This window comes from Massilia aquatica (assembly GCF_011682045.1).
In the GTDB taxonomy this organism is placed as follows: Bacteria; Pseudomonadota; Gammaproteobacteria; order Burkholderiales; family Burkholderiaceae_D; genus Telluria_A; species Telluria_A aquatica.
In genome coordinates this window covers 1-57671 of the sequence record NZ_VVIW01000028.1, presented here as the reverse complement: position 1 = coordinate 57671, position 57671 = coordinate 1, and the positions used below count along the sequence as shown (strand labels likewise).

52 protein-coding genes and 2 pseudogenes (1 of these 54 running past the window's edge) are annotated in these 57671 nt (G+C 62.5%); 30 read left to right on the top strand and 24 right to left on the bottom strand.

All coding sequences use genetic code 11. The annotated features are described in order from the left end of the window. The 4 genes from F1609_RS29210 to F1609_RS29195 all read left to right on the top strand — a co-directional run. On the top strand, positions 1–1059 hold the 3' portion of the coding sequence (locus F1609_RS29210) for a di-heme-cytochrome C peroxidase (RefSeq protein ID WP_167080660.1). It extends 987 nt beyond the left edge of the window; 1059 of the gene's 2046 nt are visible here — the last part of the coding sequence; its start codon lies off the left edge, out of view; it ends in the stop codon at positions 1057–1059. Positions 1060–1162: 103 nt separating this feature from the next. Next, the gene (locus F1609_RS29205) at positions 1163–1738 is read left to right on the top strand and encodes a TerD family protein (protein ID WP_167080658.1); all 576 of its coding nucleotides are present in this window, start codon (positions 1163–1165) and stop codon (positions 1736–1738) included. A 113-nt stretch (positions 1739–1851) separates the two neighbouring features. After that, complete coding sequence (locus F1609_RS29200; RefSeq protein ID WP_167080656.1) at positions 1852–2313, top strand: Tgi2PP family T6SS immunity protein; 462 nt, start codon at positions 1852–1854, stop codon at positions 2311–2313. Continuing rightward, a complete protein-coding gene (locus F1609_RS29195) occupies positions 2291–3685 on the top strand; it encodes an alpha/beta hydrolase (protein ID WP_167080654.1) in 1395 nt (464 codons plus the stop codon). The genes F1609_RS29200 and F1609_RS29195 overlap by 23 nt, the downstream gene beginning before the upstream one ends. A gap of 1 nt (position 3686) precedes the next feature. On the opposite strand, the gene F1609_RS29190 is transcribed toward F1609_RS29195, so the two are convergent. Then, positions 3687–4580: an SDR family NAD(P)-dependent oxidoreductase gene (locus F1609_RS29190; protein WP_196785507.1), complete on the bottom strand. Its 894-nt coding sequence runs from the start codon at positions 4578–4580 to the stop codon at positions 3687–3689. Between the two features lie 288 nt (positions 4581–4868). Here F1609_RS29190 and F1609_RS29185 point away from each other — a divergent pair, with 288 nt between their 5' ends. Next, a complete protein-coding gene (locus F1609_RS29185; RefSeq protein ID WP_167080652.1) occupies positions 4869–5204 on the top strand; it encodes a hypothetical protein in 336 nt (111 codons plus the stop codon). A gap of 15 nt (positions 5205–5219) precedes the next feature. On the opposite strand, the gene F1609_RS29180 is transcribed toward F1609_RS29185, so the two are convergent. Genes F1609_RS29180 through F1609_RS29160 form a run of 5 tightly spaced genes read right to left on the bottom strand, consistent with a single transcriptional unit; the run spans position 5220 to position 10220 of the window. Further along, a complete protein-coding gene (locus F1609_RS29180; protein WP_167080650.1) occupies positions 5220–6578 on the bottom strand; it encodes an adenylosuccinate synthetase in 1359 nt (452 codons plus the stop codon). Positions 6579–6586: 8 nt separating this feature from the next. Beyond that, positions 6587–7564: a VWA domain-containing protein gene (locus F1609_RS29175; protein WP_167080648.1), complete on the bottom strand. Its 978-nt coding sequence runs from the start codon at positions 7562–7564 to the stop codon at positions 6587–6589. 17 nt (positions 7565–7581) lie between these two features. Next, positions 7582–8544, bottom strand: a complete 963-nt coding sequence (locus tag F1609_RS29170; protein ID WP_167080646.1) for a lipopolysaccharide kinase InaA family protein — start codon at positions 8542–8544, stop codon at positions 7582–7584. A gap of 7 nt (positions 8545–8551) precedes the next feature. Further along, positions 8552–9529 carry an SPFH domain-containing protein gene (locus tag F1609_RS29165; RefSeq protein WP_167080644.1) on the bottom strand — a complete coding sequence of 326 codons (978 nt, stop codon included), beginning with the start codon at positions 9527–9529 and terminating at the stop codon, positions 8552–8554. A 25-nt stretch (positions 9530–9554) separates the two neighbouring features. After that, a complete protein-coding gene (locus tag F1609_RS29160) occupies positions 9555–10220 on the bottom strand; it encodes an NUDIX hydrolase (RefSeq protein ID WP_167080642.1) in 666 nt (221 codons plus the stop codon). 221 nt (positions 10221–10441) lie between these two features. Here F1609_RS29160 and F1609_RS29155 point away from each other — a divergent pair, with 221 nt between their 5' ends. Next, positions 10442–11023, top strand: a complete 582-nt coding sequence (locus F1609_RS29155) for a flavin reductase family protein (protein WP_167080640.1) — start codon at positions 10442–10444, stop codon at positions 11021–11023. 89 nt (positions 11024–11112) lie between these two features. Beyond that, positions 11113–11607: a free L-methionine (R)-S-oxide reductase MsrC gene (msrC, locus tag F1609_RS29150; RefSeq protein WP_167080638.1), complete on the top strand. Its 495-nt coding sequence runs from the start codon at positions 11113–11115 to the stop codon at positions 11605–11607. An 86-nt stretch (positions 11608–11693) separates the two neighbouring features. On the opposite strand, the gene F1609_RS29145 is transcribed toward msrC, so the two are convergent. Then, the gene (locus F1609_RS29145; protein WP_167080636.1) at positions 11694–14543 is read right to left on the bottom strand and encodes a class I tRNA ligase family protein; all 2850 of its coding nucleotides are present in this window, start codon (positions 14541–14543) and stop codon (positions 11694–11696) included. 326 nt (positions 14544–14869) lie between these two features. Here F1609_RS29145 and F1609_RS29140 point away from each other — a divergent pair, with 326 nt between their 5' ends. The 7 genes from F1609_RS29140 (at position 14870) to F1609_RS29110 (ending at position 25402) form a co-directional block, all read left to right on the top strand. Then, positions 14870–15583: an SMI1/KNR4 family protein gene (locus F1609_RS29140; RefSeq protein ID WP_167080634.1), complete on the top strand. Its 714-nt coding sequence runs from the start codon at positions 14870–14872 to the stop codon at positions 15581–15583. Between the two features lie 188 nt (positions 15584–15771). Further along, entirely contained in the window at positions 15772–16188 is a 417-nt protein-coding gene (locus tag F1609_RS29135; RefSeq protein ID WP_167080633.1) for a DUF2170 family protein, read from the top strand. Positions 16189–16198: 10 nt separating this feature from the next. Continuing rightward, entirely contained in the window at positions 16199–16927 is a 729-nt protein-coding gene (locus F1609_RS29130) for a PspA/IM30 family protein (protein WP_167080631.1), read from the top strand. Positions 16928–16939: 12 nt separating this feature from the next. Beyond that, positions 16940–17290 carry a hypothetical protein gene (locus F1609_RS29125; RefSeq protein WP_167080628.1) on the top strand — a complete coding sequence of 117 codons (351 nt, stop codon included), beginning with the start codon at positions 16940–16942 and terminating at the stop codon, positions 17288–17290. Positions 17291–17318: 28 nt separating this feature from the next. Continuing rightward, positions 17319–17984: a ubiquinone biosynthesis protein gene (locus F1609_RS29120; protein WP_167080626.1), complete on the top strand. Its 666-nt coding sequence runs from the start codon at positions 17319–17321 to the stop codon at positions 17982–17984. A 29-nt stretch (positions 17985–18013) separates the two neighbouring features. Next, positions 18014–20086 carry a flotillin family protein gene (locus F1609_RS29115; RefSeq protein WP_167080624.1) on the top strand — a complete coding sequence of 691 codons (2073 nt, stop codon included), beginning with the start codon at positions 18014–18016 and terminating at the stop codon, positions 20084–20086. Positions 20087–20170: 84 nt separating this feature from the next. Continuing rightward, positions 20171–25402, top strand: coding sequence for a DNA repair ATPase (locus F1609_RS29110; protein ID WP_167080622.1), 5232 nt, complete (start codon positions 20171–20173; stop codon positions 25400–25402). 13 nt (positions 25403–25415) lie between these two features. Here F1609_RS29110 and nhaA read toward each other — a convergent pair whose 3' ends face one another. The 5 genes from nhaA to F1609_RS29085 form a co-directional block, all read right to left on the bottom strand. Then, positions 25416–26660 carry a Na+/H+ antiporter NhaA gene (gene nhaA / locus F1609_RS29105; RefSeq protein ID WP_167080620.1) on the bottom strand — a complete coding sequence of 415 codons (1245 nt, stop codon included), beginning with the start codon at positions 26658–26660 and terminating at the stop codon, positions 25416–25418. Between the two features lie 107 nt (positions 26661–26767). Further along, positions 26768–27262 (bottom strand): hypothetical protein, encoded by a 495-nt coding sequence (locus F1609_RS29100; RefSeq protein WP_167080618.1) that lies wholly within the window; start codon positions 27260–27262, stop codon positions 26768–26770. A gap of 150 nt (positions 27263–27412) precedes the next feature. Further along, entirely contained in the window at positions 27413–30487 is a 3075-nt protein-coding gene (locus tag F1609_RS29095; RefSeq protein WP_229422130.1) for a di-heme oxidoredictase family protein, read from the bottom strand. 471 nt (positions 30488–30958) lie between these two features. After that, positions 30959–32026, bottom strand: coding sequence for an AI-2E family transporter (locus tag F1609_RS29090; RefSeq protein ID WP_229422124.1), 1068 nt, complete (start codon positions 32024–32026; stop codon positions 30959–30961). A 17-nt stretch (positions 32027–32043) separates the two neighbouring features. Then, on the bottom strand, positions 32044–33603 hold the full coding sequence (locus tag F1609_RS29085; RefSeq protein WP_167080614.1) for a TerC family protein: 1560 nt from the start codon (positions 33601–33603) through the stop codon (positions 32044–32046). Positions 33604–33778: 175 nt separating this feature from the next. Here F1609_RS29085 and F1609_RS29080 point away from each other — a divergent pair, with 175 nt between their 5' ends. Next, a complete protein-coding gene (locus tag F1609_RS29080) occupies positions 33779–34960 on the top strand; it encodes a tyrosine-type recombinase/integrase (protein ID WP_167080612.1) in 1182 nt (393 codons plus the stop codon). Between the two features lie 225 nt (positions 34961–35185). On the opposite strand, the pseudogene F1609_RS29075 reads toward F1609_RS29080, so the two are convergent. Together F1609_RS29075 and F1609_RS29070 are read right to left on the bottom strand one after the other, a co-directional pair. Then, a pseudogene (locus F1609_RS29075) lies at positions 35186–35735 on the bottom strand (recombinase family protein). 71 nt (positions 35736–35806) lie between these two features. Then, entirely contained in the window at positions 35807–37156 is a 1350-nt protein-coding gene (locus tag F1609_RS29070) for a short-chain fatty acyl-CoA regulator family protein (protein ID WP_167080610.1), read from the bottom strand. A gap of 240 nt (positions 37157–37396) precedes the next feature. On the opposite strand from F1609_RS29070, the gene F1609_RS29065 reads away from it, so the two are divergent. From F1609_RS29065 to mmsB, 5 genes and pseudogenes are all read left to right on the top strand, one after another. Continuing rightward, positions 37397–38908 carry a CoA-acylating methylmalonate-semialdehyde dehydrogenase gene (locus F1609_RS29065; protein ID WP_167080608.1) on the top strand — a complete coding sequence of 504 codons (1512 nt, stop codon included), beginning with the start codon at positions 37397–37399 and terminating at the stop codon, positions 38906–38908. A gap of 4 nt (positions 38909–38912) precedes the next feature. Further along, positions 38913–40073, top strand: coding sequence for an acyl-CoA dehydrogenase family protein (locus F1609_RS29060; RefSeq protein WP_167080606.1), 1161 nt, complete (start codon positions 38913–38915; stop codon positions 40071–40073). Next, positions 40070–40855, top strand: coding sequence for an enoyl-CoA hydratase (locus F1609_RS29055; protein ID WP_167080604.1), 786 nt, complete (start codon positions 40070–40072; stop codon positions 40853–40855). Before F1609_RS29060 ends, F1609_RS29055 begins: the two co-directional genes overlap by 4 nt. 1 nt (position 40856) lies before the next feature. Next, complete coding sequence (locus F1609_RS29050; protein WP_196785506.1) at positions 40857–41963, top strand: enoyl-CoA hydratase/isomerase family protein; 1107 nt, start codon at positions 40857–40859, stop codon at positions 41961–41963. A 27-nt stretch (positions 41964–41990) separates the two neighbouring features. After that, positions 41991–42887: pseudogene (gene mmsB / locus F1609_RS29045) on the top strand (3-hydroxyisobutyrate dehydrogenase); the annotation flags it as partial. A gap of 3 nt (positions 42888–42890) precedes the next feature. Here the strand turns inward: mmsB and F1609_RS29040 are convergent. The 5 genes from F1609_RS29040 to F1609_RS29020 form a co-directional block, all read right to left on the bottom strand. Continuing rightward, positions 42891–43367 carry an epoxyqueuosine reductase QueH gene (locus F1609_RS29040; protein WP_441294936.1) on the bottom strand — a complete coding sequence of 159 codons (477 nt, stop codon included), beginning with the start codon at positions 43365–43367 and terminating at the stop codon, positions 42891–42893. Between the two features lie 115 nt (positions 43368–43482). After that, positions 43483–44379: a LysR family transcriptional regulator gene (locus F1609_RS29035; RefSeq protein WP_167080598.1), complete on the bottom strand. Its 897-nt coding sequence runs from the start codon at positions 44377–44379 to the stop codon at positions 43483–43485. Between the two features lie 161 nt (positions 44380–44540). Beyond that, positions 44541–45050 (bottom strand): flavin reductase family protein, encoded by a 510-nt coding sequence (locus F1609_RS29030; protein WP_167080596.1) that lies wholly within the window; start codon positions 45048–45050, stop codon positions 44541–44543. 7 nt (positions 45051–45057) lie between these two features. Next, complete coding sequence (locus tag F1609_RS29025) at positions 45058–46092, bottom strand: methionine synthase (RefSeq protein WP_167080594.1); 1035 nt, start codon at positions 46090–46092, stop codon at positions 45058–45060. 25 nt (positions 46093–46117) lie between these two features. Beyond that, entirely contained in the window at positions 46118–47101 is a 984-nt protein-coding gene (locus F1609_RS29020) for a DUF1852 domain-containing protein (RefSeq protein ID WP_167080592.1), read from the bottom strand. Between the two features lie 77 nt (positions 47102–47178). On the opposite strand from F1609_RS29020, the gene F1609_RS29015 reads away from it, so the two are divergent. After that, positions 47179–47340, top strand: coding sequence for a hypothetical protein (locus tag F1609_RS29015; RefSeq protein ID WP_167080590.1), 162 nt, complete (start codon positions 47179–47181; stop codon positions 47338–47340). Positions 47341–47384: 44 nt separating this feature from the next. On the opposite strand, the gene F1609_RS29010 is transcribed toward F1609_RS29015, so the two are convergent. Next, complete coding sequence (locus F1609_RS29010; protein WP_229422123.1) at positions 47385–47528, bottom strand: bile acid:sodium symporter; 144 nt, start codon at positions 47526–47528, stop codon at positions 47385–47387. Between the two features lie 68 nt (positions 47529–47596). Between F1609_RS29010 and F1609_RS29005 the strand changes: the two genes are divergently transcribed. From F1609_RS29005 to F1609_RS28970, 8 genes are all read left to right on the top strand, one after another. Next, complete coding sequence (locus tag F1609_RS29005; RefSeq protein WP_167080588.1) at positions 47597–48205, top strand: TetR/AcrR family transcriptional regulator; 609 nt, start codon at positions 47597–47599, stop codon at positions 48203–48205. Between the two features lie 103 nt (positions 48206–48308). After that, the gene (locus F1609_RS29000; RefSeq protein WP_167080586.1) at positions 48309–49115 is read left to right on the top strand and encodes an oxidoreductase; all 807 of its coding nucleotides are present in this window, start codon (positions 48309–48311) and stop codon (positions 49113–49115) included. A gap of 52 nt (positions 49116–49167) precedes the next feature. After that, positions 49168–49962: an SDR family NAD(P)-dependent oxidoreductase gene (locus F1609_RS28995; RefSeq protein WP_167080584.1), complete on the top strand. Its 795-nt coding sequence runs from the start codon at positions 49168–49170 to the stop codon at positions 49960–49962. Between the two features lie 29 nt (positions 49963–49991). Next, positions 49992–51062: an alkene reductase gene (locus tag F1609_RS28990; RefSeq protein WP_167080582.1), complete on the top strand. Its 1071-nt coding sequence runs from the start codon at positions 49992–49994 to the stop codon at positions 51060–51062. Positions 51063–51090: 28 nt separating this feature from the next. Then, the gene (locus F1609_RS28985; RefSeq protein WP_167080580.1) at positions 51091–52098 is read left to right on the top strand and encodes an NADP-dependent oxidoreductase; all 1008 of its coding nucleotides are present in this window, start codon (positions 51091–51093) and stop codon (positions 52096–52098) included. A 242-nt stretch (positions 52099–52340) separates the two neighbouring features. Beyond that, on the top strand, positions 52341–52724 hold the full coding sequence (locus tag F1609_RS28980; RefSeq protein WP_167080578.1) for a hypothetical protein: 384 nt from the start codon (positions 52341–52343) through the stop codon (positions 52722–52724). A gap of 8 nt (positions 52725–52732) precedes the next feature. Beyond that, entirely contained in the window at positions 52733–53116 is a 384-nt protein-coding gene (locus tag F1609_RS28975; protein ID WP_167080576.1) for an immunity protein YezG family protein, read from the top strand. 323 nt (positions 53117–53439) lie between these two features. Next, positions 53440–54069 (top strand): GAD-like domain-containing protein, encoded by a 630-nt coding sequence (locus tag F1609_RS28970; protein WP_167080574.1) that lies wholly within the window; start codon positions 53440–53442, stop codon positions 54067–54069. Between the two features lie 194 nt (positions 54070–54263). Here the strand turns inward: F1609_RS28970 and F1609_RS28965 are convergent, their stop codons facing one another. The 4 genes from F1609_RS28965 to F1609_RS28950 form a co-directional block, all read right to left on the bottom strand. Continuing rightward, the gene (locus F1609_RS28965) at positions 54264–54896 is read right to left on the bottom strand and encodes a hypothetical protein (RefSeq protein ID WP_167080572.1); all 633 of its coding nucleotides are present in this window, start codon (positions 54894–54896) and stop codon (positions 54264–54266) included. An 8-nt stretch (positions 54897–54904) separates the two neighbouring features. Further along, the gene (locus tag F1609_RS28960) at positions 54905–55606 is read right to left on the bottom strand and encodes a HupE/UreJ family protein (RefSeq protein WP_167080570.1); all 702 of its coding nucleotides are present in this window, start codon (positions 55604–55606) and stop codon (positions 54905–54907) included. Positions 55607–55782: 176 nt separating this feature from the next. Then, a complete protein-coding gene (locus F1609_RS28955) occupies positions 55783–56169 on the bottom strand; it encodes a hypothetical protein (protein WP_167080567.1) in 387 nt (128 codons plus the stop codon). 29 nt (positions 56170–56198) lie between these two features. Then, complete coding sequence (locus tag F1609_RS28950; RefSeq protein ID WP_167080565.1) at positions 56199–56549, bottom strand: gamma-glutamylcyclotransferase family protein; 351 nt, start codon at positions 56547–56549, stop codon at positions 56199–56201. Between the two features lie 391 nt (positions 56550–56940). Between F1609_RS28950 and F1609_RS28945 the strand changes: the two genes are divergently transcribed. Continuing rightward, on the top strand, positions 56941–57552 hold the full coding sequence (locus F1609_RS28945; protein WP_167080563.1) for a hypothetical protein: 612 nt from the start codon (positions 56941–56943) through the stop codon (positions 57550–57552). The last annotated feature ends 119 nt before the right edge of the window (positions 57553–57671 follow it).

Genomic DNA, 57671 nt, shown 5'->3' with positions numbered 1-57671 from the left:
GATGTAGTCCAGTGGAACGGCCTGGGCAACAACGCCGGCCTCGGCCCGCTTGGCCGCAACGCCGGCGAAGTGATCGGCGTCTTCGGCACCCTTAACTGGCACGAAGCCACCGACTATTCGCTCGGTTCGCTCCTGGCCGGGAAGGGCTTCAAGCAACAGGCGCTGCGCTTCGACTCCTCGGTCAATGTGGAAAACCTGCGCCTGATCGAGAGCCATCTCGCGTCGCTGCAATCGCCCCAGTGGCCGCGCGAGGTATTCGGCGCCGCCTCGATCGACCCGGCGCGGGTCTTGCGCGGCGAACGCCTGTTCAACCAGCACTGCGTCAGCTGCCACGCCAGCATCGAGCGCAGCTCGCCGGCGCGCCGCATCGTCGCCCACATGTCCGGGCTCGATGAAGTCGGCACCGATCCCGCCATGGCCGACAACAGCGTCAAATACCTGGGCTACTCCGGCATCCTGCGCAACGAGTATGTCGGCGCCAACGTCGGCAACATCCTGCTCGACAAAAAAGCGCCGATCGCCGCGCTGCTGACCAAGGCCACCATGAACGTGCTCGAAACGCGCGATCCCGACAAGTCGTTCGTGCAGCGCTGGGCCGAATGGCTCAACAACATGTCCAAGGCCTACTCCAGCAACGAGATCAAGCCGTCCAACAAGCAGGGCAACTACACCATCGACACCACCATCGACCCGTACGCGTCTTTACGCGCCTACAAAGGGCGCGCGCTCAACGGCATCTGGGCCACCTCGCCATACCTGCACAACGGTTCGGTGCCGACCCTGTACGACCTGCTGCTGCCGGCGCAATGCGCGGGCGGCGACAAACAAGCCGAATGCCGGCCCGCCAGGTTTCGCACCGGCTCGCGCGAATTCGACCCGCTCAAGGTGGGACTCAAGAGCGACGGCTACGACGGCTTCCTGTTCGACACCGCACTTGCCGGCAACAGCAACGCCGGCCACGAATACGGCACCGTGGTCCGGGTCGACGGCGCGCAAACGCTGCAGCCCCTTACCAAAGAAGAGCGCCTCGACCTGCTCGACTACCTGAAAGCGCAGTAAGCCTGGCAACTCTCCTTGCCTTTTTTGCCAGCGCCTCCTGCCAACTGCGCGCGCAGCCCCTATAATGAAGGCTCGTGCAGTCATTAAAACAGGAGAATTAAAGATGGCAATTAGTCTGACCAAGGGTGGCAACGTCAACCTGAGCAAGGAAGCGCCCGGCCTGACGAAAATGGTAATCGGTCTGGGCTGGGACGCCCGCTCCACCAGCGGCGTCGAGTTCGATCTCGACGGCACCGTATTCATGTTGAAGTCCGACGGCAAGGTCCGCTCCGACACCGACATGATCTTTTATAACAACCTCAAATCGGTCGATGGCAGCGTGGTTCACTCGGGCGACAACCGCACCGGCGACGGCGATGGCGACGACGAAAGCCTCACTGTCGACCTGAGCCGCGTACCGGCCGATGTCGAAAAAATTTCGGTCTGCGTCACCATCCACGATGCGCCTGCGCGCAAACAGAACTTTGGCATGGTGTCGAACGCGTTCATCCGCTGCGTCAATGCCGCCAACGATAGCGAAATCGCCCGTTTCGACCTGTCGGAAGACGGCTCGACCGAAGCGGCCATGATTTTCGGCGAGATCTACCGTCATGCCGGCGACTGGAAATTCCGCGCGGTCGGCCAGGGCTTCAACGGCGGCCTGGGGCCTCTGGCCTCGTCCTTCGGCGTCAACGTCTAACGCCCCCGGCGGCGCTGCCGCGCAGCGCCGCACCGACAGCATCCGCCCGCATCGCGCCGGCGGATGCCGATGTTCGCTCTATCCTGAACGCCAGTTTCTTCCCGAATGTAAACATGGTCATCGTAAGTCGTCTTGAAGCGCTGCTGCTTGCCGCAGGCGTGCTTGTCTGTGTGCCAGGTAGTTCGCAAACGCTCCAGCCGAAAGAGATCCACGCCTCGGGCTTGACGGCGGAGCAGGCCAGGCAGGTTCTCCTTGTGGTGTTGAAACACGAAAAAATCGATATGTCTAATCCCGGCATGTGGATTGACGGGCCGTGGCGTGGCGACCAACAAGGTACCCAGTACCGACCGGGATACTACGACTTCGGCGTGGTGTACAGTAACCGCAAGAAGCATACATCGAATGTGCAGGGCCATTTCGCAGTTAACGCCTCCACTGGCGATGTATGGAATACCGTACGCTGCAAGCGCTATGATATCGCAGCATTATCGACAATCCAGAACGTCATATCCGCCCGGACTGGCAAGAAGCTCGCCAGCGCGCAGGTTGCGTTTGACGAGATCGGTTGCTTTTAAGTTTCCTGATTCTTTTTTTCGGGCAAATCCGATCAACTCCTTTGCAGTCGCCAACACCTATTGGCATGGGCGGCGGCGGCATGTCCGGCAATGGCTGGCCACGTGCGACCTGGAACAGCGAGAAAAGAAGGGCACCAAGCAGTGTTGCGCGAGCGGGCATGGCTTTTCTCTCAAGATTGTCTGTACAATATTGCACCGCTATCCCGGGCGCGCTTTCCATCGAGTTACGCCTTCTTCCGATCAAACTAACAGGCCCTCCATGAAACGTGCTCTCGCGCTTATCGCCGTGTCCTTGCTGCTGGCCTCGTGCGCCACGACTGAAGTCCAGCGGCTACCGCCAATCCCGGAAATCAAGGCCGCCTATACCGACAAGGAAGTCAAATACCCGGTTCTTTATGGAACCTCGCGCATGCCCAATAGCGCAAAAACGGCCTACCTGGACCAGCGCGCCGGCCGCGTGCAATACGGCCGGGTGATTGTCACCATCCCGAAAGGGCGCATGACGGGTTCTTTGGGTGAAAACGGCATTTTCTCCCCGCGCGATACGCGCCTGGCCATTGCCGCGGGCGATATCGAATTCCACAGCCAGGACAGTTTCATGGCGCTCGCCAAAAGCCAGCTGGGCGCTGGCGCCAATCCGGAAAGCGGCTACCTGCTGGTGTTCATCCATGGCTATAACAATTCATTCGAAGACGCCGCGCTCAGGGCCGCGCAACTCGGTTTCGATTTGAATGTCGCACCGAATAACATGATGTTTTTCTCGTGGGCCGCAAACAAGAACTACCGTAAATATACGCACGACGAAGCCACTGCCGACGCCAGCGAAATCCATCTCGAAGCGTTCTTGAAAACCGTGCGCGCTGCGGCGGGCGGCAGAAAGGTGCATATCATTGCGCACAGCATGGGCAATCGCCCGTTGCTGCGCGTGATCTCGCGCATGCAGGTGCTCCCCGGCGAAAAGAAACCGTTCGGCCAGATCATCCTGGCCGCGCCGGACGTGGACCGGGATGTCTTCATGCACTACGGCCAGAACTACCTGAAAGTCGCCGAACGCACCACGGTCTATCTGTCCCCGTTCGACTTTGCCATGCAGCTATCGCAGGATGTGCATTTTTACCCGCGCGTCGGCTGCGGCAACAAGCCGCAGGCCGAGATCAAGGATATCGACAGTATCGTCTCCTTTATTCCCGAAGATTTTCCGGCCCACACCTACGTCGCATCGACCTTGCCGCTGCTGAACGACGTAAAAAACCTCTTCGTCAACGGCAAGCCGGCGCGCCAGGGGGCCGCCTGGAAAGCCTACCCGACTTACTGGACGGTCGGCCCGGCGCACCAGCCCGGGCGCAGCAGTTGCAGCGCCTTGCCCGGCTGAGTCAGCAGTGCTGCCAGAACTTTTCGTTCCAGGGCCGGAAATCCATTTCGCTGGTCCAGGCGCTGCGCGGCTGTCGATGCAGGCCGAACACCGCGTCGGCCAGATGGCGCGGTTCCGCCTGGGTGTAGCCGGCCTCGAACACATCCGAATCCTTGACGTCCGCATCGATCACCACGTGCGCAACATGAATGCCCGACGGCCACACTTCCCGCGCCAGCACCTGCGCCAGCGCGCGCAGACCGAATTTGCCAACCGCCAGGTTCAGATGGTCTTCACGCCCGATCAGCGACGACGTCGACCCGGTGAGAATGATGCTGCCGCGCGCCAGGGGCACCATCATGCGCGCCGCCGCCCGCGCTACGATGAACCCACCCAGGCAGTTCTGGCGCCAGCTCTCTTCGAAGGCCGGCACTTCGGTATCGAGCACCGTGCCCGGGCAAAATCCCTGCACCGCATACACCACCAGGTGCGGCGCGCCCAGTTCCTCGGTGACAGTGGCCAGCAAGGCGGCCACCGAACGTTCGTCGGTGGCGTCGCAGCCGTAGGCGTTGACCTGTCCACCGCCGGCGCCGAGTTCTTCCACCAGTTCGTCTAGCCGCTCGGCGTTGCGCGAGGCCAGCGCCACCCGCATGCCCGAGGCGGCGAAGCGGCGCGCCAGTTCGAAGCCGTAGCCGGGGCCGACGCCGACGATCAGGGCCGTTTCGGTCGATGCATCGCGTTCGCTTTCGTAAGCGCTGCGCGGCGACAGTGCGCTGTCCGGCGCCGCGACGGGAGTGGCGCAATCGAGCTTGACGCGCTGCTGCTGGCGGCGGCGGTTGTTCGAGACCGGTACCCGGCGGCCAAAACGGTAGAAGAGCGAGACCGGCCCGACCGAGAACTGTCGCCAGCTTTTCAAACTTCTCCACAGCCGCATCATTGGAACGGCAAACATCGCCGGCCTCACTTCGGGTAGATTGGTAGCCAAGGTGGCGCCTTTGCTTGAAGGTTCAGCCCAAACCACGGGTTTGTGTTTTCAACAATACAAGCAAATTAACTTGATTTCAATAAATGAATCCATTTTTATAACACCGCGTACGTTTTTGGCAACGTTTTCAGGATCGGTACCTGTCGTTTATGATGTCGCCGTGCCTCTGTGGCTTTGAATGGATGAGGACAGTATGGCTGGTAAAAAGAGGGACGCCGAATGGGAAGCGTCACGATTGTCGCTCCGGACGGCGCGATTGAACTATTGGACTATTCGCCCGATGTTTTTTCGCCGACCGATTTCCACACCGATTTTGACGCCCTGGCGACACTGTATTGCATCGATCCGGCGATGCTGGCCTGTGAGGACAAGCGCAGTTACAATGTCTACCGGGTCGAGATCGACGGTATCTTGGTACGCTTCATGGAAGACCGGTTTTTTGTCAGCGCGATGGTTGAAGGCCGGCTTGCGGACGAGCGCCTGCGGTCACTACAGCAAAACACCCTCGCAACTCTCTGTCAACTGGAACAGGCCGAATGGCACATCGTTGACTGAACCAGAGCGTGCGGTTCACTGCTCGACAACATGCTTGTGCGTCGGCCCGTGCGATCCGAACAAAACCGGCAAGCCGGCCAGCGCTTCCAGTTGCGCCACGAAGGCGGCGGCGTCGGCCACCGGCTCGCCCGCATAGTGCGGCGTGGCGCGCGCCAGCAAGTGTCCCAGCCGCTCCTGGTGCGCCAGATCGTGCGCCGCGCCGGGCAGGATGGCGTCGATCCGCCCCGACACCGGGTCGCGCGTGCACAAGCCGTCAGCCGCGTCATCGGCCTCGTAGCCGGTGCACCAGCGCAGGCTGGACGCACGCCGGAACACATCGAGGTGGCTCACCAGCAGGCCGTCGAGCGGCCCCGCAGCTTGCAGCGCGTAGCGCAGCAATAGAGCGTCCGGATGCCCGCGCCGGAAGCGCCCTTGCCAGCCGTCCGACCCATTGTGCGGTTCGGGCAGGTGATCCAGGCGCGCATCGTGCGTCGGCAGCGGGCCGTTCCCATGGCGCGTCATGTACGCGCGCAGGATGCCCAGGTGTTCGATCCGCGCATGCTGACCCGCGTCGGCCGCCACTGCCTGCACCGACGCCGGGTGAATGCTGCTCCACGTCGTATGCGGGTGAAAACCGCGCCACTCATCGAGCAGCACGCCCTGCGCACCTTCGAACAGCACGTACCCGGGCAGGTGCAGCCGCTCCGACACCTGCGCACGCGAGGCCGGCGGCACCTGGCGCGTCAACTGCGCCACCTGGTCCAGCCAGCGCGATGCCATGCCGGCGTCGTCCAGTACCGCCAGTTCAGCGCCGTAAGCGTCCTGGTTGGCCGGCTCCGCGCAACGTTCGCTGAAGCCAGCGCGCAAGGTGCGCCGCATCAGCTCCAGTTTCGCCAGCGCCACCGCCGGCTGCACCAGGTCCGCATAATGGACAATCTGGTCGGGGTGATCGATGCCGTGGCCAGCCGTCTCGCCCACGCCCACGCCGCAACTGCCGTGCGCCTGCGCCCCGCGCTGCAATTCGCGCATGCGTCCCGCCGCCTGATGAAACGGCGTGGTGACCCGGCAGCGCCCGTCGATCAGGATGCGCCGCAGGGCATCGTCCACGCCTGCGCGGCGCAGGTACGCGTCTTCCACCAGCAGCGCGGTCGGATGCACGATCACCGGAAACGCAAGCAGGGTGACCGTGCCCGCTACAAAACTGCCGGCGCCGAACTGCGCAAAGGTGTGATGCCGCCCGTCGGGCAGCACCACATTGTGGCCGGCCTGGGCGCCGCCATTGAAGCGCACCACTGTATGCGCACCCCATTGGCGGCACAGGTAATCGGTAAACAGGCCCTTGCCGCAGTCGCCAAAGCCAAGTCCCAGCAGGGACACCAGACGGGTCGAAGACATGGCCATCCTTACGCGAACATGCGCTTCCACCACGCCGACGGCGTTGCCGGCGTGCCTGCCGCCGGCACATGCACGCGCGAGGCGGCGTCCGGATCGAGCAGGTCCGCATACGGGCGCAGGGCGCGCACGATGGCCGACACGCGCTGCGGCGCAATGGCGTTGGCGCCCAAGGTGGACACCAGCGCATCCATGTCGGGAATGGCACGTTCGGTCAGGCCGACGATGGCGGCGGCCACCGCGCAGGCGTCGCCCGGTTCCTCCATGCAGATCACATGGTCGCCCAGCAGTTCGCGCCAGCGCTTTTCGCAGCGGCCGCGCCGGCCCAGGTCGGGAATCAGGAAAAACACGTGATACGTTTCGGCCGCCGCCGCAATCGCTTCGGCGATCGGCACGTCTTCATCGAGCGTATCTCCCACCAGGCTGCCGATCTGGTGGCGCGACACCGCCGGGTAAGGCAGCTCGTCGCCGGTGATGAACAGATAGCCTTTCTTGCGCCGCTTGACCCAGCAATCCATGTCGGTGTGCTGCGCCACCATATAGAAGGCCAGCTCGTAGCTTTCTTCGCCGCTGCCACCGCCGCCGCCTTCGAGGTAGCTCCACGTGAGCCACTGGTCCATCAGTTCAGCGGTCGACTCGAACTGGCCGACCTGCAAAGGCGCCCGGTCGGACGTAGCGTCGCCAATGGCCATGAACAGCAGCTGCGGATCGGCGACGCCGACTGCGCCCAAAAGCGACATGAAGGTCGGCAGCTCCCTGGTGGCCAGGCTTTGCGGAATGTCGCCCATGGAGCCGGTGACGTCGAGCGCGAACACGATGCCCAATGAGTTGGGATGGTCAAGGCTGTCGCGCGCTTCGCGGATTTTCAGGCCGTTGGGATTCATCAGCGCGTGGCATCCGCGCTGGGTGAACACTTCGGTGCGGGATGCCGACGCGCGGTCGGCGACCAGGGCTGCGTGCGCAGCGTGGGAGTAATTACCTTGACCCATGATGGTTCCTTATTGGTTTAGTTAGTCGGGGTGGGACTGAAATCGACGAATCTGGCAGCGCCAAAGGCGTCCCTTGCCGCGCTGCCGACGGCCTGGCGCATGCCTTCCGCGCCAAGCGATGCGCACCATGCCGCGTCCAGGCTGGCGCGTTCCAGCACGCGCACCAGCGCGGCCGGCGTGGAGGTTGACAAAACCGGCTCGCCCGCAGGGTCGAACCGGTCGGACAACAGCGCCCGCATGGCCCAGGCCAGCTGCACCAGGTCGCGCGCCTGCGCGGTGCGATCATGCCTGCGGGTCGCGCCGGACCAGCCGATGATCAACACGCCGTGGTCGGCCGGATGCACCAGCAGGTGCTCGGGCGAGAGCCGGCCATGGCTCCAGCCGCTGGCGTGAACGTAGGCCAGCACTTCAAGCACGCGGCGCCACATCCACACCGCATGGCGCGGGTCGATCGCGCGCCCGTAGGCCAGCCGCACGTCGGCCAGGCTGCCCCAGAATCCCGTGGGGTGGCGCAGCACCAGCACCTCGCGCTGCCGGCCGTCGGCGCTGGCGCTGCTGCCCACGGCGACCGCTTGCGGCAGGCGCTGGGTAAAATAGGCCGCGCCGGGCACGTCGTCGGCCTGCAACTGGTCGAGAATGGCTTTTTCACGCGCCAGGTGGCCTGCGGGCGTGCCGGCTTGGGCGATTTTCAGCACCACGCGCCGTGGCATGGCGCCGCTGCGGTTGGCCAGCGACACGCTTGCGCTGCCGCCGGCGCCCAGCTGCGCGACGTTGTGGTAGTGCTGCCCGCCGCAGGCAATATCGGCCGCCGCGTCGCCGGCACGCGAGCGTACATACGCCGCATGAAAATCGGCGGCCCGCACCAGGTCTTCGCTATGCGTCACGTCCGCCCCGCAGTAGGTGCAGGAGACGATGCGCCACAGCGCCTGCCGGGGGAGCGGGCTGCCGCACTGGGGGCAAAGAAGGGTGAGCGGGGTCATGTCGGGATCAAGCCAGGATGCGTTTTTTCTCGGCGTCGAATTCGGCGTCGGTCAGGATGTTCTGTTCGCGCAGCGCCGCCAGGTCGCGCAGCAGTGCCAGGCGCTCGCCATGCGCGGCGGGGGCAATGGTTTCCGTCATCTGGCCGACGCTCGCGCCAAGGGCGCTGCCCATCGCCAGCCCCATGCCGGCGCCCAGCACTGTGCCTGCGCTGCCCTGGTTGCCGGCGGCGGTCTGCAGCACGTCGAAACGGCGCTCCTGCTGGTAGTCGAAGCCGACGATATTCATTTCTGCGCGCCGCGCCAGCGCCGCCTTGAGCGTTTGCACAGCCGGATCGGTTTCCGGCACGTTGATCGACTCGATGCTGAACTCGGTCAGCGCTACGCCGTACTTCGCCATCTCGACGGCCAGCACGCCCTTGAGCGTGATGGACAGCGCATCGAGCCGGGTAGAGATTTCCAGCACCGACACGCCGCTTTCGCCAACCGCGCCGGCAATCGCCGTTTTGATGCGGGTGGTGTTCATGGCACGGAAGTACTCGGCCAGGGTAGCCGCGTCCATGCTGCGCGCCGTGCCCACCAGCGACATCAGGAACAGCTTGGGATCGTCGATCCGGATGCCGTACTGGCCAAAGGCGCGCACCGGCACCATGATGCCGAATTTGGGATCCTGCAGCTGGATCGGATCGGGTGTCCCCCAGCGCACATCGAGCGTGGAAGCGAGGTTGACGAACCATACTTCGGCCGAAAACGGCGACTGGCCGCCGAACGGCAGGCCCACCAGCTTGCGCAGCAGGGGCAGGTTGCTGGTCGAGAGCGTGTGGCGGCCGGCCCCGAAAGGTCCTTCATATACGCCGTCGCGCACCACGAAGGCGGCTTGCGACTCGTTGACGATCAGCTGCGTCCCGGTCGACAGTTCTTGCGACGGGTACTTCCATGCGAGCTGGCTCGGGCTGCCGTCCCACTTCACTCTGTCGATAATGGCCATGATCGTATTCTCCTTGGTTGATTGCTTACAGACCGCGCTTGAGCAGGCCCAGACGGTCGCGAAACTCGGGACGCAGCCGGTACAACTGCGCCGGGCGGCTGGGGCTCGACGCATCCATCTGTCCTTCGGCCGCTTCGAGGACATCGAGTTCGGCCATCTTGCGGCGAAAACTCACCTTGTTCAGCGCTTCGCCCATCAGCGCTTCGTACACGCGTTGCAGTTGCGGGAGCGTGAACAGTTCACCGACCAGAAAACACGGCAGCGACGAATACTGGCTTTTGCTGCGCAGCCGTTCGACGGCCGCCGCCACGATCACGCCGTGGTCGAACGGCAGCGTGTGCAGGCGGTCGACGCCGACCAGCTTCACGCCCGGATGGCCTGCTGCGCTGATGACGGCATGCGGCACCAGCGCGTAGTAGGCCATCGACACCGACCAGCCGCGCGGATCGCGCGCCGCGCCGGTAAACGCGCCCAGTTGTTCGAGATACGGCACGTCGATGCCGGTTTTGGTCTTGAGCACGCGCAGCGCGGCGCCGTAGCCGTCGGGGTCCTTGTCGGCATGGATGTAGCCGCCGGGGAGGGCGGCCACGCCTTTGTACGGCTCGCGTTCGCGCTTGAGCAGGGCGACCGACAGGCCGTCGTCGCCAAGGGTGAGCAGTACCGTGTCGACGGTGCAGATGACCTCATTCACGCTGGGCTCCTGTGGGTGGTTTGATTGACTTGACATGTTTGCATTGTACTTAGTTTCAAAATGAATCCGCAAGCGTTTTCTCAATTGCAGGACGAAATCATAAAAACTGCATGATTAGTACCAAATTGAATCTTAGGCAGCGCGGGGCCAGCGCGCACCCTGCCGCAAAGGCGGCTATGATGTCCGGCTATGCACGCGCAACCCATTCGCAAGGAGATTCATTGAACAGCTTCATCGCACCGGTCGACCTGAAAAACGCTTACCGCCTGATCAACCACGGCCCGACCGTCCTGGTATCGGCGCATCACGGCGGCGTGGACAACGTCATGGCCGCGGCATGGGCCTGTGCGCTCGACTTTGCGCCGCCCAAGCTGACGGTCGTCCTCGACAAGAACACCCGGACGCGCCAACTGGTCGAGCAAAGCGGCCGATTCGTCATCCAGGTGCCCACCGTGGCGCAGGTACAGTTGACCAACCGGGTGGGCAGCAGCAGTCTGGCCGACGATCCGGCCAAGCTGGCGCACGCCGGCGTGGAGTTATTCAGGATGGATGGCAGCGCGCTGCCCTTCGTGGCGGGATGCTCCGCGTGGCTGGCCTGCACGCTGATTGTGGAAGCGCACAACCAGAACACCTACGACCTGTTCATCGGCGAAGTGAGCGGCGCATGGGCCGATACACGGGTGTTCCGCGACGGCCACTGGCATTTCCAAGACGCCGACCCGGCCCTGCGCAGCCTTCACCACGTCGCCGGCGGCCATTTTTATGCCATCGGCGAGGCGGTGGTGGCGAGTCCGCAGGAGTAGCGCAGGATTAGCAAGGCGCCACAACGCGCTACAATGCGCTGCCCGCGCACGCTCGCGGTTTTTCAACAACCAGACAATCAGCCAGCCGTATGCACAACATCGAAAACAACACAGGTGACTATCCTCTTCTCGCGCGCCAGGTCAGCAGCATCCTGGAAGGCGAGCGCGATCTGACCGCGAACGCCTCGCAATTTTCCGCCCTGGTGTATTCCGCCATTGCGGACCTGAACTGGGCCGGCTTCTACCTGCTCCGTCCCGGCAAAAAGGGCGACGCCCAGGAATTGCTGGTCGGCCCGTTCCAGGGCAAGGTGGCATGCGCGCGCATTCCATTGGGCCGTGGCGTGTGCGGCACCTCCGCACAGGAGCGCCGCACCATCGTGGTGGCCGACGTGCATTCGTTCGACGGCCACATCGCCTGCGACAGCGCCTCGAACGCCGAAATCGTCATCCCGCTGATCAAGGACGGCCAGTTGTACGGTGTGTTCGACATCGACAGCCCGCTGTTGAACCGCTTTACCGAAGAAGACCGCGTCGGCCTCGAAGCGATGGTCAAGGCCTTCCTCGACGCCACCGACATGCACTGATTTGAGAAGCGTGGCAGCCGGTCCAGCGTAATGACGTTGGGATGGTCGTACACTTTCTTAGCCAGCGGCGCGCAACTCGCGCTTGCTTAGTGCGTCACATCGTGCCCCACCTCCGCCGCGCACTGGTGGCACAGGCCATGATCGTCCAGCGCCAGTCTCACATAATCGCGGCAGCGATCGCACCGGTGCGGGCGAACGGTCGGCTTGCCGGCACGGACCGGCAGCGCGTCGCCGGCCGCACCGGTCTCCCACGATTCAAGCGCACTCGCATGGTCATCCGGCAGCACGAAAACCCCGGGGAAGAGGGCGCGCAGTTCGTCCTCCCCATGCGCATCATGGTTTCCCCCGAACGCCAGGCACACCGGCGTGCCCTTGTCGACCAGGGCACGCGCCCGTTCGACCAGAGGTTGCAGCGAGCGGCGCCAGGCCAGCATCGAATCAAGCTGGCGCAGCGCCGGTTCCATATCGGGCAGTGTGTCCTGACTGGCCAGCGCGTGCAGGAACAGCGACGCGCGCGGATGGCCGGGCCATGCCAGGTACGCCTCTTCGCAGGCGAACGGCATCACCGTCGCCAGCATCTGGGCACACAGCAAAAACGATTCGCGCAGCGCCCATTGCACGCTCACCAGATCGGCGCTGCCGCTTTTTGCGCAATACAAGGTGCGCTTGGACAGCTCGAACCACTCCGAACTGGCCCACTGGCGGAACTGCGCCAGGGTGGTCATCGCCTGGTAAAAGCGTCCGTTTTCCATGCCCGCATGCCACTGGGTGCGCGCCTCATGCAGTTTGCGCAGCGCCAGGCGGTCGAGCGCGCGCAACGCGACCGGGCGCGGGGCATCGGCCTGGTCTTCCATGTTCGCCAGATGAAAACGCAGGAAGCTGCGCCAGTCCTTGGCATCCTGGGTCGCCTGTTTGAGCGAGGTGCCGGACCATTTCATCTCGTCGCCCACATCCTGGCTGCACACCCACAGGCGGAACACATCGGCGCCCGACTTGGCGAACAACGCCGCGCTGTCCGGCGCCGTGCCCTTTTCCTTGGAAAATTTCATGCCTTGTTCGTCGACCACGAAGCGATGGGTCATCACCTTCTTGAACGGCGGCAGGGGACTTTTGAAGGCATGCAGCAGGAACGAGGACAAGAACCAGCCGCGCGTCTGGTCCTGGCCCTCGACCACCATGTCGGCCTGGCCGCCACCATCTTCGGCCGCGCTGTGCCACGCGGCGCCGGCGTCGAACCAGACATCGACGCTCTGCGCGCTCCTGGTGTAGCCGGCCGGCGTCTCGAACGTTTGCCAGGCCTCGACGCCATCGGTCCGCACGCGCTCGACCAGCTCGCGCCACATGGCAGCCGTGTCGGGATGCAGCTCGCCGCTCGCCGCATGGCGAAAGAACGGCAGCGGCACGCCCCACAGGCGGTCGCGCGACAGGGTCCAGAAGCGGCGCATGGACATCATCAGGGTTAGCGGCGCACGGGCTTTCTCGTCCGGCAGGAACACGGTGGCATCGACTGCGGCCAGCGCCCGTTGCGCCAGGCCCTCAGGGCAGCCGTCGAAACCTTTGTGCAGGTCGAGCGCCCATTGCCCGCTGGCGCGGTAAAACACCGCCTTCTTGTGGCGCCAGCACATGTTCGTTTCGACCGTCTTGCGCTCCATGTGGACCAGCCGCCCGGCCTCGGCCAGCAAGTCGTACGACGCCTGCGACGCTACCTCCAGCGTGGCGCCTTGCAGCGCGGCCGGCATCGGGACCTGGCCGACGTCCAGCAGACGGCCATCCTTGCCCACATGGCAGTCGAGACGCACGCCATCGGTTTCGTGCAGGGCAAAGTCGTCCGGTCCGAAGGCGGGCGCCAGGTGCACGAAGCCCGAGCCCTCGCTTTCGCTGGCAAACGCCGCCGCCAGCAAGGGCGCGGCAAGCCCGGTGAGCGGGCTGACGGCGGCGAGCGCCAGGCTTCCTAGTTCGGCGAAGTCCAGCGCGCCGTCGAATTCATGGCCGGCATGGCGGAACATCGCCGGATAATCGCGCAGCAAGCGCTCGCGTGCCTGCACGGCGAGCGCCACCCGCACACCGCTGGCGAGCGTGGCGACGCTCAAGGCGCCCGCCTGCGGGTGGCCGAAGCCGGCATTGGCCCACAGGGTCCACGGGGTCGTGGTCCACGACAGCAGATGCAGCGGGCCGTCCGGCCAGGCGGCGCCGTTCTCGCATGCGCGCCGCGCCATCGCCTCGCACGACCCCGGGTCGAAGGGCACGCTGAAAAACGTCTCCAGGCGCTCCTTGCTAGTCTTTTCCAGTTCGCTGGCGGCCAGCGCGCTGCGGCATGCCGGGCACCAGTGCACCGGCGAGTGCCGCTCCACCAGCAGGCCGGCCTCCCACATCTCGAGCAGCAGCGACAGCGATTGCGCCTCGCGCGCGGGATCCATGGTCAGCCAGGGCTGGTCCATCTCGGCCGTCAAGCCCAGGCGCGACATGGCGGCCGCCTGCAGATCCTTCCAGTGGGTCGCTTCGTCGCGGCACTGGCGCATGAAGCGCAGCGGGTCCTGCTTGGCTTGCGCGCCGTGGCGTTTTTCGACCGCCAGTTCGAGCGGCAGTCCGTGGCAATCCCAGCCTGCGCGCCAGGTCACCGCGTGGCCGCACGCGCTGGCGTAGCGCACATGGACGTCCTTGAGGGTTTTGTTGAGCAGGTGGCCGAAGTGGGCCTTACCGTTGGCGTAGGGCGGGCCGTCGAGCAGCCAGTAGCGCGGCTGGCCCTGGCGTTCGGCGCCCAGTTGCTGGCGCTGGCCGGTGGCGCGCCAGTGCGCCAGCAGGCGCTCTTCCATCGCGGGATTGGGGGTGTTCCAGAAGGCCGGCTGCTTCAGGCGCAGTGCGTATTTGGGAGCGGCGGTGGGTACGGCGGGCGTGACGGTAGCGTGGTCATGCGATGGGGAAAACGAGGTAGTCATGGAATGCTCCGAAAAAGTCGGGAGCAAAGCTGGATGAGACTTGTGCGGAACGCTTCGCGAATTGCCGCCAAGTGCTCGCTTGAAATTTATCCGACGACTGACACACGAAAGCGAGCGACGCATGCAGCCGCTCGGATAATTCGTGCAACACCTGCGCCCGCACGCAGGCCGGCGTCGGCGTGGAGTGCCGGGCTGGTGCGATGGAGAGGGGAGGTGTGCGGGTTCATGGCTTCAATATATTGCACTTGCACATTTTATGCAAGGGCCGGACGGAGTGCCGCCACTGCGATCGTCTACAATCAGTTTCCCGAACCGATAATCCATCCATGATTTCACGCGATACAATCATCGCCCTCAACGCCCGCGCGGTTGCCGCCGACACCGAATACCCCGAGCGTTTCGACCTCGCTTTCGCCGCACCCGCTACGGCGCAAGACATCGCGGCACTAGAAACGCTGTTGAACATCCGCATTCCGGACCAATTGCGGGCGCTGTACCAGGAGTGCGGCGCGTTCAGGCATGTGCATTACGACGATAGCTACGGGCAAACCATCGCGCTCGATGGCGTCGGCGCAGTGCTGGAACAGTTGCGCACTGCCGGCGACCGACGGTACGGCAGCCATGCCGGGCAGGGACTGGTCGATTTTATCCATGCCCACTGGGGCGGGCGATCCGATCTCGACGACATTCTGGACGAGGAGACGGTCAAGCTGGTCAACGAGAACTATATTGCCTTCGGCTGCCGCTATATCAACGATGACGTGCACGATTACTGGTATTTCGACCGCAACGGCATGTTCGGCAACCTGCGTTTCGACCAGGACGAACTCGATTACAACAGCTGGAAAATCGAAACGCTGTGCGACGTGCTCCCGCCCGGCGATCTTGCGCTCGATGCCGCACAGCGGCACGCCCACACTCTCGGCAACATCGCCATCTACAGCGAACCGCACGATACGTTTCCCGGCATGACGCTGCGCGAACTGATCGCGTATCAGTTTGCCGCCATTGTCGCGTCGATCTCACCCGATACCGATTAGGCGACGGCACGCGCCGCGCCCGCCAATCCTCCCATTTCCCTCCATGCACGTCGGCAATTCCGTGTATGCTATGCCAACACTTGACATTTTATGTCATGTATTTATACTCGTGACATAATATGTCTGGCAGCCCATCAGGGGACGATTGAAGTACGCACCGTGCAAGGAGCAAAACGATGGAAATGGCAATGAAACAGATGCTTGAAATTGAGCATGCCCTGCTGCGCAGACCCGGCTCGATCGGCGTCACCAGCAAGCTGCTGCCGCCCACCGCCGCCGATGGCGTACCCGTCATGCGCATGAGTATCGAAGGGCTGGAAGAGTTGCCGGTGTTCGTCACCGCCACGCCCAGCCAGGTGCTGTGCATCTGCTACCTGTGGACCGAAGCAGAAATCCGCCCCGAGCGCCGCTACGAAATGCTCGAAGCGATGATGGACCTGAACATGGCCATTCCGCTGTCGAACTTCGGCCGGGTCGGCGAGCACTACGTCATTTTCGGTTCGCTGGCGCACGACGCCAGCGCCGACAGCATTGCAACCGATGTGGCGATGGTCGCCGACAACGCGTTTGAAGCCCTCGACGTATTTTCTGAGTTCTTAAAGTAAGGAGTCCATCATGGCTGTCTTTTCAAAAATCCTCACCATGCTGCGCGGCGACGTGCATTCGATCGGCCAGAGCATCGTCGACAACAACGCCAACCGCATCTACGAGCAGGAGATCGTCGAAGCCAGGGCCCATGTCGCCACCGCGCGCCAGGACCTGACTGCGGTCATGGCCAAGGAAATGCAGGCCACCCGCGAAATCGAGCGCCTGCAACGCGAGATCGGTCGCTACGAAGCGCTGGCCCTGGAAGCGCTGCAAAAAAACCAGTCCACGCTGGCCGAGGAAGTGGCCGGCAAGGTGGCCGATATTGAAACCGCGCTGGTCGCGCAAACCGCCGTGCGCGACGAGCTGGCCGGCCACATCGCGCGCCTGAAAGACCTGATCCGCGGCGCCGAAGCGGTGCTGCGCGACCACGAGCGCGAACTGGCGATGGCCAAGACCACCGAGAGCGTGTACCGCGCCACGGCCACCATTTCCAGCAGTATGGGCAACAGCGGCTCGAAGCTGATGAGCGCGAAAGAATCGCTCGAACGCATCAAGCAGCGCCACCAGGATACCGCCGACCGCATGCAGGCGGCCGATGCCCTCGACGGCGAATTCAGCGACAAGGCGCTCGAACGCAAGCTGGCCGCGGCCGGCATTGGCGACACACCCAAGCGCAAGGCCGAGGTAATGGAGCGCCTGCAACAGCGCGCCGCGCTCGCGGCCAACGCCAACGCCAGCGCCGACAAGCCGCTGTAAAGGAGAGGGCGAATGGTACGCAGTTCCCCGCGCTGGACCGGATCGGACGCCGCCTTGCGCTCGCTCCAGGTGGCGTTCGACGTTGAAAAACAGGTGATCGACGCGGTGCGTTACGCCGCGTTCAAGAACCAGCTCTCGCCGTCGGACCAGATCCGTGCCATTCTCGGCTTGCCGCGCACCAGCAAACCGGTGCGCCCGCGCCTGACCGTCTCGCTCAGCGACGCCGATTACGACATCCTGGCCCGGCGCTTCGGCCTGGCGGTGGACGACAAGCGCAAGATCAAGGAATCGCTGCACGACGCCCTGATCGACTTCGCCAGGCAACAACAGGCGCCTGACGGCGACCCACCCTCATCCGCATGAATAACCTCGACAAGAAGGAACGCCCGGCATGACCCTCTGGCAGCTTTTGAGCACTTTTCCGACCGCAGTCCCCACCGTTTTTTTGGCCGTGCTGCTGGTGTACTGGCTGATGTCGATTATCGGCCTGGTCGACGTGGGCGATACGCTGCACCTGCACACCGACGTCGGCCACGGCCACGGCGCGCACGACCTGCACGACCTGCACGACTTGCCCGACCTGCACACCCTGGCTGGCTACCTGGTCGCGCTCGGCCTTGGCGGGGTGCCGCTGTCGGTGGCGGCCAGCGTGCTGGTGTTCTGCACCTGGCTCTCGACCGCCTTGCTGCACCAGTACGTGCTGGACTGGGTGCCGACGGACACGCTGCGCACCCTGGCCGGCTGCGCCGTGCTGGTGTTTTCCGGCGGCTTGTCGATTCCGGTTGCCGCGCGCGTCCTGCAACCCATGCGCGCTCTGTTCGTCAAGCACGCCGCGCGCACCAACGAAAGCCTGGTCGGCCAGGACTGCCGCATCACCACCCAGAGCGTGGACCAGGGTTTCGGGCGCGCCGACGTCGAGGCCCACGGCGTGAGCATCAATATCCGGGTCTGGGCGGCCGTGCCGAACGCGCTGGCCAAAGGCAGCAAAGCCATCATCATCGCCTACGACCCGGCCAACCAGCAATACGAAGTACAGGCAGCACCCGCCGTTTTTTAACGACTAACTATTAGAACCTGAAAGAAATCATGGACATTCTGTTGCTCTCGATCGGTATCATCACCGTCATCGTTCTGGGCTGTTTTGCGCTGTTCTCCAAGTTTTACTACAAGGTCGAGCAGGGCCACGTCATGATCATCAACACGCTGCGCGCCGAGCCCGAAGTCACCTTCACCGGCGGCATGGTTTACCCGATCATCCACAAAAAAGAGATGATGGAAATTTCGCTGAAGACGATTGAAATCAATCGCCACGGCAAGGACGGCTTGATTTGCCAGGATAACATCCGCGCCGACATCAAAGTGACGTTCTTCCTGCGCGTGAATAAAACCACCCAGGATGTGCTGAAAGTGGCCCAGGCGGTCGGTTGCATGCGCGCATCGAACCAGCAAACCCTGGAAAACCTGTTCGCCGCCAAGTTCGCCGAAGCCCTCAAAACGGTCGGCAAGGCGATGGACTTCGTCGAGCTGTACCAGGCGCGCGACCGTTTTCGCGACGACATCATCCGCCAGATCGGCGACGACCTGTCCGGTTACGTGCTGGAAGACGCCGCCATCGACTACATCGAGCAAACCCCGCTCGACAAGCTCGACGGCCATAACATTCTCGACGCCCAGGGTATCAAGAAGATCACCGAGCTGACCGCCATCGAAAACATCCGCACGAACGAACTCAAGCGTGATGAAGAGATGCGCATCAAGAAGAAAAACGTGGAAACCCGCGAGGCGATCCTGGAACTGGAACGCCAGCAGGCCGACGCCGAATCGCGCCAGGGGCGCGAAGTGAGCTCGGTGCGGGCGCGCGAACAGGCTGAAACGCAGAAAATCCAGTCGGAAGAATTCACCAAGTCCGAAATGGCGCGCCTGCAATCCGAACAGACGGTGATGGTGCAGCAGGAAAACACCACCCGCGAGAAGGAAGTGGCTGAAAACAACCGCAAGCGCGCCGTGGCGATCGAAGAAGAACGCGTCACCCGCGCGCGCCAGCTCGAAGTGGTCGACCGCGAGAAGGAAGTCGCGCTGCAAACCATCGAAAAAGAAAAGGCCATCGAAATCCAGAAGAAGGCGATTGCCGACGTCATCCGCGAGCGCATCGTGGTCGAACGCACCGTGGCCGAGCAGGAAGAAGCGATCAAGGATGTGCGCGCGATCGCCGAAGCCGACCGTCTGAAAAAGTCGGTCATCATTTCGGCCGAAGCGGCCGCCGAGGAGAAACTGGTCATGACGGTCAAGGCCGCCGAAGCGTCGGAGCGCTCGGCCAAGCACCGCGCCGTGCAAGACCTGACCGCCGCCGACGCCGCCCTGAAAGTGGCCGAACGCCACGCCGAAGCGCAAAAGCGCGAAGCCGAGGGTAAGGAAGCCGAACTGGCCGCACCGGGCCTGGCCAGCGCCAAGGTGATGATCGCCTCGTCCGAAGCGATCCTCAAGCAGGGCACGGCCGAAGCCGAATCGACGCGCCTGCGCATGCACGCCGAAGCGGCGGGTGTCGAGCAGATGGGCCTGGCGCAAGCGGCCGTGAAGACCGCGGACGCCGCCGCCACCGCCACCCATGGCGATGCCGAGGCGCAGGTCATCCAGGCGCGTTTCGAGGCCGAATCGAAGGGCCTGGCCCTGAAATTCGAAGCCATGTCGGCCATGAGCGAAGAAACCCGGGCGCACGAAGAGTTCCGCATGCAGCTCGAAATTACCAACCAGCAGATTAACAAGGGCATCGACGCGCAAACCCTGATCGCCAAGGACCAGGCCGAAGTGCTGGGCAAGGCGATGCAAAATGCGCGCATCGACATCGTCGGCGGCGAAGGCGATTACTTCGACCGCTTCGTCAAGGCGCTCTCGATCGGCAAGGGCATCGACGCCACCGTCGAGAAGAGCCGCACCCTGCAAGTGGGCCTGAAGGATCATCTGAGCGGCGAGCGCGACATGGTGGGCGACATCCGCGGCCTGATCGGCGCGCTGGGCAGCTCGTCGGGCGAATTGCAGAACCTGACCGTGTCGGCCCTGCTGGCCAGGATCAGCAGCGACGGCACGGCGCAGCAGCAGCAAGCGCTGAAAAGCTTGCTGGCGACCTTCAAACCGGCGCTGGAAGCACCGCGCGCCGAGTAAGCCACGCCTCGGGACGGGAGCGGGCCCGGCCCGCCTCCCGGCTTACCATGATTGCATTTCTTAATACCAAGGCGGATTGAGTCCATGAGCGACGCACACGCAGCACCGGCGCCGGCCGACTCCGGCAATCCTTCCGAGAATGCGCTCGAATCGAGCAGTTTCGACCTGCTGCGCGCGCGTCTGGGCGAGCACGGAAAAGCCCTGCAAGCGAAGGCGGCCTTGCTCAACGCATCGCGCCTGGCCGAATTCGGACGCCAGGAAATGCTGCTGCGTGCGCGCACCCGCGCCCGCACCGAGAACAACTGCGTGGCGCGCGATCTGGTCCTGGTCGGCGACGTGCTGCTGTTCGGCTACAAAGTCTTCATGGGCTTGCGCCAGGAAACCCAGGTCGCGGACGTGTTCGCCCTGTACCGCCTGCGCGCCGAAGGCGACGAGGCCGAGCTCGAACCGCTCGCGCTGGAGAACACCTTTCTCGACCAGCCGCGCTTCCTGGCGGAATTTCGCGAGCTGTACAGCTATTACAAGAACGCCCAGCTGGTCCAGCTGCGGATTCACCAGGGCAAGTTGCTGGCCGCCTTCAAGATCGGCGAACGCATCAGCGATGTGCGGGTGTTCCGCTGGCAACTGGAAGCCGATGGGCAAGCCACCTACATCGACAACCGGGGCGAGCGCGACATAGCGCTGCCGCCGACCCACGATTTCGAGTGGATCCAGACCACGCGCGAGCAGCACGTGCTGGGCAAGCATCCGCATATCAACATTCTCGACACCCTGTTCGTGGAAACGGTGGGCGGCGACCTGACGGTCAAGATCGAAAACAATACCGAAACGGGCCTCGGGATCTACGCCGAGCCGGTCGAGGACCGCAACCAGTCGCTCAACGATGGCGACATCGCCTACGCCGCCGTGGGCGAGCTGATCCTGCTGCGCATCAAGCCCTACCGCGAGTCGGTATTCCGCTACCTGGTCTTCAACCGCCGCACGGCGCAGGTGACCCGGGTCGACGCCATTGGCGCGTCCTGCGTGCAGTTGCCCGAAGACCATGGCATCGTGTTCCCCGAAGGCTATATCCTGCAAAGCGGCGAGGCCAAGATCTTCGCCGACATGCCGCAGGGCCTGCAATTCAAGCGGCGCGTAATTTCGCCCAACGGCGAGGACGTGCTGTACGTGTTTTACGGGGTGGAGCAGGGCGTGTACGTGCTGCTTACCTATAATATGATCAGCAAGACCCTGGCCCAGCCGCTCATCGCGCACGGCTACGCGCATTATGCCGACGGCGCCATGCTGCTGTTTTCCGCCGAAAGCGAGGAACCGACCCGCAATCACGCCATGCAGCTGTGGCAGACCGCGTTCGTGAGCGACGACCATGCCGCGCTGCAAGCGCCGCGCCAGAGCTACCTGGGCAAGATCGGTAACCGCGAGCTGGTGCGCGGCCTGTCCGAGTTGTTGTCAGTGGCGCGCGCAGTACGCGAGCAGGCCGACGCTCCGCGCGACCAGCTGCCTGGCCGCTTCGTGTTCGAAGCCCTGCTGCGCCAGTGCCGCCGCATCGCCGACGCCTTCCACTGGCTGGGCACGCCAGAAGCGCATGACGCCGGCAGCGAAGTGCACGCCATGATTACCGTGGCCGGCGCCACCCTCGACGAATTCGACAAGGCCGCCGCCGTGCGGCGCGACGCCGCCGCCACCCTGGCCCAGGCCGCGCTGGCGCAGCGCCAGTTGCTCACTGACACCGCCAGCCGCCTGTGGCAGTCGCCCGCCGACTTCATCGACGCCCTCAACGCGATCCGGCTGGCGCGCGGGCGCCTGGCCAGCCTCAAGGAACAGCGCTACATGGACGTGGCGCAGCTCGACGCGCTCGACGCCGAACTGGCGGCCGAAGAAGCGCGCGTATCGGGCAACACCATCACCTTCCTGGCACGCGACGACGCCTTTGTCCGCTTCACCGAAGAACTGGCCAAACAGCGCGCCCAGCTGCCGGAGATGCACACCACGGCCGAGCTGGTCCCGCTCAACGACACGCTCGACCAGAACGCCGCGCGCCTGGACGGCCTGACCGAACTGCTGGGCACCCTGGCGGTGGGCGACGCTACCTTGCGCACGCGCATCCTCAACACCATCTCGACCATTTATGCCGACGTCAACAAGCTGCGCGCCCAGGCGCGCCAGCGGCGCAAGCAGCTTTCGCAGGGCGAATCGGCGGCCGAATTCGCCGCCCAGTTCCAGCTGTTCGGCCAGTCGGTCGAAAGCGCGCTCGAGCAAAGCGACTCGCCCGAGCGCTGCGACGAACTGCTGACCCGCCTGCTGGCCCAGCTGGAAGACCTGGAAGCCCGTTTCGCCGAGCAAGAAGATTATTTGGCCGAAATTGGCCACAAGCGCGAATCCGTGTACGAAGCGTTTGAGGGCCGCAAGCAGGCCCTGCTGGACCAGCGCGGCCGCCGCCTGCAAGCCATTGTCGAAGCGGCGCGGCGCATCCTGGCCGGCGTGCCAAAGCGCCTGGCGCAACTGAACGACGCGGCCCAGCTGGAAGCCTATTTCGCCTCCGACGCCTTGCTGGGCAAGCTGCGCAGCAGCATTGCCGACTTGCGCAAGCTGGGCGGCGCGGTCGGCGCCGACGATTTGGCCGGGCAGTTGAAAGCGCTGCGCGAGCAGGGCCAGCGATCCCTGCGCGACCGCAACGAACTAGTCACCGGCAACACCATCCGCCTCGGCAAGCACGCGTTCACCGTCAACCAACAGGCGCTCGACCTGGCCCTGGTCACGCGCGAAGGCCACCCGGCCTACCATCTGGCCGGCACCGATTACTTTGCGCCGCTGGCCGACGCCCGCCTCGATGCACTGCAAGCGTACTGGGGTTTCGAGACGGTTTCCGAAAGCGCGCAGGTGTACCGGGCCGAATACCTGGCCTGGCAATTTGTGCTGTCGGCGCAACAAGGCAACGCGGGCATGGACTGGACCGCCCTGGTGCAGGGCGCGCGCGACCCGGCGGAACCCGCGCTGGAAGAGGCCGTGCGCCGCTTCGCCGCGCCGCGCTTCCACGAGGGCTACCAGAAAGGCATCCACGACCACGACGCCAGCCTGATCCTGCGCCAGTTGCTGCCGATGCTGGAAGACGCCAAACTGCTGCGCTACAGCCCGCTGGCGCGCGCCGTCGCCCTGATCTACTGGCAGCATCTGGAAGGCACGCCAGATCTCCAAGCCACGGCCCAGGCCGCCCGGCAGCAGGCCCAACAGGCTGAACTGATGCGCAGCCAGTTCGGCAGCGAACGCATGGGCAAGCAAGTCGCGGCCCAGTTCGGCAACGACCTGCGTGATTTCCTGTCGCAGCATAGGCTCGATATCGACCCGTGGCTCGATGGCGCCACCGAAACCGTCGACAGCCTGCTCGACCAGAGCGCCGCCTACCTGCTGGCCGAACTCGGTTCCCACGCCGCCGACGCACATCACGCGGCGCCGCACGAATGGGTCGCCAGCCGCGCCGGCGCCGAGCTGGCGCACGGCTTGCAGCAGCACCTGGAACGGCACGCCATCGCGCTGCCATGGCTGAACACCACGCTCGGCTGGCGTACCCGCTGGCAACTGGCGACCGAATGGCTGCACGCTTTCATGCAGCAGGGCCGGCACGACCTGGCCTTGCTGCCGGAAGCGGCGGCCAGCCTGCTGTGCGGCATGCCGCGCCATATCCAGCCGGCCGAGCTGACAGCCCGCGTCGACGGCTTGCTGGGCGAACATGCGCGCGTCAGCGAGCAAGCCATGGCGCTTCAGCTCAACGACTTCCTGCGGCGCCTGAGCTGGCATGCCGATGTGATCGTGCCCGCCTGCGAGCAGTTGCAGCAACTGCGCCAGAGCCTGGTCCAGGATGAAAAACGGCGCCTGCGGCTGGAACAGTTCCAGGCCAAGCCGCTATCGAGTTTCGTGCGCAACCGCCTGATCGATGAGGTCTACCTGCCGCTGGTGGGCGACAACCTGGCCAAGCAGATCGGCGCCGCCGGCGACGCCCGCCGCACCGATTCGATGGGCATGCTCTTGCTCATTTCGCCCCCGGGCTACGGTAAGACGACCCTGATGGAATACCTGGCCGACCGCCTCGGCATGATTTTCGTGCGCATCAACTGCCCGGTGCTGGGCCACGACGTTACCTCGCTCGACCCGGCCCAGGCCGCCAACAGCGCAGCCAGGGCCGAGCTCGAAAAGTTGAACCTGGGCTTGGCGATGGGCAATAACGTCATGTTGTACCTGGACGACATCCAGCACACCAACCCCGAATTCCTGCAAAAATTCATCGGCCTGGCCGACGGCACCCGCCGCGTCGAGGGCGTGTGGCAGGGCGGCAGCCGCAGCTACGACCTGCGCGGCAAGCGCTTTGCCATCGTCATGGCCGGCAACCCATATACCGAGTCGGGCGACGTGTTCAAGATTCCGGACATGCTGGCCAACCGGGCCGACATCTACAACTTAGGCGACGTGCTCAGCGGGCGCGAAGACGTGTTCGCCATGTCGTATATCGAAAACGCACTGGTGTCGCATCCGGAACTGCAGCCGCTGGCGATGCGCGACCCGCAGGATGTGGTGCGCCTGATCCGCATGGCGCAGGGCGAAGCACTGGCGACGGGTGAACTGGCGCACCCGTACACCAGCGCCGAAGTGGCCGAGATCATCAAGGTGCTGCAGCGCCTGTTCAAGGTGCGCGACGCCCTGCTGGGCGTGAACATGGCCTACATCGCCTCGGCCGCGCAGGACGATGCCTACCGCACCGAGCCGCCGTTCAAGTTGCAGGGCAGCTACCGCAACATGAGCAAGCTTGTGCCCAAGGTCTCGGCCCTGATGAACGACGCCGAACTCGATGCGCTGCTGCGCGACCATTATCGCGGCGAAGCGCAGACGCTCACCACCGGGGCCGAGGAAAACCTGCTGAAACTGGCGCATTTGCTGGGTCAGCCGAGCGAGGCCGAGCAGGCGCGCTGGGCCGCCCTGGTGGCTGATTTCGTACGCCTGCGCAAGCAGGGCGGGGCCGACGCCGATGGCGCCACCCGCGTGGCCAACACCTTGTCCGAGATCGGCAAGCAGATCGCCGCGCTGGGCCAGCACATGGCGCCGGCGGTGCATGTGACCGTGCCGGAACAGGCCACCTTGCAGGCGGCGGTGCTGCGCCTGGCGGACAGCTACGAGCAGGCGCTATTGCCCTTGATCAGTTCCATGAACCACAAGATGCGGCTCGATCACAGCATCTGGGACAATGTGCGCGACAACGGCGCCGACCTCAAGGAGATCGAAAAACGGCTGGCCCGGCTGTTCCCGCCGGAAGAAAACCAACCGTAAGGCCGCGGCCGCGTCACCCCTTGGCGGGTGGCGCGGCTTGGCCATCCTCGAAATCGAGGGTATCGAGGTCGGTGTCGCCCGCCTGCGGCTTGCCGAAGATCTTGAGCCACGTGAACCCGATCACGCCGGCCACCAGCGAGGCCAGCAAAATCGCCATCTTCGACGCATTGATCACCTCGGCCTGACCCACGAAGGCCAGGTTGGTGATAAAAATCGACATCGTAAAGCCAATCCCGCCCAGCAATCCCGCACCGAACACATGGCGCCAGGCAAGGTCCAGCGGCAGCCGGCAGATGCCCACGGTCACCGCCGCCAGGCAGAACAAGGTAATCCCGAGCGGCTTGCCGATCACCAGGCCGGCCAGGATGCCCAGGCTGTTGGCCGACGCCAGCTCGCCGGTCCAGCCCGATGCAATGATGATGCCGGTATTGGCCAGCGCAAAAATCGGCAGGATGATGAAGGCAACCGGTTTGTGCAGGATGTGTTCGAGCCGGTGCGACGGCGAATCCTGGTCGTCCTGTTTGTGCGAGAACGGAATGGCGAAGGCCAGCAGCACGCCGGCGATGGTCGCATGCACGCCCGATTTGAGCATCAGGAACCACATGATGGCGCCGCCGAGCAGGTAAGGCGCCAGCGCCATGATACGCAACACGCGGTTCATGCACAGCAGCACGCCGAACATGGCGATGGCGCCCAGCAGATACGGCACCGACAACTGCGCCGTATAAAACACGGCGATCACGATAATCGCGCCCAGGTCGTCCATGACGGCCAGCGCGGTCAGGAAAATCTTGAGCGAGGCCGGCACGCGGCTGCCCAGCAGGGCCAGCACGCCGAGGGCGAAGGCGATATCGGTCGCCATGGGAATGCCGATCCCGGCCTGGGTGGGCGAACCCGTATTCATACTGAAATGGATCAGCGCCGGCACGCCAATGCCGCCAACCGCCGCCACGATCGGCAGCAGCGCGTTCTTGAAGTTGGATAGTTCGCCGTTATACAGCTCGCGTTCGAGTTCGAGGCCGATTAGCAGGAAAAAGATCGCCATCAGCGCATCGTTGATCCAGTGCTCGACGCTCATGCCGGCCAGTTTGAGGTGCCAGAAAGCCAGGTAGTCGGGTCCAACAGCGGAATTGGCCAGCACCAGCGACACCAGCGTGCAGACAATCAGCACAATGCCGCCGGCTTTGCTCGATGCAAAGAACTCTTTGAAAGTGTTGGACAGGGTTCGGGAAATAACAGGGGAGGAGAGTGGATTCATAGGTCGCGCCAAAGCTGCGTGGCGGCCCGACCATCGCAAACACCTGCCACACGGACGTGTGGACACCCAGCCCGTAGTATACCTTATTGCGCTGCCCGCCAGGCTGGTTAATCCATTATCTCGACAAACGCCTTCTTTTCCGTGTCCCAGACCTGGCCATTGAATGCGTAGGTGTCGTAGCTCAGATAAAATCCATCGTCCGTGCGCACATAGTGCGCCCTGGCGCCGTATTTGATTCTTTTCCTGGAAAGATCCTTGATGTTGCCGGCTGTCGCCACCTGCATCAAGGATTCCGGATAGACGCCGGTCTGCTTCTTGTAGACATAAATAGACGCAACCACCGCGGACGCAGCCCGTTCGACGGCGGGGTTGAAGAGCGAGCCGATGTAAGTACTCAAGAAAAACCCGAACAGCCCGGCAAAAAACAGCTTCCAGCTGACGAATAGGCGCCCGCTTGCGCCAGACAGGAAGAACGTGACCAACAGCAGCAGCAACAAGGCCATGAAACCGGTATATCCCTTGAAATTGTCGTGCACGTCATACAGCCCGATGGCAAGAAACGCAATGACGCACGCCACATACTTGAAATACGCCGACTTCATGGATAAATACCTGCTGTGAGAGTGTTCGGATGTGTCGATAGCATCGATAAAAATGCCGCAGAGACAGATTTTAATCGACATCCACGCATGTAAAAAGAGCGCCGGACCATATCCTGTCCGGCGCTCTTCGATTCACCGCGCTTTAAACGCTTACAGCGACTTGAGGAACGCCAGCAGCGCCTCGCGGTCCTGCGCCGACAGCGCCTCGAAACGCTGGCGCGACTTGTCGGCTTCGCCGCCGTGCCACAGGATCGCCTCGGTCAGGTTGCGCGCGCGGCCATCGTGCAGATAGCCGACCTTGCCTTCCTTGCCCATGACCAGGTCGGTGTAGCCGATGCCCCACAGCGGCGCGGTACGCCACATATTGCCCTTGGCCTGGCCTTCGGCAAACTTGTCGGCCAGTCCGGCGCCCATGTCATGCAGCAGCATGTCGGTGTACGGACGGATGGTCTGGTTGCGCAGCTCGGCGAACAGGTGGCCGGCGCCGGTTTTCATCTGCACCGTGTGACAGGCGGCGCAGCGCATGCCGGTAAACAGCTTGCTGCCGGCGCTGACCAGCTGCGCATCGACGCGATGCTCGTCGATTGGCGCTACGCCCTTCGGAAAGCCGCTGGAAACGCTGCGCTGGGCGGGAACACCAACCAGGGCCAGGTACTGCGTGATCGACTTCAGGTCGGACTCGATGATGCCCTTTTGCGCGGCTTTCGTTGCGCAACCGGCCGGGTCAAAGGCGCAGCTGCGGTTTGGATGCACCGGCGAGGTCACCGACATGTCGAGCAGCAGCGCGTCGGCGCTCTGGTGACGCAGGGTGGCTTTGGATGCCTTCCAGCCGAAGCGGCCCAGGCGCACCGCGCCGTTTTCCGGATCGAACACGAAGTTGGCCGTGCCCTTGACCCCGTCGGCATCGGCCGGCTGCGCCGCGCGCGCCAGGATATCGGCTTCCGGAATCGCTTCGAGTAGGCCGGTGCCGATCATCGGCTGGGCCGCGCGCAGCGAAAAGGCGTCAGGGACCGGGCCTTCGAAGGCGAGCGCCGGCTTGCGCAGTTCGACGGTGGTGCCGTCGGCCAGCTTGACCGAGCGCGTCTCGAAGCTGGCCACACGCGCGCCCATGCCCCAGTTCTGCGCGCTCCCGGTTGGCGACACGGCGTTCATCTGCACTGCGGTGCCGTACAGCGGATGCGGCACTTGCTGGCCGTTCGCGCCGCTGCTTGCCACCCGCACCGACATGCTGTCCAGACGCTGGCCCAGCGCGGCCGGGGCCGGGCTGCGGCCGTTGTTGACGTGGCAGGCGATACAGGCGGACTGGTTGTAGCGCTGGCCTTGCAGGCCGACCGCCGGCAGGTAGCGGTCGTTGCCGCCCTCGTTATGGTCGCCGCTCAGGAAGTTGGTATGCACCAGGCGCCGGCCTTCGACGAAACGCTGCATGTTCTGCATGCCAACGTTGTTGTGCGGCTGCTGGAACATGAACAGGCCGTTGTCGGTGTAGTTGTACGAAATCGAGCCCTGGCCGCCGGACAGGGTTTCTTCCGGCAGCGGCACCGAGTTCAGGCGCGGCTGCACGCCGTACCACGGTTTCAGGCCGGAACCGACCACGTACACCCACTCGTACGAGTAGTAGCGGATGCCGCCGGTGTCGCCCTTGGCCGCCATCGATTCCTTGGTCGAGAAGAACGACGGCGAGACTTCGATGATGTCGCCGGCGACCAGCGCGCGTCCCGGCACGCTCTTACCGTTCGGCATGCCGTTGGCGTCGATGCCGCCGTGGCCCGGATAGCCCTTGACCAGCAGGGTGCAGGCGCCGTTGATGCCGTTGGCATTGGTCAGCTTGCCGTTGGCCGGATAGGCGATGGGTGCGCACTGGGCCACGCTGCGGTCGACCAGTTCGCCCGGATTCATCCAGCCGTAGCCGGTCACGCCGGGCCGGTCGAAGGCGCGGAAGAAGGCGATCCCGCCCGACAAAAAGTCGGTCTGGGTATACTGATTGACGATCAGCTGCGGCTTGGTGACGCCGGCCACGCGGCTGTTGTCGATGATTTCCACGCCCCAGGTGCGGTTCTTGAAGTATTGCGGCACGAAGGTGAGGTAGTTGCCCGGGCCTTTGTTGACGGCCAGGCCGGTGGCCGGGTCGACCGTTTCGTTCGGGCCTTCGCCGATCTCGTTCCATTCTTCGCCGCGCTCGCGGCCGTGGCGCGCCAGGCCGCGCGCGCCGAAGCGGGTGACCAGGGTGCCGTCGGGCAGGGAAAACTGCAGCGTTTCGAGCGGTTCGGCCGCCGCCGGCAGCGGGCTCATGGCACTGCCGTTGGCGGGGAACGGGTGGGCCGAGGTGAGCGCCGGCGGCACGGTGTTGTCGCTGCCCGGGCTCTTGAATTCGGCTTCGAACAGCGAGTAGCCGTACTGGGTGGCGCGCGCCACGCCCTGCAGGCGGATGAAACGGGCATTGACGCCCAGGTTGAAGAATTCTTCGATGCCGCCGCGGCCGTTGCTCACGCTGCGCAGCGCGGTCCAGTTCTGGCCGTCGTCCGACACGCGCAGTTCATACTGCTTGCCGTAGGCGTTTTCCCATTGCAGCTTCATGTAGCCGACTTGCGTCTTGACGCCGAAGTCGAACTCGATCCAGGCGCCGTCTTCAGCCTTGCTGGCCCAGCGCGTGGCGGCTTTGCCGTCGATCGTCATGGCGGCCGACATGCCCTGGTTTTCCACCGGCGACGAGTTTGCCGCGACCGGCTTGATGGCCACGCCGGGCTGGCCAGGATCGGCCGGGCCGGGCGCGGGAGGCGGGGTCGGGGTGGTCGGCACCGGCGCGCCCGAAAACGCCTGGATTTCAAACATCGAATAGCCGTACTGCGAGGAGCGCTTGATGCCCTGCATGCGCAGATAGCGGCCTTTGCCGTTCAGGCCGGTGATGTCTTCGGTGCCGCCCTGGCTGTCGCTGACGGTCTTGATGGTGGTCCAGTTGGCCTTGTCGTCCGACACTTGCAAGAGGTAGGCGCTGGCATGGGCATTTTCCCAGTCGATCCGCACCCGGCTGATGAGCTCGGACTTGCCGAAGTCGAGCGTGAGCGATTCGCCATCGTTAAAACCGCTGCTCCAGCGCGTCTTGTCGTCGTGGTCGGTGGCGGCCGCGCCGCCCAGGTCGGGCCGCTCGGCCGAACTGGCGCTGGCGGTGACCGGGGTGAGGGCGGTTTCCGCCGCCGCTTGCGCGACCATGCGCGATGTGCCGCTCATGCTGCCCTGGCCCGTCGGGGGCGCTTCGCCGTTGCCATTGCCGTTGCCGCCGCAAGCGGCCAGCAGCAGTGTCAGGGCAAGGGGAAGACCCTGAACGGACAATTTGCGCAACTGTCCCCGCGACGCGCCAAGCCGGCGAGCGCCCGATGTTGAATACCTCATGTTTACCTCGTTTGGTCGGACTTCATTAAAAGTGATGCCGCCGGCGCAGGACCGGGCGGCATGCTTCTCTTGTTTTGTCCAGGGCGACCGGCCACCCTGACGGTGTGCAGTTTCCTGATTGCACTGCATTCAATTTGCATCTTTATAACATGCACATATGACAATCTGGAAACGTTCCCATCCGATTTGGTGATTTTTTGTGAGGAAGTGTTGGGAGGGCGCGACGAATGGCGCGCCCGTATTGACGCTGGAGACGGAAAACAGCGACGGTTTTGCGCGGCCGCCGACGAGCACCGGCGGAGGCTTGAATCAGGGAACCGGTGTGTGATCCGATGCAGCCGTGACGATCACCGGTACCGGCTCGGCCTCGCCGCCGCGCAGCCACCAGAACAGCACAGCCATCATGAACGGACCGATAAACAGGCCCAGCACGCCCATGGTCGAGACGCCGCCCAGCAAGCCGAACAGCACTGCGAGGAAGGGCAGGTTGACGCGCTGGCCGATCAGTTTGGGGCGCACGAACTTATCGACCAAAAACAGCTCGAAGGCGCCCCAGCAGAACAGGCCCAGCGCCGCGCCCGCATGGCCCTGGCCGAGCAGCAGTACCGACACCGAGGTGAAGGCCAGCGGCGCGCCGCCCGGAATCAGGGCAAGGTAGCCGGTGATCACGCCGAGCAAGACCGGGGCGGGCGCGCCCGCGACCGCGTAGGCCAGCCCCAGGACCAGGCCTTCGAGCAGCGCGACCGAACACAGGCCGAGCGCGGTGCCGCGCACCGACAGCGGCAGCAGGCGGCGCAGTGCCGGGTAGTGCTTGGGCAGCAAACGTTCGCCGGCGTGGTCGGCATAGATCGCCACCGCCGGGCCATGCAGATACAGGATGAACAGGGTGAGGATCGCCAGGAACAGGTACAGGGCGTTGGTCAGGATGGTGGTGCCGAGCATGCGCGCCGTGCCGGTCAGGAAAGGCAGGAATTCGCCGGCCGTGGTCTGGATCAGCGTGGCCAAGCCTCCCGGCTGCGCCAGGTTGTTATGCCACCATTTCAGCGCCGGTTCGGCCACCACCGGCAAGCGCGACAGCCATTCCGGCGGCGCAACGCCGGTCTGGTTGATCTGGCCGAGCAAGCGCTCCACCGTTTCCAGTTCGTTACTGAGCGTATTGATCAGGAAGATGGACGGACCCACGAGCGTGAGCACCAGCAGCGCGACCAGGGCACTTGCGCTGGCAATGCGCGACCAGCCGCGTTGCAGCAGCTTTTCGTGCAGCGGCCAGGTGATCACCGCCAGCAGTCCGGCCCAGGCCAGCGAGCCAAGGAAGTGCTGCAGCAGGAACGCCAGCGCGATCGCAAAGCCGATCGGCAGGAAAGGAAATTTGGACATGCCTTCTACTCCGGTTTTCATTTCTCTTGCGGCCCGTTGTCGGAAGACAGGCGCGTCACCAGCACCGTGGCGATGCGGCGCTCGACGACGTCCAGCACTTCGAAGCGCAGGCCGTCGACGTCGATCGTTTCGCCGGCCTGCGGCAGCGTAGTAAAGCGCTCCAGCATGAAACCGGCCAGAGAGGTATATTCATCATCAATCGAAACCAGGGCGTCGCTGTGCAGCACCTGCTGGAGATAATGCAGGTCAGCCGTGCCATCGATTTTCCACTGGTCCTTGGCGAGCGCCTGGATCACCGGCTGCTCATCTTCGTCCGGAAATTCGCCGGCGATCGCCTCCAGGATATCAATCGGCGTCACCAGTCCCTGGATGGTTCCATATTCATCGGCGATCAGGACCAGTTGCCCATGCGAGCGCTTGAGGGTGTCCATCACCTTCAGCACGCCGACCGAGTCCGGCATGATGAGCGGATCGCGCAGGCTGGCCGGGTCGATCTTTCCGTGCGCGGAGAGGTCGGCAATCAGGTCTTTCGCCCTTGCCACGCCGACAATGTCATCAAGCTGGCCGCGGCACACCGGGAAAAAGCTGTGCGGCGTATCGAGTACCTGCTGCCGGATGGTGGCCGCGCTGGCGTTGAGGTCGACCCAGGTCAGGTCGGACCTCGGCGTCATGACCGACCGGACCGACCGCTGCGACAGGCTCAGCACACCGCTGACCATGTTGCGCTCCTCATTCTCGAAGGCGGGCGCTTCAGCCGGTTCGACCGTGTTTTCCGCTTCCTGGCTTACTTCCGCGCGCGTCTTGCTGCCCAGCATGCGCAAGATGGCATCGGCGGTGCGCTCGCGCAGCGGCACATGCGCGTCTATCTTGGCAAAGTTCTTGCGCGCAAGCTGGTTGAAAAATTCGATGACGATCGAGAAACCGATCGCGGCATACAAATAGCCTTTCGGAATCTTGAACCCGAGGCCCTCGGCCACCAGGCTCAGGCCGATCATCAGCAGGAAGCTCAGGCACAGCACGACCACGGTGGGGTGGGCGTTGACGAAGCGCGTCAGCGGCTTGGACGCCAGAATCATCACCGCCATGGAAATGATCACGGCCGCCATCATCACGCCCAGCTCATCGACCATGCCGACGGCGGTGATGACGGCGTCGAGCGAGAACACCGCGTCGAGCACGATGATCTGGGCAATGACCGCACCCAGGCTCGCGTACACCCGGGGGCCGCTGTGCACGTGGATCTTTCCCTCGACCCGCTCGTGCAGCTCCATGGTTGCCTTGAACAGCAAGAAGACACCGCCGAGCAGCAGGATCAGGTCGCGCCCGGACACCGCCTTGCCCATCAGGGAAATGAGCGGTTCGGTCAGGGTGACCATCCATGAAATCATGGTCAGCAGGCCGAGCCGCATCAGCATGGCCAGCGACAGGCCGATCAGGCGGGCCTTGTCGCGTTGATGGGGTGGAACCTTTTCGGCCAGGATGGCGATAAAAATGAGATTGTCGATGCCCAGCACGATCTCAAGTACCACCAGTGTCAGCAAGCCGACCCAGATATTCGGGTCAAAGAACCATTCCATTAAAAACGCCTGTCGTGATGAAGTGTGTAAAAGGTCGAAGCCGATCCTGGAGCGCCAGGCGGAATGGGGTGAAATTATACCCCCTGTCACGATGCGGATGAGGCCGGAGACGGGTACAAGGAAGTGGATCAAACTGCTATACTGTACGTTCATACAGTATTCAAGCCACACGTGCATGCACAAATTCACACCGATCAACCTGGAACCGGTGCCGCGCAGCGGTCCGCTGCCCAGCGACACCAAGCGCCCCGACATCGGCATCTTCCACGTGGCCGACGACGCCATCACGAATGCCAGCACCGACAGCGAAATCGCGCGCGAATTCATCGCCCACGGCGAACTGAGCGAAAAGTCGATCGCCAACACGCAGAAGGAACTGTTTCGCTTCCTCACCTGGTGCCGCGAAGAAGCGGGCAGGTCGTTCCACCAGCTCAGCGTGGCCGACCTGAACCTGTATAAGGAATTCCTCAAAAATCCGCCGGCCGACTGGGTTGCCACTACCAAATGGCCGCGCACCGATCCGCGCTACCGCCCGTTCACGGGGCCGCTGTCGGACGCCAGCCGGCGCCAGGCCATGATCGCCGTCAAGGGTTTGCTGGCATTTGCCGAACAAACCGGCTACATGCGGCGCAATCCGGCGCGCCTGGTCAAGAACGTGCGCGCGCCGGCGGCCAGCCGCATCACGCGCTACCTGACCCCGCACGCCATCGCCCTGGCGCTCGCCACCGTCTCGGTGCGGCCCGCCGAAACGCCGTCGGCACTGCGGCGCCGCGCGCGCGACCGCTTCTTGCTGGTGGCGTTCACGCACACGGGGGCGCGCCTGAACGAGATCGTCAGTGCCAACATGGGCGCGATCTATACCGAGGGCAACGGCCGCTGGTGGCTCGATGTGATCGGCAAAGGCAACAAGCCGCGCCGTCTGCCGGTGCCGCCGGACATGCTGGCCGCCTTGCGCGACTACCGCCAGGCCTTCGGCCTGCTGCCGCAGACCTCGCGCACCGACCGCACGCCGTTGGTGCTGTCGAGCCGTAACCATTCGCTGGCGCGCATTACCGACGAAGCCGCCGCCCAGGCCCTCAAGGCCGTGTTCGCAGCCGCCGCGTCGGCCGCCGCTGGCGAGGGCGACACCGAAACGGCCGCGGTGCTGCGCCAGGCTTCGCCGCACTGGCTGCGCCACAGCATGCTGACCAACCACGCCAACAACGGCGTGCAGCTGAAAACCCTGCAAGACACGGCCGGGCACGCCAACATTGCCACCACGGCGGCGTATCTGCACAAAACAGATAACGAGCGGCATGACGAAATCATCGCCTCGGTGAGGGGGGTTGAGGTGCAGTGGAACGGAAAACCGGGTTAAGCCTCTGGCAGCTGGTCATCAAGCCTATGTGCGACGCTACCGCCAAGCCGCCGGCGAGCCGGATGATGTTGTGAATTCCGAACTGGCGCAGCGCCGCTCGACGTCTTCCGGCCGCGTCGCAGGCTTCGTTCCATGCTTTGCCTCGTTCCTTGCGCAGCGCTCGCAGACCGTCAACCAACATCGTTCGCTCAGCGTCGCTCAATCCGTCAACTGGGGCATGGATTTTCATGCGGCTTCCACTTTCAGGTATTGGTACAGTGTCTCGCGGCTGATCTTGAACTCGCGCGCGAGGCTGGCCTTCTGCTCGCCGGCACCGGCGCGGCGGCGCAGCTCGACAACCTGGCCGGCCGCCAGCGCTTTCTTGCGGCCACGGTATGCGCCGCGCTGCTTGGCCAGGGCGATTCCTTCCCGCTGCCGCTCGCGGATCAGCGCCCGCTCGAATTCGGCGAACGCCCCCATAACCGACAGCAGCAGGTTCGCCATTGGCGAATCCTCGCCAGTAAAGGTCAGGCACTCCTTGACGAACTCGATGCGGATGCCTCGCTTGGTGAGCTGTTGCACCAAGCGACGCAAGTCGTCCAGGTTGCGGGCCAGGCGGTCCATGCTGTGCACCACCACGGTGTCGCCCTCGCGGGCGAACGACAGCATGGCATCGAGCTGCGGCCCTGTCGGTATCCTTCCCCGATGCCTTGTCGATGAACTGTTTGTCCACCTGGACGTGATCGAGTTGGCGCTCTGGATTCTGGTCGACACTGCTGCCCCGGATATAACCGATGAGCGAAAAGTAAGGGCACGGAATTCTCGGCGGTTCCGGCGTTCACCCCCTATATGTTATGGGTGGCATGGTTATCTCGGCAAGATAGAGGGAAATGCGCGTTGCGGACAATCGCGCCGCTCGCAGACTTTGCAGCCCGTTCCAATTGCAGTTGCCGCGCTTGGGTCATGCAGGTCCAACCCCTTGGCATAGACCAGCCTGTGCGCCTGCGAAATGTCGCAGCCAAGTGCAACCGCAAATGATTTGCTCGGCGCAGCGAAACCAGCAGGCCCGGAACTGACCTGGCGCGCGATCCAGAGGTGCGTACTACCATCCGGCATGCGGGCGATCTGGCGCAAAATGCGGCCCGGCTGGCTAAACGCCTCATAGATAATCCACAATGGGCAAGTCCCACCCACTCGCGAAAAATGGAACGCGGTCGCCGACTGGCGCTTCGAGACGTTGCCGGCGCGGTCAACACGCACAAAGAAAAACGGCAGCCCGCTAAATCCGGGACGTTGCATGGTGCTCAGGCGATGGCACACGGCTTCGAATCCGACGCCGAACTGGTGCGCGAGCACGTCGATATCGTAGGCGGTCGCTTCCGCAGCGCGCAAAAATGCTGTGTACGGCATGAGTGTCGCCCCGGCAAAATAGTTCGACAGCGCGAGTCTGGCGCCGTTACGCGCGGCCTCGCTCGACAACGCTGCCTTGATCAGCAGTGTATCGATCAGGCCGGCATGTTCCAGCAGCCCCAGTTGCGCTGCCATCTGGAAAGCTTGCTGGCCCGGGTTCATCGAGTCCGGCAGCCACAGGACGCGCTGTTGTGAATCGTAGCGGCGTTTGCGAAGCAGGGTGTCTTCGCCTGTAGCCGTCAGGACCGTGACACCTGATAGCTGCAGCAAGCGCGCCCGCAGCGCTTCCCCGGTGATCGTGCCGACTCCCTCGGCTGCTTCGTCGAGCTCGCCAATGTAATTCTGGCGCCCGTTCAGGTAGTCGCGCACCTCTTCGTCGGCAGAGGGTTGCAGCGCACTTTGATTGCCTTCGTTGCTGTCGAATTGCGCCTCCAGCGATTCGGCGCGCTCGGCCATCATGCGGTAGCGGCGCTGCAGCTGGAGAATCGCGCGGGCCACGCCTGGCATATTTTCGACCAGCATCTTGAGCTCGGCGAACGATGTGGTCTCACTGCCGGGCAGCTCGCTCAGGATATCGCGAACATCGGCGACGAGGTTTGCGCTGCCGTGCTCCGAAAATATTTGCGGATCGACCTCCAGCACACTGCCGATGCGCAGCAGGATCGGTACCGTCAGCGGGCGTTGGTTGCGTTCAATTTGATTCAGATAGCTCGGCGAGATGCCAAGCGTCTTTGCCAGTGCTGCTTGTGTCATCTTGCGCTCTTCGCGCAAGCGCTGCAGCCGGACGCCCATAAATACCTTACTCATGATTCTGGCTTGCGGGGGCAACATCGTCCAGCGGGCAGCGTCCAGCATGGTCCCACTGAACTCTCCAACCCCGGTAGCCGGACATTGATAAAACTTCGCAATATTTGCAATTCTCCCTATTTTTCTTCGCAATTCCTCGCATTTTTACACCTTCATGTTCTGTGGGAATAAGCGAATAATGCAAACAAATGTCAGAAAACGCAAGTCGCTTGATTTGCTTCCAACCTCTCGGAGAACTACATGCCAGTACTGAAGACCGCCGTTCCAACTGTACCCTTGCTGATCAATGGCGAATGGGTGGAATCGACCAGCACCGTGTGGCGCGACGTAATCAATCCTGCGACCCAGGAGGTCCTGGCGCGGGTGCCGTTCGCCACCGCCGAAGAAGTGGCACAGGCAGTCTCGGCGGCGCAGCGCGCCTTTAAAACCTGGCGCAAGACCCCGATCGGCGCTCGTGCCCGCATTTTCTTGAAGCTGCAGCAGCTCATCCGGGAGAACATGGCCGACCTCGCGGCGACGCTAACGGCTGAACAAGGGAAAACGCTGCTCGATGCGGAGGGCGACGTATTCCGGGGGCTGGAAGTGGTCGAGCACGCAGCGAACATCGGAACCTTGCAGATGGGCGAGTTCGCGCAGAACGTGGCCGGCGGCGTGGACACATACAGCGTGCTGCAACCGCTCGGCGTCTGCGCCGGCATTACGCCGTTCAATTTCCCGGCAATGATTCCGCTTTGGATGTTCCCGATGGCGATCGCCTGCGGCAATACTTTTGTGCTTAAGCCTTCCGAGCAGGATCCGCTGGTCACCGAGAAGCTTGTGCGCCTGGCGTTGCAAGCCGGTATTCCACCCGGGGTGCTGAACGTCGTGCACGGCGGCGAGGAGGTCGTCAACGCGCTCTGCGACCATCCCGATATCAAGGCCATTTCCTTTGTTGGCTCGACCAGGGTCGGTACCCATGTCTACCAACGGGCCACTCTGGCCGGCAAGCGCGCTCAGTGCATGATGGGTGCAAAGAACCATGCGGTGGTGCTACCTGACGCAAACAAGGAGCAGACGCTGAACCAGTTGCTTGGCGCCGGTTTCGGTGCCGCCGGCCAGCGCTGCATGGCCGCTTCCGTCGCGGTTCTGGTGGGCGAGGCCCAGGCATGGCTGCCGGAGCTGGTCGAGAAAGCACGCCAGTTGTCAGTCGGCGCCGGCAAGGATAATCCCGATCTGGGCCCTGTCGTCTCATGCGCGGCAAAGGAACGCGTACTGGCCATGGTTGCCAAGGGCCTGGAGCAAGGCGCCACCCTCGCACTCGACGGACGCGAGATCCGTGTCGACGGGTATCCTGATGGAAATTTCGTTGGTCCAACGATCCTGTCGGACGTCAAACCGGGCATGAATGTCTACGACGATGAAATTTTCGGCCCTGTGCTGATCGTGGTTTCGGCAGCGACCTTGGATGACGCGATCAAACTAGTCAACGCCAATCCCAATGGCAACGGTACGGCACTGTTCACTCAAAGTGGCGCGGCGGCACGCAAGTTCCAAGAAGACATTGATGTCGGCCAGGTCGGCATCAACGTGCCGATCCCGGTACCGGTTCCGCTGTTTAGCTTTACTGGCTCGCGCGGCTCGAAGCTGGGCGATCTGGGGCCGTTCGGCAAACAGGTGGTGCTCTTCTACACCCAGACCCAGACCATTACCCAGCGCTGGTTCGCGGACGCGGCGTCGGTGGGTCAGGTCAATACGACGATCAGCTTGAAATAGCGCCATGGAATTCGATCTCAACGACGAGCAGCGCGAGTTTCAGCGCGCCGCGCGTGCCTTTTCGGAGGGCGAATTGGCGCCCCACGCGGCGCGTTGGGACGCCGATGCTTATTTTTGTCGCGAGACAATCGCCAAGGCAGGGGATATGGGCTTCTGCAGCCTGTATACGCCGCAGCGCTGGGGCGGACTGGGGCTGTCGCGGCTCGATGCCGCCATCGTGTTCGAAGAACTCGCGGCAGGCTGTACCTCGACCACAGCCTATCTCACCATCCACAATATGGCCACCTGGATGGTCTCGCGGTGGGGCGGCGATGCATTGTGCGAACAATGGGTACCGCTGCTGGCAAGCGGCGCCAGGCTTGCTAGTTACTGCCTGACGGAAGCGCAGGCCGGTTCCGATGCTGCCGCCTTGCGCACGCGGGCGGTGCGCGATGGCGACTTTTATGTCATCGACGGCAGTAAGGCTTTCATCTCCGGCGCCAGCCGCACGGATCTGCTGGTCGTGATGGCCCGTACCGGCGAAGCCGGTTCGGGAGGAATTTCAGCATTCGCGATAGCGGCCGACACGCCGGGCATCAGTTATGGCAAGCCGGAACACAAGATGGGCTGGAACAGCCAGCCCACTTGCGCAATAAATTTCGATGCGGTCAGGGTACCAGTCCATTACCGCCTCGGTGAAGAAGGGCAGGGCTTCGCAATGGCGATGAAGGGCCTGGATGGTGGCCGCATCAACATCGCCACCTGTTCGATCGGCACCGCCCAGGCGGCGCTGAACAGGTCGCAGGCTTATCTGAAGGAACGCGTCCAGTTCGGCCGCGAACTGGCCCAATTCCAGGCCCTGCAGTTCAAGCTTGCCGACATGCTCACTGAACTGGTGGCGGCGCGCCAGCTGGTGCGCCTGGCCGCCTGGAAGCTTGATACGGAAAGTCCGGACGCCAGTGCCTATTGCGCCATGGCCAAGCGCTTCGCGACTGACGTCGGCTTCAACGTCGCAAACGATGCCCTGCAGCTGCACGGCGGCTACGGCTACATACGCGAATATCCGCTGGAGCGCCACGTGCGCGACACCCGTGTGCATCAAATCCTCGAAGGTACCAATGAAATCATGCGTCTGATCATCGCCAGGGCCATCCTGCGTGACGGCGCCACGGAGACACTAAAATGAACAAGACATATACCAACCTGAGCATCGAACGCCACCAGCATACCGTGCAGATCACGCTGCACAACCCGCCGGCGCATACCTGGACTGAGGACAGCCTGAAGTCCCTGACCGACCTTGTGAACGACCTGCAGCAGGACCGCGACGTTTACGCGCTCGTCCTCACAGGCGACGGCGCGAAGTTTTTCTCGGCCGGCGCAGATCTCAAGTTGTTCGCCGATGGCGACAAGGCCGTGGCGCGCCGCATGGCGCAACGCTTCGGCGAGGCCTTCGAAGCACTGGCGGGCTTCCGCGGCGTGACCATCGCCGCGATCAACGGCTACGCCATGGGCGGGGGGCTCGAATGTGCCCTGGCCTGCGACATTCGTATCGCCGAAGAGCACGCGCAGATGGCATTGCCCGAGGCGTCAGTAGGTTTGCTGCCGTGCGCCGGAGGTACCCAGAATCTGGCGCGCCTGGTGGGTGAAGGCTGGGCAAAGCGCATGATGCTGTGCGGCGAACGTATTGGCGCGGCGAAGGCACTGGTTATTGGCTTGGTGGAGGAAGTGGTGCCGAGCGGGCAGGGCCTGAGTTGCGCGTTGGCACTGGCGGCCAAGGTTGCACGCCAGAGCCCAAGCAGCGTCGCCGCTTGCAAGACCTTGATCCAGGCGGGCCGCTCGCTGCCGGCCCAGCACAATCTACCACTGGAGCGCGAGCGTTTCGTCAGCCTGTTCGATACGCAAGACCAGAAGGAAGGCGTACAAGCCTTCCTGAACAAACGTGAAGCGAGCTGGAAGAATGGCTGAGATGACCACCAATGAGTCCCCGGTACGGCTGGAAGAACGCGCGGGAGCGGGGGGCATGCGCGTCGCTGTCGCCACGCTCGATGTACCCAAATCCCTGCATGCATTGACGCTGGACATGATACGGCTGCTGGACGGGGCCCTGGCACGCTGGGAGGCCGATCCGTCGATCGCCTGCGTCGTCCTGCAATCGAGCACGGACAAGGCATTCTGCGCTGGCGGCGACGTGCGCAGCCTGCGCGACGCGCTTCTGGCGCAACCGGATGCGATGCCCAATCCCGTCGCGCAAGCGTTCTTCAGCGAGGAATACCGTTTGGATCATCGCATCCATACCTACGCCAAGCCCATACTGGTGTGGGGCGGCGGCATTGTGATGGGAGGTGGATTGGGACTGATGGCGGGCGCCAGCCACCGCGTGGTCACGGAAACGACACGTATCGCCATGCCGGAAATTTCCATTGGCTTGTTCCCGGACGTGGGTGGCAGTTGGTTCTTGCCACGCATGCCGGGGCGTTGCGGACTGTTCCTCGGTCTGACAGGTGCGCCGCTCAATGCTGCCGATGCCTTGTTCACCAGGCTGGCCGACTATTACATCGGGCAGCAGGACCGTGGCAACGTGATAGATGCACTCTGCCAGGTCGCGTGGACGGCACAAGCCGACGCCGGCGCCACGCTTGACCTGGTGCTGCGCGGCTTCCGCTGCTCGGCTGAAGCAATGCCGGCGTCGGAGGTGCGCCTCCACTTCGACGCCATTGAGGCGATGACCGGCGCGCGCGCGCTTACCGATGTGGTCGCGGCGATCATTGCGTATGACGGTGAATCGGCATGGCTGCAACGTGCTGCGAAGGCTCTTTCGGCCGGTTCGCCGTTCTCAGCAGCACTGGCCTGGTCGTTGCAGGAGCGCGCGCGCCATCTTGGGCTGGCCGACGCGTTTCGCCTGGAACTGGTCGTGGCCTTGCGCTGCTGCGCCTATCCGGATTTTTCCGAAGGCGTGCGGGCGCTGTTGATCGACAAAGACAATGCGCCGCATTGGCGGCCTCCCGCACCGCAAGACCTCGCGCAGTGCTTCGAGGCCCCTTGGCCGAAGAATCCTTTGGCCGACCTGAACTGACGCCAGAAGCTACCAAATTCAACGGAGAATTACATGCAACACATTGCTTTTATCGGACTTGGCAATATGGGCGCGCCAATGGCCCACAACCTGCTCCGCGCGGGCTACAAGCTGTCGGTGTACGACTTGTCGGCGGCAGCCATCGATGGACTGACGAACGCCGGGGCGCGCGGCGCGGCAAATGCGGCGGATGCTGTCAATGAAGCGGACATCGTCATTTCGATGTTGCCGGCCAATGAACACGTGCGAGACCTGTACCTGGGCGCCGGTCGTGTCCTGGATACGGCGCCGCCACAAGCCCTGTTGATCGATTGCAGCACCATCGCCGCCGACGTTGCCAAAGAAGTGGCGACCGCCGCCGCCGGGCGAGGATTCGCCATGCTCGATGCCCCAGTCTCCGGCGGAACCGGCGGGGCCGCCGCCGGCACCCTTACTTTCATCGTCGGCGGCGAAGTCGCCGCGCTGGAGCGCGCGCGCGTCGTCCTGGGAGCCATGGGCAAGAATCTCTTTCACGCTGGCGGCGCAGGTGCCGGCCAGGTGGCCAAGATCTGCAACAACATGCTGCTTGGCGTACTGATGGCAGGGACCTCCGAAGCGCTGAACCTGGGCGTTGCCCACGGCCTCGATCCCAAGGTACTGTCCGATATCATGTCCAAAAGCTCGGGGCGCAACTGGGCACTGGAGCTGTACAACCCGTGGCCGGGCGTGATGGACGCGGCGCCGGCATCGCGCGGCTACAGCGGGGGCTTCAGTTCGACACTGATGCTCAAGGACCTGGGACTCGCCCAACAGGCCGCCTCCAGCGCGCAAGCGCCAACGCCATTGGGCAGCCTGGCGCGTCAGTTGTACCAGCTTCATCAGCAAGGCGGACACGGCCAGCTCGACTTCTCGAGCATCGTCAATCTGTTCAGGCCGCAAACGTAGGGATTATTCCGACGTATCCGATCCGTCTTCGACGCCGTAAAACTTCACGCCAAGATGGATGCGTTCTCGGCCGGTCGCAACGCGGTGCTGATTGCTGTCGCATAGTGAATAGACGCAGCCGCAGTACTCTTGCCGGTAGAAATTCTCGCGCTTGCTGATTTCAATCATGGGCGCCGACCCGCCGCCCTTGCGCCAGTTGCATTCCCAATACAAGAGGTCGGGGTAGCGGGCAGCGGTGCGCTCGAAGCGCATGTCGAAACACATGGTGCACCGAATACCGCGTTCGGGTTCATTCTCCATGCCTTTGGCATGGGCAAACCAGTTGTCGCGGTCCTGGTCGGCGTCGATGAACGGACGCCGAATTACTCTGCGAAGCGAATATTTTCGTCTTTTCGCAGCTGGTATTCCTTGAGCGGGTGGATATTCGGATTGTAGAAGAAGATCGTGAAAGTCGATCCCGGAGGCCAGCATGGCGTCCATTACTTCGCCGGAGCACGGCGCGCAGCAAGAGTACGGCAGTACTTTGTTTTTCCGCCAGGCCAGGCCAGCTTGGCACGCGTAAACTCTTCCTGAATGGATGTCGATTCGGATGCGGTCATAGCGGATAGCGGTCCGCCTGGCGGGCAAACTCAATAAAGGATTGCAAGTAGTCGGTGCCGGAGTCCGATTCGCGGGTGCCGAGGTAAATGTGCTTCTGGATGCCGGTTGGTCCCAGCCGCAAGGTGCGCAGTTGCAGATGCGGCGCATAGTCCGTCACCAACCATTTTGGCAGCGCCGTCACGCCCCGGCCGCTGGCCACCATCTGCAGCATGATATCGGTTGTTTCGATGGTCTTGTGCTTACGCGGTGCGCAGTTCGCCGGCAGCAGGAACATATTGTAGATATCCAGCCGTTCGATGGGAACAGGATAGGTAATCAGAGTTTCCTCGTTGAGCTGCTCTGGAGTCACCTCTTCCTGGCTTGCCCAAGGGTGATCCTTGTGCACCACCAGCACCTGTTCGTAGTCGAACACAGGCTCGAACCGTAAACCTGGTTTGAGCAATGGATCAGGAGTCACCAGCAAATCTATATCAAAACCAAATAGCGCACCGATGCCACCGAACTGGAACTTCTGCTTGACGTCGACGTCGACCAACGGCCACGCCGAGAGGTAGCGCGACACGATTTTTAACAGCCATTGGTAGCAGGGATGGCACTCCATGCCGATGCGTAGCGTACCGCGCTCTCCTTGAGCAAATTGGCGTAGCCGTTCCTCGGCCAACGTCAGCTGCGGCAACAGGCGCTGAGCGACGGCGTGCAGATATTGCCCGGCCTGCGTCAGGCGCAAGTTGCGACCTTCACGCAACCAAATGGCCGTTCCCAGTTGCTGTTCCAGCTTTTTCATGCTATGGCTCAGTGCCGATTGCGTGACGTGCAGCACTTCGGCGGCGGCGGTCAGCGAGCCTTGTCGTTCAGTTTCCAGCAAGGTGGCCAAGTGAATGCGTTCGAGCATAATATATGAGTAAAAGTCATGGATGCGTGATAAAAGACAATTTTATTTCATTGTCCGCGATCCGACTATGGCCAGACTGAAAAAATAGGCGTTTTTCCCATGACTACCGTCCACAATCCGGGGCGGACGGGTTCGCGGGATTGCGTTTTGCCAGATCAGCCTTACCGCGCCTGCAGCTCGGCGAGGTGACGGTATTGTCCTTGAAAATAAAGCAACGGCCGCGCCGCAGCGCTGATCCTTGAATTCATGGCCTTCACTTCACCAATGACGATCAGGTGATCGCCGGCGGCGTGTTCGGCATGGATCTGGCAGTCGAGCCAGTGCAGGCTGCTGGCGATGACCGGGTTGCCCAAGGGCGACTCCAGCCGTTCCACGCCGTCCCATTTGTCCGCGCCGCGCCGCGCGAATTGCCGGGAAATCCTGGCCTGATCATCCGACAGGATGTTGACCGCAAATCGGCCGGCCTGGCGGATGCTGGGATAGCTGGCCGAACCGGACATGACGCTGAACGACACCAGCGGCGGACTCATCGATACGCTGTAAAACGATGAGCAGGTGAAGCCGACCAGCTCGCCCTCGAGCTGGGAGGTGATCACCGTGATGCCAGAGGCATAGTGGCTAAGCGCTTCGCGAAAGCCCGCAGGCTCGAGGACGGTACTGAACAGTGACATGAAAAGCTCAACCCTGGCCGGCCAGTTCCCGCCGCACGATCGCCGCGCCCGCGCTCAGGGCGTGGAGCTTGCCTTGTGCGACCTGGCGCGACAACGGGGCCATGCCGCAATTGGTGCTGGGGTACAGCTTGTCGGCATCGACGAACTGCAATGCCTTGCGCAGTGTGGCGGCCACTTCTTCCGGCGTTTCGACGCTGTTGCTGGCCACGTCAATGGCCCCGACCATCACTTTCTTGCCACGAATTAGTTCGATCAGGTCCATGGGCACCTTGGAGTTATGGCATTCCAGCGACACCATGCCGATCTTCGACTGCTGGAGCCTGGGAAAAGCTTCCTCGTACTGGCGCCACTCCGAACCCAGCGTCTTCTTCCAGTCAGTATTGGCCTTAATGCCGTAGCCATAGCAGATGTGCACGGCGGTTTCGCAGCGCAGTCCCTCGATGGCCCGTTCCAGCGCGGCCACGCCCCAGTCGTTCACCTCGTCGAAAAACACATTGAACGCGGGCTCGTCGAACTGGATGATATCGACCCCGGCCGCCTCGAGTTCGAGCGCTTCCTGGTTGAGGATGGCGGCAAATTCCCAGGCCAGCTTCTCGCGGCTGCGGTAATGCGCGTCGTACAGCGTATCGATCATGGTCATCGGACCGGGCAGCGCCCATTTGATGGGCTGCTCGGTGTGTCGGCGCAGGAACCTGGCATCTTCGACGAACACCGGCTTGCGGCGCGCCACCGCTCCCACCACCGTCGGCACGCTGGCGTCGTAGCGGTCGCGGATGCGCACCGTCTCGCGCTTGGCGAAATCGACGCCGTCGAGGTGCTCGATGAAGGTCGTCACGAAGTGCTGGCGCGTCTGTTCGCCGTCGCTGACGATGTCGATGCCCGCATGGGCCTGCTCCTGCAGCGACAGCAGCAGCGCATCGCGCTTGCCGTCGGCCAGTTCCTCGTCCTGGAGTTTCCAGGGCGACCAGAGTTTTTCGGGCTGGGCAAGCCAGGACGGTTTGGGCAAGCTTCCAGCGCTTGAAGTGGGCAACAGTTTTTTCACGATACGCCTTTTGGTTTTCGAATGGTCAGACAGCCTGGCTCGCCGACCAGCGGTCGAGCACGGCCCGGTATGGTTTGATGAAATGCTCCTCGACATATTTCCCCTGCTCGGCCGCCAGGCGGCTGCGCTCTTCGCGGTCGTAGACGATCCGTGTCAGCGAGTAATCCTGGTGTTTCAAGCTTGGACGGTAGATCCTGCCAGCCACGGCGTTGGCGTTGTAAATCTCGGGCCGGTAGATTTTCTGGAAGGTGTCCATGGTGCTGACCGTGCCGGCCAGCTCGAGATTGCTGTAGTCGTTGAGCAGATCGCCGGTGTGATAGAACGCCAGCGGCGCGGTGCTGTCCGGCGGCATGAAGTAGCGCACCGCCAATCCCATTTTCTTGAAATATTCATCGGTCAAGGAATATTCGTCCTGCAGGTATTCGGTGCCCAGCACGGGATGGTGGTTTTCGGTGCGCTGATAAGTTTTGCTGCTCGACACGCTCAGGCAGATGATGGGCGGCTTGCTGAAATGCTGCGCGTAAGCCGGCGAATTCACGAAACTCTTGAACAGCTTTCCGTGCAGCTCGCCGAAATTGTCCGGCGTACCGCCTGCCGCGCGGCTCCCGCTGTGCTCGGGCAGCAGCACGCTGAAATCGTAGTCGCGCACATAGGACGAGAAGTTATTGCCGGCAATGCCTTCGATGCGCCGGCCGGTGGCCCGGTCGACGATGGCAGGCTTCAGGATCTCGATCAGGGGCAGCACGCTGGCGCGGTCGTCGCCGGCGATCTGCATCTCGACCGTGATGATGTCCAGCGTGACTGTGTAGCGATCGGCGCGGGGATTATCCCAGTGCGCTAGCGCATTGAAGCGGTTGTCGATCATCCTGAAGGTATTGCGCAGGTTTTCCTGGCGGCTCGCTCCCCGTGCCAGGTTGGCGAAATTGGTGGTGATCCGCGTTTGTTCCGAAGGGCGATAGTCTTCGTCGAAACGCGTACTCTTGATCGTGAAGGTGAATTCGTTGGTCATTACGATGCCCCTGAGAAAATGGTGCGTGCCGCCTGCTGTGTGAGCGGGAATGGAATGCATTCTACGCAAGCCGATTCATGAAAAAAAATGAATATATCTCATTTAAACATGACTTAAATTCATTGATCATCCCGCATGCGCTGCGCCAGCAGCGCGCATGCCATCAGCTGGATCTGATCCTTGCGCGGGAAGGCCGGGCGGCGGGTGACCCAGGCGGCCAATCCCAGCACGATGGCTAGCAGCGCGCATCACAGCAGGCATAGCACTGCCAGCGACGCCAGCCTCACCCCACCGCCTCAATGGTCGAGCGCCCGCCCGCCGCGCCTTGCAGCACGAAGGCCGACACCTGCAGCGGTGTGACGAAGATTCCGATGAAATTCGATGCCGAAGCGCTGCAGACTACCGCGGCGACATTACCCCGCCTCAAACCCGTGATCGGCAGGGGCGGCCCCTAACTATTTTTGCGGCGGCGCGCACCGTCGGTAAAAATCGTATATGATGACCGTCATGAAATCGAAACCCGCCAAAAGCCCGACCGTCAGCCGCAAGGAGGCCACCCACGAACGCATCGTGGAAGTGGCGTCGCGCGCGATCCGCCGCAGCGGCTACGACGGCACCGGCGTGGCCGACATCATGAAAGAGGCGGGCCTGACCCATGGCGGCTTCTATGCCCACTTCGACTCGCGCGACGCCTTGCTGGCCGAGGCGGGCGACCGCGCCGGCGCCGATGCGGTGGCGCTGGCCACGCGGGTTGCCGCCAGCGCCCCGCCGGGACAGGCCCTGCAAGCGCTGATGAACGCCTACCTCTCGCCCGAGCACGTCGCCTCCATCGAGAATGGTTGCCCGGTGTGCGCGCTGGGCTCGGAGATGCCGCGCCAGGCGCCCGAAGTACGCCACGCCGCCACGGTGCACATCAAGGAAATCATCGACCTGTTCGCCCGCCAGATGCCCGACTGGGGCCAGCCCCGGGCGCACGAGCAGGCCATGGCCACGGTATGCGCCCTGATCGGCACCACCATGCTGGCGCGCGCGGTGGACGACCCCAGGCTGGCGGCGGCGATGTGCGCGGCCACCTTGAAACAATTTGCCCCGGATGCGGACTGAGCAGGTCTGCGGCCGGGCTTTTTTTTGACTAACAATATGATGATCGTCATATTTTCGCATTTTCCGACGCAGTTTTGTGTCGGCTTTTTATAAGGGAACCACCATGGACGGCAAGATTGCACTGGTCACCGGCGCCTCGTCCGGCATCGGGGCGGCAACGGCAGCGCGCCTGGCAAAAGCGGGCTGGAACGTCATCGGCACCAGCCGGCGCGGCGCACAAGTGGATGGCGCCAGCTTTCGCATGCTGGCCCTGGACGTGACCAGCGACGCCTCGGTCGCCGCCGCTGTCGCGGCCGTGATCAGGCAGGCAGGCCGCATCGACCTGCTGATTAATAACGCCGGCTTCGGCGTGGCCGCCGCCGGCGCCGAAGAAAGCTCGATCGCCCAGGCCCAGGCCGTTTTCGACACGAATTTTTTCGGCGCGGTGCGCATGACGCGCGCCGTGCTGCCGCACATGCGGGCCCAGGGAGGCGGGCGCATCCTCCACATCGGCTCGGTGCTCGGCTTCTTGCCGATGCCCTACGGTGCGCTGTATGCCGCCAGCAAGCACGCCATCGAAGGCTATTCGGAGTCGCTCGACCATGAACTGCGCAACTGGGGCATCCGCTCGGTGGTGATCGAACCGGCCTACACCAAAACCCCGTTCGACGCCAACCTGATCGAGCCAGACGCCAAGCTCGACGCCTACCACGCCGTGCGCACCGCCGTGGTGCGGCGCATCCAGGACATCATGGCCGGCGCCGAAGGCCCGGAGGTGGTGGCCGAGGCCGTGCTCAAGGCCGCCACGGTTGCGCGCCCAAAACTGCGCTACACCGCCGGCGGCCTGGCGGCCCGCCTGCGCTTCCTGCGCACCTTCGCCCCGGCCGCCATGCTCGACGCCGGCATGCGCAAAGACTTGCAACTGGCTTAAGTCATCTCCCGTACCACTTCAACTGCAACTACTTCACATCAAGGATCTGACCATGAGCACGACTTCCCGAAAACTCGCCCTCGTTACCGGTGCCTCGTCCGGCATTGGCGCCGTGTACGCCGAGCGCCTGGCCCAGCGCGGCTTCGATCTGGTCCTGGTGGCGCGCCGCGCCGGGCGCCTGCAGGCGCTGGCCCAGACCATTGCCGCCAGCCATGGCGTGCGGGTCCAGTCCCTGATTGCCGACCTCGGCACCGAAGAGGGCCAGGCGAGCGTCGCGCAATTTTTGAGCGCAAACCCGGTCGACATACTGGTCAACAACGCCGGCATCGCGCGCCTGGCGCCGCTGAGCGGCGGCCCGCTGGACGATTCCCTGGCGCAGATTGCCCTCAATATCAGCGCGCTGACGCGCCTGGCGCACGCCGTGCTGCCGGGCATGAAGGAGCGCAACGCCGGCACCATCGTCAACGTGGCTTCGGTGCTGGCCCTCAAGTCGCTGGCCTTCAGCGCGGTCTACAGCGGCACCAAGGCCTTCGTTCTCGCCTTCAGCCAGGGGTTACAAGAAGAGCTGGCCGGTACCGGCGTCACGGTACAAGTCGTGCTGCCTGCCTCGACCGCCACCGAAATCTGGGACCAGTCCGGCGTGCCGCTCTCGGCCTTGGCTCCCGAGGCGGTCATGCTGACCGAGCACATGGTCGACGCCGCCCTGGTCGCGCTCGACCGTGGCGAAGCGATGACCATGCCGTCCGTGCACGACAGCGAACTGGTCGCGCATTTCGACGCCGCCCGTTCGGCCCTGTTCGCCGCCTCGCAAACCGGCAAGGTCGCCCCGCGACTTTTGCCAGCCTGAACCACCCGATCCAATCAAGGAATACTGACATGCTTTTCGACACCTTCTCCCTGCGCGCCACGCCACTCGCCAACCGCGCCGTCATGTCCCCGCTGACGCGCAACCGCGCCATCGGCAATATTCCCAACAGCTTGATGGCGACTTACTACGCCCAGCGGGCCAGTGCCGGCCTGATCATTACCGAAGGCACCTCGCCATCGCCAAACGGCCTCGGCTACGCGCGCATTCCCGGCTTGTTCAACGATGCCCAGGTCGCTGGCTGGAAACAAGTGACCGACGCCGTGCACGCCAAAGGCGGCAAGATCGTGGTGCAGCTGATGCATACCGGCAGGGTAGGGCACGTGGCCAACCTGCCAGCTGGCGCCGTGGTTCTGGGGCCATCGTCCGACACCTGCCCCGGCGAGATTTTTACCGACAGCCAGGGTAGCGTTGCGCACAGCGCGCCACGCGCCATGGACGACGCCGACATCGCCGCCACCATCGAGGAATACGTCAACGCTGCGCGCCTGGCCGTTGCCGCCGGCTTCGACGGCATCGAACTGCACGCCGCCAACGGTTATCTGCTCGAACAGTTCCTCAACGCCAATGTGAACAAGCGGACCGATGGCTACGGCGGCACGTCCGACGGGCGCAACCGCATCGTGCTGGAGATCGCCCGCGCCACCACCGCCGCCATCGGTGCCGGCCGGGTCGGGATTCGCCTGTCGCCGCACGGCGCCTTCAACGCCACCGGCGCTTTCGAGGGCGTGGACGAGCAATACCTGGCCTTAGTCAAGGAATTGTCGGCCCTGGGCCTGATGTACGTGCACCTGCTCGATCACTCGGCCATGGGCGCGCCGCCGGTGCCGGCCAAGCTGAAAGCCGCCTTGCGCGCCGTCTTCGACGGCCCCTTCATCCTTGCCGGCGGCTTCGGCAGGGACAGCGCGGAGCAGGCGCTGGTGGCGGGGCAAGCCGACCTGATCGCCTTCGGCCGGCCGTTCCTGGCCAATCCCGACCTGGTTGCGCGCCTGCGCGACGATCTTGCGCTGAACCAGCCAGATCCGTCCACCTTCTACACGCCCGGTGAAAAGGGCTACACCGACTACCCAGCCGCAAGCTGAAACTGGCCACCGCACCGGAAAGAGCATCATGAAAGCACTGATATTGAAGCGCTACGGCGGGCCGGACCAGGTTGACTTTGCCGACATCGAACGTCCCACCATCAAGGACGACGAGATCCTGGTGCGGGTGCACGCAGTCGGCCTCAATCCGATCGACAACATGATCCCGAAGGGCGACTTCAAGCCGATCATCAAGTTGCGCCTGCCCGCCACCATGGGCAGCGACCTTGCCGGTGTGGTGGTGGAAACCGGCAGCCGCGTAACCCGCTTCAAGGTGGGCGACGCGGTGTTTGCCAGCCTGTTCGACCTGGGCAGAGGCTCGCTGGCCGAGTTTGCCGCCGTGCCCGAGCATGCGGCGGCCCTGAAACCAGCCAATCTCGATTTCGTGCAGGCGGCATCGATTCCCATGGTCGGGCTGACCTCATGGCAGGCGGTGGCCGGGCGCGCCGCCGTCAAGCCGGGGCAAAAGGTGTTCATTCCGGCCGGGTCGGGCGGGATCGGGACGTTTGCGATCCAGCTCGCCAAGCATCTGGGCGCCATCGTCGGCACCACCACCAGCACCGCCAATGTGGCCTTGGTACGCGAGCTCGGCGCGGACGAAGTGGTGGACTACAAAGAGCAGGCATTCGAGCAAGTACTGCACGGTTACGATGCAGTGCTCGGCACGATCAAGGGTGACGGGCTGGAAAAAGCGCTGCGCATCGTCAAGCCGGGCAGTGCGGTGGTGTCGCTGATCGGCCCGCCGGACGCCGCGTTTGCGCGCCGGCGCGGGATGAACCTGCTGCTGCGCTTGGTCTTCAGCCTGTTGAGCCGCAAGATCATCGGCCTGGCCAAACGGCGCGATGCGCAGTATTCCTTCCTGTTCGTGCGGGCCGACGGCAAGCAGCTGGCCGGCATTGGCGACCTGCTTGCGCAGGGGCGCATCCGGCCGGTGATCGACAAGGTGTTCCCGTTTGCGCAGGCCAGGGAAGGGCTGGCGTACCTGGAGACCGGACGCGCCAGGGGCAAGGTGGTGGTGCGGCTGGTGGACGCGTAGAGGCTGCGTTCCACTCTCAACGGCAGGGCGACGCAGGGCGGGCGCAGGATGCACTGGGCGCCTTGGACCCAGGTTTCGGTGCTACGACGGCGGCTTTGGCAGGCAACCCGGGAAAACTTTATGTTGAATCGCCTTCCAGCGTTGCATGATCAGGGCGCGTCAGTTAGCATCTGTTGCGCTTGCGTTTGGTAAGACCTTGAAACACTGCATCATATTTTTATTATATCAATCCGGAGCGTTATATGGCTGAACTTGACCAGTTCGAACTTATGCAAGAAATTGTGAACGATGCACTAATTGGTATTGAATCAGCTTGGCGGGAACTTATCATCACGTATCATGTCGATGACGAAAAGAGCGATTTCATTTCCACCTATATCGTCGAGGAATCCGATGGCTTAAGGGAAAAACCAGGCAAGATGAGTAACGACATGGACGATTTGTTGCGTCAATTACGCAAGCATCTGGCGCAAGGCGGAAAACCATCATTCAGCAGATTACGGCTTCATCTGTTTGCAAACGGAAAATTCGATACGTCTTACGGCTATGATGCGGTTTGCTGGCCCGCGCTCTTCCAAAAAGACTGGCAGTTTTTCCCCGGTAGTGCTTTCAAAAAAAATAGTTGAGGGATAATATGGTTGACCCTGATCAGTTCGAAATTATGCAGAAGATCGTCGATGATGCGTTGACTGGCGTTGAATCTGGTTGGCAGGAGCTTATCATCACTTATCACGTTGATGATGAGATGAGCGACTTCGTCTCGAGCTACATCGTGGAGGAAGGCGGGGGGATTATGGAAAAATCAGCCCGTATGACTCATCAAATGGACAGGTTGTTACGTGAATTACGAAAAGATTTAGCACAGCGCGGAAAGCCATTGTTCAGTAGGTTGAGGCTGCATCTATTTGCAAATGGGAAATTCGATACGTCGTATGGCTATGATGATGTGGACTGGCCCGCACTCTTCAAAAAAGACTGGCAGTTCTTTCCCGGAAGCGGCTTCAAAAAGAGTAGTTGATATATGCGGGCGCCAGCGAAGCCAACCGGGTACGCGCCAGGATGGTGCGCCCGAGGCGCTGATCCGGCGTGCGGAATTTCAGAAACTTAAAAACGTTGAATACGCACATCGCAAAGACCCCCGCCCGGATCGGGCATCTCATTCCAGCGATGTATGATCAGATATGATCAGATCGAGTAGGGTAGTACTCATCGCACGGCCGTTTTGGCAAAAATTCAGAAACTGCTTCTTGCCAAAACTGGTGCACCCACCCCCTATATACCTACGATGGCCATCCGTATTAATCCGTTAAGCTATATGGATACGAACCAATATGAAACATAATGAATATTTTCTATAAAATGTTTATTGCAGAGGCCGGATCAGGTATCCGATACAAAGACCTGCCGCCTGGATTCGCAGAAAAATATGCAAATATATTACCTAAGGGGCTATTGGAGTTTTGGAAAGATGAAGGATGGTGTTCTTATGCCGACGGACAAATTTGGACGATCAATCCAGAGGATTACTCATGGTTAGCCGATGACTGGCTTAAGGCCTATCCGGAGCTGTCGTCATTAGTTTTTTATCCTTTCGCGCGAAGTGCCTTTGGTGAATTTTATTGCTTGAGTCCAAACTCGGGCAAAATTTTAACAATCGCTTGCCCTAGGGGCGTTCTACTCGCAAATAGAAACCTGAAAAACAACAGACGAGGCACATGCGAGGAAGCGGCGCAAACATTTTTTGCGGTGAGCAAGAAAAAGGACTTTGACCTTTTTACGAGTAGTAATACACCGATGTTTCCCGCCGCATTTGAAAGACTCGGCCCGTTAGGGCCAAATGAAGTCTACGGTTTTACTCCCTTGCTCACGCTTGGCGGTGATTGGGAAGTCAGCAATTTGGAAAAAGTCAGAATGGACGTCCATATCGACCAAATTAGAGTATCCATGGATCCTGCCTTGCGCCTATTCTGAAAAATCAGCAGTTTCTCATTTTTGTATCCGCGTGTGGCAAATTTTGCGCTGAAGGTGGCAATCGCTCCGAGCAATGCGATGGCGGCTAGTGGCAGGACCGCTGCCGCCCATGCTGGAGAGATCAGATCTCATTTTATCAATCCGATAAATTCTATTGGCCAACAGGCGCCACCTGCGAGAGCAATATTTGTAGACTATTTCTTAAAAATATCGCTATAAAAGCCGCTGGCCTGCAGCACCACGGTGACCGGCTCATCGTTCAGGTTCTTCCAATACCAGCCATGCACGCCGGTGAACGGGGCAATCAGCACGCCGCTGGAGTGGCTGACGTCGTCTTCCAGGATGAAACTCTCGAATTCGTCGCCCTTGGCGTTGACCGGCTCGCCATGAAAGTCGTGGTTGAGCACCTCGCCTTTGGTCGTCTTCCACGAAAACATCAGGGCAGATCCTTTCGCCAGATGGGTTTTCACCTCCACGCCCTTGCCGGGCGCCAGGGTGATTTCCTGCGTGTCGGCGCGGTAGGCGACGCTTTGCTTCGCCGCGATGGTGACGGCGCGCACTTCGCCCGGCGCCGATACGGTCGATCCTTTTGCTGCGTTTGCCGCCGGCGTGGCGGCTGTCTTGACCGGAACGGCCGCAGGCGCGGCGGCGCTGTGCAATCTGGTCAAGCCGAGCGCCTTGCCCGCGCCCGTCGGATCGATTCCGTACTCGGCGGGCAAGACGGCAACGACGAGCAGCACGGCGGCGACCGCCGCAGCGCCCAGGCAGCCGCGCAAGAGTTCTTTTCCAGGCGCGACGACGCCGGCGTTCGATGGAGGCAGAGACATGGTGTTTCCTATTGACTGAGAAAGCCGGTGAATTGATAGCCGGCCAGGACAAAACCGGCGCACATGAGCGCAAGGTTGCTGGTGACGGCATGCCGCGCAAAGCTGGCGGTGCTGCGCCAGTAGCGCATGACCATCAGGATCATCCCGAGCGCGAGCAGTTGGCCGAGCTCGACGCCAAGGTTGAAGGCGATCATGTTCGGCACCAGGCCATCGGGGGAGAGCGAGAAATCCTGCAATTTCGTGGCCAGTCCCAGGCCGTGGAAGAAGCCGAAAATCAGCACCGCCGCCTTTTTGTTCGGCTGGACACCGAACACGGTCTTGAAGCCACCCAGGTTGTCGAAGGCGCGGTACACGATCGACAGGCCGATGATGGCGTCCACCAGATACGCGTTGATATGCCAGCCATTGAGAACGCCGAGCAGCAGGGTGGTGCTGTGGCCGAGCGCAAACAGGGTCACATAGACGCCGATCTCCTTCATTCGGTACAGGAAGAAAATCACGCCGCACAGGAACAGCAGGTGGTCGTAACCGGTCACCATATGCTTGGCGCCCAGATACAGATAGGGCAGAAAATGCACGCCGGTTGCACCCTGGAGGAAACTTTGGTCCGACTCCGACACGCCATGGGCAAGGGCGCCGGCAGTCAGCAGGCAAAGCGCCATGCCAAGCAGACAGGAACGGGCGCCATTGGCCCGATCAATAGATGACATTGCAGTTTTCTCCTGATTGCCCGGTTGACGAGGCGTGATTATCGCCGATTGCCGGCTTTGCCTGGGGTCAGTCAAAACCAACTTGTTCAACATTTAAATCGACATTACCCGAAATATTGTCGATTTAAATCGTCGGCTTGGGGGGCAGTTGGGGGCTGTTCTGCTTAAGCCGTCAATCAGCTGTGTCCCGTGTCGATGATTCTCTGACCGCAGGTAAGATGCCGGCTGCCGCCCCAGCGATCCGGATCCGCAAGATAGAACCGGAGGCCACAAAACGGACATTTTATCCAGCCGGGCGTGTACTGGCTGGCCGCTATCGGTTCATGGTCTTTGGCCGGCCAATCCGCTTCTTTCTTCAGCCAGGCCAGGCGACCCGTGGCTTCAAATAGCGCGATGTCGCGCGATTCAAAGCGTGAGACATCGCGCCAATCTTGTTTCCATACGGGGCTGGCTGCATTGTTTGTATTGATGAACGAGACATAGCCGTGCGTGCCGTCCTCACGCCTGACAAATTCGGCCCGAAAACGGCCGTCCGCACTGACGATGTCATCGACCGTATTCATTCAATACTCAACATCTTCATCTCCAATAATTACGTAACAGACGCCATTTTGGCATCCACGTAGACCCAAGCTTGCCGCCCTGAAGCCAACGCCGCCAACACGCGCTGATAGGCATCGACTTCATACGCGTCAGCGTGGCCGAGCTCGGCATCGGTGACATCAAACGCGGTTCCATGCACCCGGTCTTCTGCATTATCACTACGACGCACGATTGGATGGTGCGTTTTGCCGCTCGTGGCGACGACCTCCTGATCGTCGATTTTCACCATGGACTGCGCAAAGCCAACCAGGGCGTCACTGCTACCGACGAGCAGTCTTCCAAACGTCGCGAGCTGAACGCCTTCTTGTTGCAAGGTCCCGTACGAGAACAGCAATGGCATGTGTATTCCTTCGATCATCAGTGAGGCGTGCTGTGCCATGCATGGCAAATGTGGAACAACCACCGGATTGTACGCGCGCTGCCTGGAAGCTGAATAATTGATGGGTTCGATAAGCTAAGGACTGGCCCGACGAACGTTCCCGCTGTCGCAAGCGCTGGGCGACTCCCTGTGGTCGCATTCTGGAGCGCTGACGTAAATATGCCGACCCCATACGCTGCGGAGCAATCGAACAGGTGAGTCGACGATAGCGTTTTTCTCATCGCTTATTTAACATAATATAGATTATGCGAACGACTGGTAGTTTACAGCATGTTGCGTTTCCTTGATTTAGTGCCACAACAGCAAGACGATAAATGGTATGTTTATGTGTTGCCGTTAACTCTACAACGCGATGATCACTCAACTTGAGGGTCCACTGGTTCCTCCTAGCCTCTCGGCCCCAGTCCTAGTTGACAGCTATGGGCTGCCGCGCTATTGGGCGGTCGTCTGGTCAGCAGCAGTCACAGGAGCTTTGGCAGACTCGACGCACATAAAAAAGCTCCGCTACATCGACAACCTGTACCAGCATGGCGACGCGCTGCGTGGTCACGGTGCGCTTGACGACGCCCTTGGCACCCTGAACGACGGCGACCTGGCGGAGATCCTGGAATCTTGGTTCATCTCGATTCGTAACCAACCCGCAACGACTGAGTCTGACGAGACGCGTTGGCAAGTAGGACTCAGTTTCGTCACCTCGGTCGTCGCGTGGATTGCGAAAAGTGACACCCACAAGACATTGCGCCACATCGAGAGCCGACTTCATCAACTTTCAGTTCTTTACAGCCAGTTCCGCGTAAAGAAGCGAAACACGCCTGAAATGATCCGCTCTCTGCCGGCGTCTACCGTTGAAGTCTTGTACCAGATCCTAGATCCCGAATCCAAAGATAATCCATTCCCTCGCGTTCAGACGCGCTGGCGCGTGTACGTGGCATTTATTCTGATGCTCCACCAAGGCTTGAGGTAACCTGACTTTTTCGGACACTCTGGTTTGGTAAACTTCACCAACTGGAGAAATTTTATGACACGCTCAAAAACATACACCCCGGAGCTTCGGGAAGAGGCAGTGAAACTGGTCCTGACGCA

Excerpts from the sequence above, each read along its gene's own strand:
- F1609_RS29205 (WP_167080658.1), top strand. The coding sequence starts at position 1,163 with ATGGCAATTAGTCTGACCAAGGGTGGCAACGTCAACCTGAGCAAGGAA.
- F1609_RS29200 (WP_167080656.1), top strand. The coding sequence starts at position 1,852 with ATGGTCATCGTAAGTCGTCTTGAAGCGCTGCTGCTTGCCGCAGGCGTG.
- F1609_RS29185 (WP_167080652.1), top strand. The coding sequence starts at position 4,869 with ATGGGAAGCGTCACGATTGTCGCTCCGGACGGCGCGATTGAACTATTG.
- F1609_RS29180 (WP_167080650.1), bottom strand. The coding sequence starts at position 6,578 with ATGTCTTCGACCCGTCTGGTGTCCCTGCTGGGACTTGGCTTTGGCGAC.
- F1609_RS29175 (WP_167080648.1), bottom strand. The coding sequence starts at position 7,564 with ATGGGTCAAGGTAATTACTCCCACGCTGCGCACGCAGCCCTGGTCGCC.
- F1609_RS29170 (WP_167080646.1), bottom strand. The coding sequence starts at position 8,544 with ATGACCCCGCTCACCCTTCTTTGCCCCCAGTGCGGCAGCCCGCTCCCC.
- F1609_RS29165 (WP_167080644.1), bottom strand. The coding sequence starts at position 9,529 with ATGGCCATTATCGACAGAGTGAAGTGGGACGGCAGCCCGAGCCAGCTC.
- msrC (WP_167080638.1), top strand. The coding sequence starts at position 11,113 with ATGCACAACATCGAAAACAACACAGGTGACTATCCTCTTCTCGCGCGC.
- F1609_RS29145 (WP_167080636.1), bottom strand. The coding sequence starts at position 14,543 with ATGACTACCTCGTTTTCCCCATCGCATGACCACGCTACCGTCACGCCC.
- F1609_RS29140 (WP_167080634.1), top strand. The coding sequence starts at position 14,870 with ATGATTTCACGCGATACAATCATCGCCCTCAACGCCCGCGCGGTTGCC.
- F1609_RS29135 (WP_167080633.1), top strand. The coding sequence starts at position 15,772 with ATGAAACAGATGCTTGAAATTGAGCATGCCCTGCTGCGCAGACCCGGC.
- F1609_RS29130 (WP_167080631.1), top strand. The coding sequence starts at position 16,199 with ATGGCTGTCTTTTCAAAAATCCTCACCATGCTGCGCGGCGACGTGCAT.
- F1609_RS29125 (WP_167080628.1), top strand. The coding sequence starts at position 16,940 with ATGGTACGCAGTTCCCCGCGCTGGACCGGATCGGACGCCGCCTTGCGC.
- F1609_RS29120 (WP_167080626.1), top strand. The coding sequence starts at position 17,319 with ATGACCCTCTGGCAGCTTTTGAGCACTTTTCCGACCGCAGTCCCCACC.
- F1609_RS29115 (WP_167080624.1), top strand. The coding sequence starts at position 18,014 with ATGGACATTCTGTTGCTCTCGATCGGTATCATCACCGTCATCGTTCTG.
- F1609_RS29110 (WP_167080622.1), top strand. The coding sequence starts at position 20,171 with ATGAGCGACGCACACGCAGCACCGGCGCCGGCCGACTCCGGCAATCCT.
- nhaA (WP_167080620.1), bottom strand. The coding sequence starts at position 26,660 with ATGAATCCACTCTCCTCCCCTGTTATTTCCCGAACCCTGTCCAACACT.
- F1609_RS29100 (WP_167080618.1), bottom strand. The coding sequence starts at position 27,262 with ATGAAGTCGGCGTATTTCAAGTATGTGGCGTGCGTCATTGCGTTTCTT.
- F1609_RS29095 (WP_229422130.1), bottom strand. The coding sequence starts at position 30,487 with ATGAGCGGCACATCGCGCATGGTCGCGCAAGCGGCGGCGGAAACCGCC.
- F1609_RS29090 (WP_229422124.1), bottom strand. The coding sequence starts at position 32,026 with ATGTCCAAATTTCCTTTCCTGCCGATCGGCTTTGCGATCGCGCTGGCG.
- F1609_RS29085 (WP_167080614.1), bottom strand. The coding sequence starts at position 33,603 with ATGGAATGGTTCTTTGACCCGAATATCTGGGTCGGCTTGCTGACACTG.
- F1609_RS29080 (WP_167080612.1), top strand. The coding sequence starts at position 33,779 with ATGCACAAATTCACACCGATCAACCTGGAACCGGTGCCGCGCAGCGGT.
- F1609_RS29070 (WP_167080610.1), bottom strand. The coding sequence starts at position 37,156 with ATGAGTAAGGTATTTATGGGCGTCCGGCTGCAGCGCTTGCGCGAAGAG.
- F1609_RS29065 (WP_167080608.1), top strand. The coding sequence starts at position 37,397 with ATGCCAGTACTGAAGACCGCCGTTCCAACTGTACCCTTGCTGATCAAT.
- F1609_RS29060 (WP_167080606.1), top strand. The coding sequence starts at position 38,913 with ATGGAATTCGATCTCAACGACGAGCAGCGCGAGTTTCAGCGCGCCGCG.
- F1609_RS29055 (WP_167080604.1), top strand. The coding sequence starts at position 40,070 with ATGAACAAGACATATACCAACCTGAGCATCGAACGCCACCAGCATACC.
- F1609_RS29050 (WP_196785506.1), top strand. The coding sequence starts at position 40,857 with ATGACCACCAATGAGTCCCCGGTACGGCTGGAAGAACGCGCGGGAGCG.
- F1609_RS29040 (WP_441294936.1), bottom strand. The coding sequence starts at position 43,367 with ATGGACGCCATGCTGGCCTCCGGGATCGACTTTCACGATCTTCTTCTA.
- F1609_RS29035 (WP_167080598.1), bottom strand. The coding sequence starts at position 44,379 with ATGCTCGAACGCATTCACTTGGCCACCTTGCTGGAAACTGAACGACAA.
- F1609_RS29030 (WP_167080596.1), bottom strand. The coding sequence starts at position 45,050 with ATGTCACTGTTCAGTACCGTCCTCGAGCCTGCGGGCTTTCGCGAAGCG.
- F1609_RS29020 (WP_167080592.1), bottom strand. The coding sequence starts at position 47,101 with ATGACCAACGAATTCACCTTCACGATCAAGAGTACGCGTTTCGACGAA.
- F1609_RS29015 (WP_167080590.1), top strand. The coding sequence starts at position 47,179 with ATGAAAAAAAATGAATATATCTCATTTAAACATGACTTAAATTCATTG.
- F1609_RS29005 (WP_167080588.1), top strand. The coding sequence starts at position 47,597 with ATGATGACCGTCATGAAATCGAAACCCGCCAAAAGCCCGACCGTCAGC.
- F1609_RS29000 (WP_167080586.1), top strand. The coding sequence starts at position 48,309 with ATGGACGGCAAGATTGCACTGGTCACCGGCGCCTCGTCCGGCATCGGG.
- F1609_RS28995 (WP_167080584.1), top strand. The coding sequence starts at position 49,168 with ATGAGCACGACTTCCCGAAAACTCGCCCTCGTTACCGGTGCCTCGTCC.
- F1609_RS28990 (WP_167080582.1), top strand. The coding sequence starts at position 49,992 with ATGCTTTTCGACACCTTCTCCCTGCGCGCCACGCCACTCGCCAACCGC.
- F1609_RS28985 (WP_167080580.1), top strand. The coding sequence starts at position 51,091 with ATGAAAGCACTGATATTGAAGCGCTACGGCGGGCCGGACCAGGTTGAC.
- F1609_RS28980 (WP_167080578.1), top strand. The coding sequence starts at position 52,341 with ATGGCTGAACTTGACCAGTTCGAACTTATGCAAGAAATTGTGAACGAT.
- F1609_RS28975 (WP_167080576.1), top strand. The coding sequence starts at position 52,733 with ATGGTTGACCCTGATCAGTTCGAAATTATGCAGAAGATCGTCGATGAT.
- F1609_RS28970 (WP_167080574.1), top strand. The coding sequence starts at position 53,440 with ATGAATATTTTCTATAAAATGTTTATTGCAGAGGCCGGATCAGGTATC.
- F1609_RS28965 (WP_167080572.1), bottom strand. The coding sequence starts at position 54,896 with ATGTCTCTGCCTCCATCGAACGCCGGCGTCGTCGCGCCTGGAAAAGAA.
- F1609_RS28960 (WP_167080570.1), bottom strand. The coding sequence starts at position 55,606 with ATGTCATCTATTGATCGGGCCAATGGCGCCCGTTCCTGTCTGCTTGGC.
- F1609_RS28955 (WP_167080567.1), bottom strand. The coding sequence starts at position 56,169 with ATGAATACGGTCGATGACATCGTCAGTGCGGACGGCCGTTTTCGGGCC.
- F1609_RS28950 (WP_167080565.1), bottom strand. The coding sequence starts at position 56,549 with ATGCCATTGCTGTTCTCGTACGGGACCTTGCAACAAGAAGGCGTTCAG.
- F1609_RS28945 (WP_167080563.1), top strand. The coding sequence starts at position 56,941 with ATGATCACTCAACTTGAGGGTCCACTGGTTCCTCCTAGCCTCTCGGCC.